This window comes from uncultured Thiothrix sp. (genome assembly GCF_937876535.1).
Taxonomy (GTDB): domain Bacteria; phylum Pseudomonadota; class Gammaproteobacteria; order Thiotrichales; family Thiotrichaceae; genus Thiolinea.
In genome coordinates, this window is the sequence record NZ_CALFHZ010000007.1 from 1 (window position 1) to 57231 (window position 57231).

59 protein-coding genes and 1 tRNA gene (1 of these 60 only partly in view) are annotated in these 57231 nt (G+C 45.4%); 26 read left to right on the plus strand and 34 right to left on the minus strand.

The window, feature by feature from the left end; all coding sequences use genetic code 11:
• Positions 1-420 precede the first annotated feature (420 nt).
• The 3 genes from Q0230_RS03495 to Q0230_RS03505 all read right to left on the minus strand — a co-directional run bounded on the left by Q0230_RS03495 (position 421) and on the right by Q0230_RS03505 (position 2808).
• Positions 421-1704: an integrase arm-type DNA-binding domain-containing protein gene (locus Q0230_RS03495; RefSeq protein WP_298608225.1), complete on the minus strand. Its 1284-nt coding sequence runs from the start codon at positions 1702-1704 to the stop codon at positions 421-423.
• A 164-nt stretch (positions 1705-1868) separates the two neighbouring features.
• A tRNA-Val gene (locus tag Q0230_RS03500) sits at positions 1869-1945 on the minus strand.
• 59 nt (positions 1946-2004) lie between these two features.
• On the minus strand, positions 2005-2808 hold the full coding sequence (locus Q0230_RS03505; protein WP_298608227.1) for a lytic transglycosylase domain-containing protein: 804 nt from the start codon (positions 2806-2808) through the stop codon (positions 2005-2007).
• A 206-nt stretch (positions 2809-3014) separates the two neighbouring features.
• Here Q0230_RS03505 and Q0230_RS03510 point away from each other — a divergent pair, with 206 nt between their 5' ends.
• The 5 genes from Q0230_RS03510 to Q0230_RS03530 are packed head-to-tail and all read left to right on the plus strand — an operon-like array spanning position 3015 to position 6861.
• The gene (locus Q0230_RS03510) at positions 3015-4229 is read left to right on the plus strand and encodes a cytochrome P450 (protein ID WP_298608229.1); all 1215 of its coding nucleotides are present in this window, start codon (positions 3015-3017) and stop codon (positions 4227-4229) included.
• A gap of 19 nt (positions 4230-4248) precedes the next feature.
• On the plus strand, positions 4249-5016 hold the full coding sequence (locus tag Q0230_RS03515) for an alpha/beta hydrolase (protein WP_298608231.1): 768 nt from the start codon (positions 4249-4251) through the stop codon (positions 5014-5016).
• A complete protein-coding gene (locus tag Q0230_RS03520; RefSeq protein WP_298608234.1) occupies positions 5017-5529 on the plus strand; it encodes a GNAT family N-acetyltransferase in 513 nt (170 codons plus the stop codon). It abuts the gene before it with no gap.
• On the plus strand, positions 5504-6151 hold the full coding sequence (locus tag Q0230_RS03525; RefSeq protein ID WP_298608236.1) for a DUF1461 domain-containing protein: 648 nt from the start codon (positions 5504-5506) through the stop codon (positions 6149-6151). Before Q0230_RS03520 ends, Q0230_RS03525 begins: the two co-directional genes overlap by 26 nt.
• Positions 6151-6861 (plus strand): phosphodiester glycosidase family protein, encoded by a 711-nt coding sequence (locus tag Q0230_RS03530; protein ID WP_298608238.1) that lies wholly within the window; start codon positions 6151-6153, stop codon positions 6859-6861. The genes Q0230_RS03525 and Q0230_RS03530 overlap by 1 nt, the downstream gene beginning before the upstream one ends.
• On the opposite strand, the gene Q0230_RS03535 is transcribed toward Q0230_RS03530, so the two are convergent.
• The gene (locus Q0230_RS03535; protein WP_298608240.1) at positions 6858-7499 is read right to left on the minus strand and encodes a LysE family translocator; all 642 of its coding nucleotides are present in this window, start codon (positions 7497-7499) and stop codon (positions 6858-6860) included. The genes Q0230_RS03530 and Q0230_RS03535 overlap by 4 nt on opposite strands.
• 378 nt (positions 7500-7877) lie before the next feature.
• On the opposite strand from Q0230_RS03535, the gene Q0230_RS03540 reads away from it, so the two are divergent.
• From Q0230_RS03540 to Q0230_RS03550, 3 genes are read left to right on the plus strand one after another with little or no spacing between them, the layout of a single operon-like run.
• Positions 7878-8732 carry an ethylbenzene dehydrogenase-related protein gene (locus Q0230_RS03540; protein WP_298608242.1) on the plus strand — a complete coding sequence of 285 codons (855 nt, stop codon included), beginning with the start codon at positions 7878-7880 and terminating at the stop codon, positions 8730-8732.
• A gap of 17 nt (positions 8733-8749) precedes the next feature.
• Positions 8750-11083 (plus strand): response regulator, encoded by a 2334-nt coding sequence (locus Q0230_RS03545; RefSeq protein WP_298608244.1) that lies wholly within the window; start codon positions 8750-8752, stop codon positions 11081-11083.
• A complete protein-coding gene (locus Q0230_RS03550) occupies positions 11064-11384 on the plus strand; it encodes an Hpt domain-containing protein (RefSeq protein WP_298608246.1) in 321 nt (106 codons plus the stop codon). The genes Q0230_RS03545 and Q0230_RS03550 overlap by 20 nt, the downstream gene beginning before the upstream one ends.
• Here the strand turns inward: Q0230_RS03550 and hypE are convergent, their stop codons facing one another.
• From hypE to Q0230_RS03635, 17 genes are read right to left on the minus strand one after another with little or no spacing between them, the layout of a single operon-like run.
• Positions 11385-12428 carry a hydrogenase expression/formation protein HypE gene (gene hypE / locus Q0230_RS03555; protein ID WP_298608248.1) on the minus strand — a complete coding sequence of 348 codons (1044 nt, stop codon included), beginning with the start codon at positions 12426-12428 and terminating at the stop codon, positions 11385-11387.
• Positions 12425-13546, minus strand: coding sequence for a hydrogenase formation protein HypD (hypD, locus tag Q0230_RS03560; RefSeq protein WP_298608249.1), 1122 nt, complete (start codon positions 13544-13546; stop codon positions 12425-12427). The genes hypE and hypD overlap by 4 nt, the downstream gene beginning before the upstream one ends.
• Entirely contained in the window at positions 13543-13827 is a 285-nt protein-coding gene (locus Q0230_RS03565; protein WP_298608251.1) for a HypC/HybG/HupF family hydrogenase formation chaperone, read from the minus strand. Before Q0230_RS03565 ends, hypD begins: the two co-directional genes overlap by 4 nt.
• Complete coding sequence (gene hypF, locus Q0230_RS03570) at positions 13828-16134, minus strand: carbamoyltransferase HypF (protein ID WP_298608253.1); 2307 nt, start codon at positions 16132-16134, stop codon at positions 13828-13830. It abuts the gene before it with no gap.
• Positions 16134-17561 (minus strand): nickel-dependent hydrogenase large subunit, encoded by a 1428-nt coding sequence (locus Q0230_RS03575; protein WP_298608255.1) that lies wholly within the window; start codon positions 17559-17561, stop codon positions 16134-16136. Before Q0230_RS03575 ends, hypF begins: the two co-directional genes overlap by 1 nt.
• Positions 17558-18553 (minus strand): HupU protein, encoded by a 996-nt coding sequence (locus Q0230_RS03580; RefSeq protein WP_298608257.1) that lies wholly within the window; start codon positions 18551-18553, stop codon positions 17558-17560. The genes Q0230_RS03575 and Q0230_RS03580 overlap by 4 nt, the downstream gene beginning before the upstream one ends.
• Positions 18550-19554, minus strand: coding sequence for an ATP-binding protein (locus Q0230_RS03585; protein ID WP_298608259.1), 1005 nt, complete (start codon positions 19552-19554; stop codon positions 18550-18552). Before Q0230_RS03585 ends, Q0230_RS03580 begins: the two co-directional genes overlap by 4 nt.
• Positions 19551-21017, minus strand: coding sequence for a sigma-54 dependent transcriptional regulator (locus Q0230_RS03590; protein WP_298608261.1), 1467 nt, complete (start codon positions 21015-21017; stop codon positions 19551-19553). Before Q0230_RS03590 ends, Q0230_RS03585 begins: the two co-directional genes overlap by 4 nt.
• Positions 21014-21931, minus strand: coding sequence for a hydrogenase nickel incorporation protein HypB (hypB, locus tag Q0230_RS03595; RefSeq protein ID WP_298608263.1), 918 nt, complete (start codon positions 21929-21931; stop codon positions 21014-21016). The genes Q0230_RS03590 and hypB overlap by 4 nt, the downstream gene beginning before the upstream one ends.
• Entirely contained in the window at positions 21928-22269 is a 342-nt protein-coding gene (hypA, locus tag Q0230_RS03600) for a hydrogenase maturation nickel metallochaperone HypA (RefSeq protein WP_298608265.1), read from the minus strand. Before hypA ends, hypB begins: the two co-directional genes overlap by 4 nt.
• Complete coding sequence (locus Q0230_RS03605; protein WP_298608267.1) at positions 22262-23284, minus strand: hypothetical protein; 1023 nt, start codon at positions 23282-23284, stop codon at positions 22262-22264. Before Q0230_RS03605 ends, hypA begins: the two co-directional genes overlap by 8 nt.
• A 1-nt stretch (position 23285) precedes the next feature.
• Positions 23286-23780 (minus strand): [NiFe]-hydrogenase assembly chaperone HybE, encoded by a 495-nt coding sequence (gene hybE / locus Q0230_RS03610; protein ID WP_298608269.1) that lies wholly within the window; start codon positions 23778-23780, stop codon positions 23286-23288.
• Complete coding sequence (locus tag Q0230_RS03615; RefSeq protein WP_298608271.1) at positions 23773-24003, minus strand: rubredoxin; 231 nt, start codon at positions 24001-24003, stop codon at positions 23773-23775. The genes hybE and Q0230_RS03615 overlap by 8 nt, the downstream gene beginning before the upstream one ends.
• Positions 24000-24869, minus strand: a complete 870-nt coding sequence (locus Q0230_RS03620) for a hydrogenase expression/formation protein (protein ID WP_298608272.1) — start codon at positions 24867-24869, stop codon at positions 24000-24002. Before Q0230_RS03620 ends, Q0230_RS03615 begins: the two co-directional genes overlap by 4 nt.
• 10 nt (positions 24870-24879) lie before the next feature.
• Positions 24880-25290: a hydrogenase-1 expression HyaE gene (locus tag Q0230_RS03625; protein ID WP_298608275.1), complete on the minus strand. Its 411-nt coding sequence runs from the start codon at positions 25288-25290 to the stop codon at positions 24880-24882.
• Positions 25291-25294: 4 nt separating this feature from the next.
• Positions 25295-25618 carry a HypC/HybG/HupF family hydrogenase formation chaperone gene (locus Q0230_RS03630; protein WP_298608277.1) on the minus strand — a complete coding sequence of 108 codons (324 nt, stop codon included), beginning with the start codon at positions 25616-25618 and terminating at the stop codon, positions 25295-25297.
• Complete coding sequence (locus Q0230_RS03635; RefSeq protein ID WP_298608279.1) at positions 25618-26310, minus strand: HyaD/HybD family hydrogenase maturation endopeptidase; 693 nt, start codon at positions 26308-26310, stop codon at positions 25618-25620. Before Q0230_RS03635 ends, Q0230_RS03630 begins: the two co-directional genes overlap by 1 nt.
• Before the next feature lie 252 nt (positions 26311-26562).
• Between Q0230_RS03635 and Q0230_RS03640 the strand changes: the two genes are divergently transcribed.
• From Q0230_RS03640 to Q0230_RS03720, 17 genes are all read left to right on the plus strand, one after another.
• Positions 26563-27660, plus strand: a complete 1098-nt coding sequence (locus Q0230_RS03640) for a hydrogenase small subunit (RefSeq protein ID WP_298608280.1) — start codon at positions 26563-26565, stop codon at positions 27658-27660.
• Positions 27661-27662: 2 nt separating this feature from the next.
• Positions 27663-29477, plus strand: coding sequence for a nickel-dependent hydrogenase large subunit (locus Q0230_RS03645; RefSeq protein WP_298608282.1), 1815 nt, complete (start codon positions 27663-27665; stop codon positions 29475-29477).
• A gap of 11 nt (positions 29478-29488) precedes the next feature.
• A complete protein-coding gene (locus Q0230_RS03650; RefSeq protein WP_298608284.1) occupies positions 29489-29692 on the plus strand; it encodes a hypothetical protein in 204 nt (67 codons plus the stop codon).
• Positions 29693-29694: 2 nt separating this feature from the next.
• Entirely contained in the window at positions 29695-30408 is a 714-nt protein-coding gene (cybH, locus tag Q0230_RS03655) for a Ni/Fe-hydrogenase, b-type cytochrome subunit (protein WP_298608286.1), read from the plus strand.
• A 218-nt stretch (positions 30409-30626) separates the two neighbouring features.
• A complete protein-coding gene (locus Q0230_RS03660; protein WP_298608288.1) occupies positions 30627-30869 on the plus strand; it encodes a hypothetical protein in 243 nt (80 codons plus the stop codon).
• 113 nt (positions 30870-30982) lie between these two features.
• On the plus strand, positions 30983-32092 hold the full coding sequence (ribBA, locus tag Q0230_RS03665; protein ID WP_298608289.1) for a bifunctional 3,4-dihydroxy-2-butanone-4-phosphate synthase/GTP cyclohydrolase II: 1110 nt from the start codon (positions 30983-30985) through the stop codon (positions 32090-32092).
• A gap of 42 nt (positions 32093-32134) precedes the next feature.
• Positions 32135-32611 (plus strand): 6,7-dimethyl-8-ribityllumazine synthase, encoded by a 477-nt coding sequence (ribE, locus tag Q0230_RS03670; protein ID WP_298608291.1) that lies wholly within the window; start codon positions 32135-32137, stop codon positions 32609-32611.
• 37 nt (positions 32612-32648) lie between these two features.
• Positions 32649-33113, plus strand: a complete 465-nt coding sequence (gene nusB, locus Q0230_RS03675) for a transcription antitermination factor NusB (protein WP_298608293.1) — start codon at positions 32649-32651, stop codon at positions 33111-33113.
• 110 nt (positions 33114-33223) lie between these two features.
• Positions 33224-33421, plus strand: coding sequence for a hypothetical protein (locus Q0230_RS03680; protein WP_298608295.1), 198 nt, complete (start codon positions 33224-33226; stop codon positions 33419-33421).
• A 16-nt stretch (positions 33422-33437) separates the two neighbouring features.
• A complete protein-coding gene (locus Q0230_RS03685; protein WP_298608297.1) occupies positions 33438-34232 on the plus strand; it encodes a thymidylate synthase in 795 nt (264 codons plus the stop codon).
• Positions 34233-34234: 2 nt separating this feature from the next.
• On the plus strand, positions 34235-34855 hold the full coding sequence (locus tag Q0230_RS03690; protein WP_298608299.1) for a LysE family translocator: 621 nt from the start codon (positions 34235-34237) through the stop codon (positions 34853-34855).
• A 47-nt stretch (positions 34856-34902) separates the two neighbouring features.
• Positions 34903-35616, plus strand: a complete 714-nt coding sequence (locus tag Q0230_RS03695) for a DUF3581 family protein (RefSeq protein WP_298608300.1) — start codon at positions 34903-34905, stop codon at positions 35614-35616.
• A gap of 77 nt (positions 35617-35693) precedes the next feature.
• The gene (locus Q0230_RS03700; RefSeq protein WP_298608302.1) at positions 35694-36911 is read left to right on the plus strand and encodes an argininosuccinate synthase; all 1218 of its coding nucleotides are present in this window, start codon (positions 35694-35696) and stop codon (positions 36909-36911) included.
• A 59-nt stretch (positions 36912-36970) separates the two neighbouring features.
• Positions 36971-37174, plus strand: a complete 204-nt coding sequence (locus tag Q0230_RS03705; protein ID WP_298608304.1) for a SlyX family protein — start codon at positions 36971-36973, stop codon at positions 37172-37174.
• Positions 37174-37854, plus strand: coding sequence for a class I SAM-dependent methyltransferase (locus tag Q0230_RS03710; protein ID WP_298608305.1), 681 nt, complete (start codon positions 37174-37176; stop codon positions 37852-37854). Before Q0230_RS03705 ends, Q0230_RS03710 begins: the two co-directional genes overlap by 1 nt.
• 100 nt (positions 37855-37954) lie before the next feature.
• Entirely contained in the window at positions 37955-38332 is a 378-nt protein-coding gene (locus Q0230_RS03715) for a DUF423 domain-containing protein (protein WP_298608306.1), read from the plus strand.
• A gap of 207 nt (positions 38333-38539) precedes the next feature.
• Positions 38540-39316 (plus strand): metallophosphoesterase, encoded by a 777-nt coding sequence (locus tag Q0230_RS03720; RefSeq protein WP_298608308.1) that lies wholly within the window; start codon positions 38540-38542, stop codon positions 39314-39316.
• Between the two features lie 4 nt (positions 39317-39320).
• Here the strand turns inward: Q0230_RS03720 and Q0230_RS03725 are convergent, their stop codons facing one another.
• Together Q0230_RS03725 and Q0230_RS03730 are read right to left on the minus strand one after the other, a co-directional pair.
• Positions 39321-39806 carry a Fe-S cluster assembly transcription factor gene (locus Q0230_RS03725; protein ID WP_298608310.1) on the minus strand — a complete coding sequence of 162 codons (486 nt, stop codon included), beginning with the start codon at positions 39804-39806 and terminating at the stop codon, positions 39321-39323.
• Between the two features lie 185 nt (positions 39807-39991).
• Positions 39992-40456, minus strand: coding sequence for a DUF1249 domain-containing protein (locus Q0230_RS03730; protein ID WP_298608312.1), 465 nt, complete (start codon positions 40454-40456; stop codon positions 39992-39994).
• A gap of 118 nt (positions 40457-40574) precedes the next feature.
• Here Q0230_RS03730 and Q0230_RS03735 point away from each other — a divergent pair, with 118 nt between their 5' ends.
• Entirely contained in the window at positions 40575-42209 is a 1635-nt protein-coding gene (locus Q0230_RS03735) for an alpha-D-glucose phosphate-specific phosphoglucomutase (protein ID WP_298608314.1), read from the plus strand.
• A gap of 19 nt (positions 42210-42228) precedes the next feature.
• Here the strand turns inward: Q0230_RS03735 and mnmH are convergent, their stop codons facing one another.
• From mnmH to tkt, 11 genes are all read right to left on the minus strand, one after another.
• Positions 42229-43365 carry a tRNA 2-selenouridine(34) synthase MnmH gene (gene mnmH / locus Q0230_RS03740; protein WP_298608315.1) on the minus strand — a complete coding sequence of 379 codons (1137 nt, stop codon included), beginning with the start codon at positions 43363-43365 and terminating at the stop codon, positions 42229-42231.
• Positions 43362-44405, minus strand: a complete 1044-nt coding sequence (gene selD, locus Q0230_RS03745; protein ID WP_298608317.1) for a selenide, water dikinase SelD — start codon at positions 44403-44405, stop codon at positions 43362-43364. Before selD ends, mnmH begins: the two co-directional genes overlap by 4 nt.
• Before the next feature lie 57 nt (positions 44406-44462).
• Complete coding sequence (locus tag Q0230_RS03750) at positions 44463-45473, minus strand: sugar transferase (protein ID WP_298608319.1); 1011 nt, start codon at positions 45471-45473, stop codon at positions 44463-44465.
• A gap of 150 nt (positions 45474-45623) precedes the next feature.
• Positions 45624-46838 (minus strand): type II secretion system inner membrane protein GspF, encoded by a 1215-nt coding sequence (gene gspF, locus Q0230_RS03755; RefSeq protein WP_298608321.1) that lies wholly within the window; start codon positions 46836-46838, stop codon positions 45624-45626.
• Positions 46838-48367, minus strand: a complete 1530-nt coding sequence (gspE, locus tag Q0230_RS03760) for a type II secretion system ATPase GspE (protein WP_298608323.1) — start codon at positions 48365-48367, stop codon at positions 46838-46840. Before gspE ends, gspF begins: the two co-directional genes overlap by 1 nt.
• Positions 48368-48380: 13 nt before the next feature.
• Positions 48381-50744 (minus strand): type II secretion system secretin GspD, encoded by a 2364-nt coding sequence (gene gspD, locus Q0230_RS03765; protein ID WP_298608325.1) that lies wholly within the window; start codon positions 50742-50744, stop codon positions 48381-48383.
• 132 nt (positions 50745-50876) lie between these two features.
• Positions 50877-51665 carry an inositol monophosphatase family protein gene (locus Q0230_RS03770; RefSeq protein WP_298608328.1) on the minus strand — a complete coding sequence of 263 codons (789 nt, stop codon included), beginning with the start codon at positions 51663-51665 and terminating at the stop codon, positions 50877-50879.
• A 126-nt stretch (positions 51666-51791) separates the two neighbouring features.
• Positions 51792-52856 carry a class II fructose-bisphosphate aldolase gene (fba, locus tag Q0230_RS03775; RefSeq protein WP_298608330.1) on the minus strand — a complete coding sequence of 355 codons (1065 nt, stop codon included), beginning with the start codon at positions 52854-52856 and terminating at the stop codon, positions 51792-51794.
• A gap of 59 nt (positions 52857-52915) precedes the next feature.
• Positions 52916-54097 carry a phosphoglycerate kinase gene (locus Q0230_RS03780; protein ID WP_298608332.1) on the minus strand — a complete coding sequence of 394 codons (1182 nt, stop codon included), beginning with the start codon at positions 54095-54097 and terminating at the stop codon, positions 52916-52918.
• 103 nt (positions 54098-54200) lie between these two features.
• Positions 54201-55202: a type I glyceraldehyde-3-phosphate dehydrogenase gene (gene gap, locus Q0230_RS03785; protein ID WP_298608334.1), complete on the minus strand. Its 1002-nt coding sequence runs from the start codon at positions 55200-55202 to the stop codon at positions 54201-54203.
• A gap of 90 nt (positions 55203-55292) precedes the next feature.
• Positions 55293-57231: the 3' portion of a transketolase gene (gene tkt / locus Q0230_RS03790; RefSeq protein WP_298608336.1), read on the minus strand. Its footprint extends 65 nt past the window's final position; the window shows 1939 of its 2004 coding nt (coding positions 66-2004); the start codon falls outside the window, past its right edge — the gene reads right to left on this strand; the stop codon is at positions 55293-55295.

The window sequence follows — 57231 nt, forward strand, 5'->3', positions numbered from 1 at the left end:
TCATAAGTCTCTTTGTACCCGTGGCTGAATGTATCGGGGTTTTCCGCTTTGCGGTGTTGTATCGGGCAAGTGTAGCACCCTGCCCTTGTCTTAGAAGAAAAACCAAAGGTAAAAATACTCCCATTCAAATCTTCTCTTGGAAGTGTCGCAACTGTCGCAACTGTCGCAGTCGCAATTGCGACAGTGAGTTTAGGGACTCTTTATTAGGTAGTAAGAAGATAGATTAATTAATAAATATATAATAAAAACAATAATTTATTATTTATTTATATAATATAAATATTATCTATATATTGGTTATTTCTCTCTTTTTAAACTCTACTGTCGCAACTGTCGCAACTGTCGCAACATTTTTTAACCCTGCGACAATGACACAAAAAAGCCGGAACGTGTCCGGCTGGGAAAGACTTCACCCCTTGGTTATTTCTTCTTTCTAAAAGTCACTATTTGACCGCCTGCCCTGAGTTCGTCCAAGTAATCAGCCCACGCTTGCAGCATTTCGCGCCGTTGATGAAGAGCCTCCACACTATCCGCTCGGTTATAACGGCCTCGGATACTGCTATCACGGTGGGCAAGTTGCTGTTCAATCAAGTCCATGTCCCATAGACGGCTACGGGTATCCTGTTCCCGCATTCGATTCAATAAGGTAGAAGCCATCCCCCTAAAACCATGTGGGGTGATGGTGTCATTGTCATAGCCCATCGTTCTTAGCGCTGCCCTGACTGCATTCTCACTCATACAACGGCTTGCCCCTCTGGCACTAGGGAACACATAGATGGACTTGCCGGTATAGCAATAGAGTTCACGCAATAACTCAACAGCCTGACGAGGTAAGGGAATCAAGTGCTGGGAAAGATTGGCTTGCTTTTCATGGGTAGGGGCTTTCATGCGCTTAATGGGTATCGTCCATAAGGCTTGTTCAAGATCAATCTCTGACCATTCCGCCGCTCTAAGCTCACCGGGTCTTAGCATGACTAAGGGAGACAATTGCAAGGCAACTCTGACAATAAAGGTTCCTTGATATTGGTCTATATCGCGTAGCAGTTGCCCTACTTTGACCGGATCAGTCAAGGTTGCAAAGGGCTTTTCAACTCTGGGTTTAAAGATGATGTTGTTAGCGAGATCAGCCGTCGGGTTACGCTCAGCCAACTCCAAGGAGATAGCGTATTTATACACTTGGCTGATGTATTGCTTCACACGTCTAGCAGCGTCACCAGCTCCACGGGCTTCAACCCTTTGCACTAATCGAGTGATTTCCGCTGGCCGAACTTGGTCAATATCGGTTGAGCCTATCCACGGAAAAATATCATTGTTCAAATAGCGATTAACACGCAGCAAATTACCCTCTGACCATTTAGAGGCGCTTTCCTTGAGCCAGTTTAAAGCAACTGCTTGAAAGCTACGTTGCTCAGCTTGCTGTTGCTGGGCTTTTAATTGCTGCTTGTGTTGGCTTGGATTGACCCCTTGAGCAACTTGCTTTCTAGCTGCTTCGTGCTGTTCTCTGGCTTCTTTTAAGCTCATGTCAGGGTAAGCACCCAAAGAACAAATACCTGCCTTTCCTTCTATCCGATAACGGTAGCGCCAGTATTTGCCGGTTTTAGTTACATATAGGAGTAAACCACCACCATCTACATAGCTAGCCGGTGAACCATCCTGATTAGGTTTAGCATTCTTAACGCTTGAGTCTTTAAGCTTCTTAGTCATTTGTGTATATCGCCTTTCTGAGTTTGTGACGATATACACAATAATATGCACAATTCGATGCTATACCATGCTACTTCATGCGACAACATGCAACAAAAAAGCCCTTGCAGATTGCGGCCTGCAAGGGCTTTTAGGACAGTATGCAACAGCATACTACAATATTTTGGTAGGCATAATTGGACTCGAACCAACGACCCCCACCATGTCAAGGTGGTGCTCTAACCAACTGAGCTATATGCCTGTCGTTGAAGGATGCAGAATATAACCAAACCTCTTCAGACTCGCAAGCCTTTTTTCAGCCTAGTGCTTATAGAGTTGTGGTGCACGCGCCTTATTTGCCCATAAGCCTGCACGCCCAGGCTTAGTAGGGCGAGTAACTTTAAAAGGTGATTCAAACACTGCGACGACTCTGCGGGGTACAGGTGAGACTGTTTGAGTGAAATTTGCACGACGTACAGTGACAGGTGGATTATCTGCCTTCATCACACTAGTTTGGAAAAAAACCGTAGGATTTGGAGTGATCACTTCATCTTTAAAGCTTGTCTCATCTTTAGATCTTGCCTCAACCCCCGCAAGTTTGTCATGAACGAACATCACATTACGCACATAGTCCTGAGTTTCGCGATAGGGTGGAATCCCTTGGTATTGGTCCACTCGCCCTTCACCTGCATTGTACGCAGCTAAAACTTTGGTTAAATCGCCATCAAAACGCTTCCATAACCAAGCTAAATAGCGGGTGCCGCCTTGAATATTTTGGTGGCTATCCATCGAATCAGCCACCCCAAAACGTTCGGCTGTTTCAGGGATCAACTGCATCAAACCCTGTGCACCTTTAGGCGATTCAGCTTGTTGGTTATAACAAGATTCAATGGCAATGACTGCTTTAATCACTGCTTCGCTGACTTGATACTGAGTCGCATATTTCTGAATCGTCTCTTGATAAGGGGCTGCGCGTTTATCTAGGGTTTTAACTGACATGCGTGCACAGGGGTGCATAGCTGCACTCGACTCTGGCGTCTCATGACTCGCCCAACTGCTTGGTAAAACTAGCAGTAGATACAAGCCCAATCCAAATCTCGCTAACCGCGAGCTGATGATTCTCATAAAGAAATCCCTATCTGCCTTATTCTATAAGAGGTTGCTAATATAAGGCTAAAATCCCTAAAGTAAAGTTCAACTAGTTTAAGTATAGGTTTAGATCAAAGACCCCGAAGAAGTTTCAAGCACAATTACCAAGCTAACTAAGATTGAGACTAACGGTGGCTTACCGCTATACTCAAGTTATTATGGCTAGGGGAGGACAGCACAAGATGGTCGATAAAAACCTATTAGATGAGTTCAACCTTGCCAATCTACCACCTGAATTTTATCAAGCCCCCTACCCTTTTTATCATGCCTTGCGGACGCATGAGCCAGTTAAGCAAATGCTTGATGGTAGTTATTTTTTAACCCGCTACGAAGATATTCAGAGCGTGTATAAAAACCCTAAGTTATTTAGTTCCGACAAGCAGCGTGAGTTTAAGCCTAAATACGGCGACTCAGCGCTCTACGAACACCACACTACTAGTCTCGTTTTCAATGACCCACCTTTACACACCCGTGTGCGTAAACTTATCGCTGGCGCTTTGCACCCTAAAGCCTTAGAAAACCTAGAACCCGGCTTAATTCAATGTGTGGATAGCTTGCTGGATAGGATGCAAGGTAAAACTCAAGTGGATTTGATTGAAGACTATGCCATGCATATTCCGATAGAAATTATCGGTAATTTACTCGGTGTGCCGCATGCAGAACGTGAACCCTTACGCGGCTGGTCTTTGGCTATTCTGGGAGCACTTGAACCGAAAATTTCCCCTGAAGTTTTTGCACTGGGTAATCAATCTGTCAGTGAATTTTTGTTGTATCTAAAGGACTTAATTGCGCGCCGTCGGGCTGAGCCGGGTGATCCGGAAAAAGATGTACTCACACGTTTGATGCAAGGCGAAGCGGGTGAATCCTTAACTCATCAAGAACTACTGCACAATTGTATTTTCTTGCTGAATGCAGGCCATGAAACAACAACCAATTTAATCGGCAATAGCTTATACACCCTGCTAGAACATCCTGACCAGAAACAACTCTTGTTAGAGCATCCCGAATTAATCAATTCAGCCGTTGAGGAGTTTTTACGTTTTGAAAGCTCAAATCAACTTGGGAATCGCATTAGCACCGCGCCTACTGAAATAGGTGGTGTGCACCTACCTGAACAAACGCAAATTACCCTTTGCATCGGGGCTGCGAATCGCGATCCTGAACGCTTTCCCGCACCTGATCGTTTAGATATTCAGCGCACTCACAACCGCCACTTAGCCTTTGGCTCAGGTGTGCATCAATGTGTCGGTTTAAATCTAGCACGCATGGAAGGGCGAATTGCGATTGGGCATTTTCTCCAACGCTACCCAGCTTATAGCCTAGCCGCCCCCGCTACTCGTGGTGGGCGTGCACGTTTTCGTGGTTTTTTAAATATCCCCTGCTATCTTAATAAATAACCAATTTGAGGAGGAAACAATGAGTATTGGATATACCACCATCGGTCAAGGTACTGAACATGTCTTAGTATTTCACGGTTGGTTCGGTGACTACACTGCTTGGGAGCCGACCCTCAAAGCTTTAGATACAGATACTTTCACCTATGTCTTTATCGACTATCGTGGTTATGGCAAATCAGCCGCTTTGACTGGCGATTATTCAATGCGTGAAATTGCTGCTGATGCCACTGCAGTAGTACGCGAGCTACAGCTTAAATCTTTGCATGTAATCGGCCATTCGATGGGTGGGATGGCAATGCAACGTTTCATCCTCGATTGTGATGCTGATATTCAAGTCAAATCTGCAGTCGGTGTCACCCCAGTACCCGCTTGTGGTGGGCAACTGGATGAAAATGCTTGGGGCTTATTTGCGGGAGCCATTCAGCAAGATGCAAATCGCTATACGATCATTAATTTCACCACCGGCAATCGTTTAACACCTACTTGGATTAATAGAATAGTCCAAGCCTCACGCGCCACCACTAATGAAGCTGCATTTGCGGGTTATCTCAATGCTTGGGTGAAAGAAAATTTTGCGGATGAGATCAGCCGGATTCAAACACCTATGCTGGTTTGTGTTGGTGAAAATGATGGCGCTAGCAATGCTGAGGCGATGAAGGCTACTTATCTGACTTGGTATCCAAGTTGCGAACTACAAGTGATTCCTAATGCAGGGCATTATCCAATGCAAGAAACACCGATTGACCTAATCACACGCCTAGAAGGCTTTATGCGGAACTATAGTTAAGTGCTAGCCGAACTGCTGATTCGCCCCGAACAGGCTGCTGATATAGCAGCCATTGAGCAGGTTGTCCGTGCAGCCTTTCTAACCGAAATCTATAGCAATCAAAACGAATATTTATTGGTCAATGCCTTGCGGAAAGCTCAAGCCTTAACGATTGCTTTAGTTGCAGAATACCAGCAGCAAATTATTGGATATATTGCCTTTTCCAAAGTAACGATTGATGAGGAAGATCATGGCTGGTATGGCCTAGCCCCTTTAGCCGTCGACCCCAGTTGGCAAAATCAAGGGGTAGGCTCTGCACTAGTGAACGCCGGCTTGAATGCTTTAATCACCTTAGATGCTGCTGGTTGTGTGGTCTTGGGTGATCCCTATTATTACGGACGCTTTGGTTTTCAAGCTTCACCCCACTTGAGTTTAGCCGATGTACCTGCTGCCTATTTTCTAGGCTTGAAATTTAAAGAACATGCAGTCCTAGGCGCAGTTGAGTATCATGCGTCTTTTGCCATTTTTGCCTAATATGTCGTTTCTTTCCCAACTTAAAACCATTATTTTTCCTCTCCTCTTACTTTTATGGTTATTTTTTATTTCACTGGCGACAGTGATTTATACCCCTTGGACTTATCAAGTCAATTGTCACTGGAACGCACGTTGTGAACAATTAGGTCTGCCTAAAACTGCCACCAGCAGTAGTGAATTAGCCAGTTTCTTTCGCCACGAACTCAGCACCTTGCCTAGCCCGCCTTGGTCTGAGAAAGAAATCCAACATCTGACCGAAGTACGCGGTCTGTATGATCAAGCCTTCTGGTTATTTGTCTTAATCACCGCGATATTTGTACTCGACTTAGTGTTAAGTAAACGTATGCAACGCTATCAAAGTTATGCGGTGATTAGCCGGAATATCATGCTAGGCTTATTGGCCTTAATGACCCTAATTAGCCCCTTCTTTCAGTTTTTCTGGCTGGAAGTGTTTCATCCGTTAGTATTCAGCAATCAGTTATGGCGCACTGAACCACAAGATATTTCTTGGTATTTAATGCCAAGTAACTACTTCCTTTGGGTCATTATATTTTTGCTAACTGCTACCCTAGTACTCCATCAACTAGTAGTTTGGGTATTGCCTAAAGATCGAGAATTATAATGCTGCGTCGCTTAATCTGCTTACTTAGCATCCTCTTCTTTAGTTGCTCTTTGTGCGCTGCTGATTATGCGGGTTTTATAGTCAAATCCTATGATCCGCAGCAGGAGCAACTTGGTCTCTATTTGAAAGATGAACAGGGTCAGCCCTTCAAAACTTTTGAGTCTTTAAACACTTGGCTAACAACTAAGCATGAAAAGCTACTATTCGCGATGAATGCAGGTATGTATCAAAGTAATTTTGAGCCTGTCGGTCTGTTAGTAAGCCAAGGTAAACAGCGTGGCAAGCTCAATTTACGTGAGGCTAAGGGCAATTTCTATTGGAAGCCGAACGGAGTGTTTTTTGTCAATGAAGCAGGCGCGCAGATTGTCGAATCTTCGGAGTACCCTAAGCTTGCGAGCAAAGTACAATTAGCCACTCAATCTGGCCCCTTGCTTATACAGCACGGAAACATTCATCCTGAATTCAAACCTGAGGCAATTTCGCGCCTCATCCGGAATGGAGTGGGGATTGCAGGGGATCAAGTCTATTTTGTTATCAGCACTAAGCCGGTAAATTTCTATGAATTTGCCCGCTTCTTTAAAAATGAACTCAAGTGCACCGAGGCGCTGTATTTAGATGGTGTGGTCTCAGCTGTTTATTCTGCTGAAGCTAAACTCAATAGCCAAACCACAGCCTTAGGCCCATTGCTTGCGCTTACAAAGAAGCCTTAGCTCTGTGCCGAAACCGCTAAGCGAATCCCTAAAGCGATAAATAAACCCCCGACTACTTTATTCAGCCAAGCTTTGACACCTGCCCCAACCTGTAACCGCTCACTAGCAAATGCAGTGAACAAAGCCACGGTTGTGCACCAAATCAAACTACTCATATCAAAGACGGTACCCAGCAGAATAAAGGCTAATACTGTGTTAGTTGCATCTGCAGAAATAAATTGCGGCACAAAGGCTAAGAAGAACAAGGCTACTTTAGGGTTCAAAGCATTAGTGAGAAAACCCTGACGATAAATAGTGAATAAGGGCTGTTTAGCTTGCACCACTGGAGTATTTGCTTCGCTGGTGGCTCTTACTGTTTGGCGTAAAGTCATCCAACCTAGATAAATCAAATAAGCTGCCCCCACCAACTTCACCACCACAAAAGCTGTTGCTGAAGTCGCCAATAAAGCAGATAAACCAAAAGCCGCTGCAAACACATGTACATAAACGCCTGAGCAAATTCCAAGGCTCGCAACAACACCTGCTTTCCAACCTTGGGAGGCACTTTTGCTCATAATGAATAAAGTATCGGGGCCGGGCATGAGATTGAGTAAAACCCCAGAAATAATAAATAACCACCAATCATGAATGCCTAACATTGGCTGTTCCTACCAGTAAGAAGGAGTTCAGTATACGCAGGAGCCAATGACCTACCAAGTTGTAAAGCAATAGGTATAAGAACATCCTAAGTTATTTAACGAATCCCTGCTTATTAATAGTCACATAAGTACTTGAATTTAGATTGATTTAATATTCAAGCAGCCTTATTAGCTTAAATTAGTTTAAAATAATTATACGACTAAATGTCTTGATTAAAAATTGATTAATTCAATTTAAAAAAACCACCGGCTAATTTAATAATAAACTTTACAAGTTATCGGTTAATAATTGATCTTCATCACTCTATATTGTAGATTGTAACCAATTATCTCTGCTCTGCCACAGACACCCAAATAAAATAATAAAGGAGTGTGTCGATGCGATTTTTTCTACCCAGTTTCTTAGTAACCAGCTTGCTTACAGGCCTGAACTTTCCCTTAGCTAGCGCAAATGAGCTGCAAATTATTCCTGTAGTGCAACTACAGTCTGCGCCTCTTTGTGATGGCTCAAGCGATGACTGGAAAGATGTCCCAAGTATTGAGATACCCCTCATGTATCTAGGCGAACCTGAGCGAGTCAAAACAGTCTTACTTAAAGCAGGCGTCTTCCATGATGAAGTTTATTTCTATAGCGAATGGGAGGACAGTACGGAAGATACCCTTCATAAACCGCATATCTGGGATGAAACTAAGCAAAAATATGTGGAAGGCCCACAGCGCGAAGACCGCTTTGCTTTGGAGTTTGCAATGGAGGGCGATTACGACGCAAATTGGTTTTCGGGCAAAGAATTTAAAGCGGATATGTGGAACTGGAAAGCGGGTCGCACCAACCCTATCCAGATTAGCCATGACAAAATGACCATTATTAGCCGACAAGCTTTAGCAGAGTCCTATAAAGGAACCCTGCCTGATGGTAGTTCGATTTATATTCAACGCCCTAATGACTCTGGTGAAGAGCCTTATGAAACCAAACGTTATTTCAAAAAACAACAAGAGCTGATGCTGAAATACGTGCCGCGTGAAAAACTTTACAAAGGTACGGATGATATTAAAGCTAAAGGCATTTGGAAGGATGGCAAATGGCATTTAGAACAATGCCGTAAATTAGACACTCAACAAGCCGATGATGTCCGATTTGCATTGCACACAACGGTTAAAGGCGCAATAGCTGTGTTTGATCATGATGAAAACGAACATCACTTTATTTCACAAACCTTGTTATTCCAATTCTAAGCTATCTTTTAAAAAATATGCGTATTTTCAGTAATGTGCGCCTGCTCCAACTCATTGATAGTGCTTTATTGCTCATGCTCTTGAGTGTTATTGCCATGCTGTTGTGGTTTAGCCTTAGCAACCTCTCAGTCAGAGCACAGCAAAACCAACAAGAAGCAACTGAGGCTATGCAGAAAGCTTATGAAACCGTTCGAGAACAAATAAAGTTAGAAGAATTACTCGATAAGCAAAGAAAAGCTTTCGATGCTTTAGATGATGAGTTTTTTCGCTTTGCCAGAAACCCGAATAGTGATCGCAGTAACTTACCTTTACTTCATAATTTATCGGACAATTTGAAAGAAAAAACGAACCAGCTGCTAGCAGCATGGCCAGAAAAAACTGACCCACAACTTAAGGAACAGCTTGAAGAATTTACTGGGCTTATGACTGGGATGATTGATGAATTAGAGTCTCTGTCCCCTGGGCATTGGCAACAACTTGCCCGTGATGCACATGACACTGCCCGTAATGCCTATGACCTAGTAGCAAGCTTGGCAACAGTTGACGACCAAGTGGGCTTTGAAGTAATGAATGCCATTCAACAGTCTATTCAAAATAATACGGCTAATACTTTCCAGCTCTCATCTCAGTTGGACATCATTAAATATCAGGCTTTACTCTCAACTATCTTTATTATTGCGGGTTTACTGGCTAGTCGCTTTTATTTTTCAAGCCATTTCAAGCAATTAATCCAAACTGCACAAAATGCTCAGTTACTTGCCGAAGAAGCTGTAAAAACCAAAACCCGTTTTCTGGCTACGATGAGCCATGAAATTCGCACCCCCATGAATGGGGTCATTGGGATGACTCGCTTATTAATGAATACCCCCATGAGTAAAAAGCAATCTGAATTTGTGGAAAGTATTCATCTCAGTGGAGAGCATTTACTCACCGTTATTAATGATGTTTTGGATTTCTCCAAGATTGAAGCGGGCAAACTCGATTTAAAACACGAGCCAGTTGAATTACGGGCTTGCATTGAAGATGTATTTAATCTCCTCAGTTCTAAAGCTTTAGAAAAAGACTTAGAGCTAGCTTATGCGGTAGCCCCGTCTATTCCTCTATTTATTGAAGGGGATGTAGCCCGTCTACGCCAGGTACTCACTAATCTAATTGGAAATGCTATCAAATTCACCGAGCAGGGCGAAATCTCTGTGCTAGTGACTCAAGTTGCCCAACAAGATCAGAACTATGAACTTAAATTTGAGATTCGAGATACGGGCTATGGCATTCCTGCGGATCGGCTTCAGAGTATTTTCGAATCATTCAGTCAGGCCGATAATCCACTGACCCAAAAAGGTGAAGGCACTGGCTTGGGCTTGTCCATTTCTCAACGTTTAGTGGAAATGATGAAGGGGCGGATTTGGGTGGAAAGCCAACTAGGTGTAGGTAGTCACTTTTATTTCACCATCAAAACCTGCCAAGCCGAGGGCAAGCTCAAACCTTTTCTTTACCCCAATATTCCTGAAATCATCGGTAAGCGCATCCTAATTGTCGAAAATAATGCAGCCAACCAGCAAGCACTTCAAGATTTCTGCTCAGGCTGGGGAGCAATAACACAGGTCTGTGCCAGTAGCCAGGAAGCGATTCAGTTGCTGGAATCAGGTAGCACTTATGATATGGGTTTAGTGGACAGCCGCTTACCTAAAGCTACGGCCTTGGATTTTGGGCGATATGTACGCAGTTATTACACATTACAGGAATTCCCACTGATTTTAATCGCCCCGCCAGATGACCCCCATCCAAAACAAGTAGTGAGTGAACTTTATAATCTCTACCTTACTAAGCCAATCACACGGAGTCGTCTATTTGATAGCTTAATGACAGTGCTAGGTGAACGAAACTTAGTTGCAACCCAAAGTGAACATCAACAACTCAAACTCGGAGAGCGTTTGCCACTGTCTATTTTATTGGCTGAAGATAATCCGATTAATCAAATTGTGGCAAGTTCTATTCTGGATGAAATGGCTTACAAAGCCGAGATTGCCGAAAATGGCCGTCAAGCGCTCGACGCTTTACGGGTCAAACCCTTTGATGTAGTTTTCATGGATATGCAAATGCCAGAATTAGACGGCCTTACCGCCACCCGTCTTATTCGTGCTGAATTAGCTGCTGAGCACCAACCGATCATTATTGCGATGACGGCTAATGCGATGGAAAGTGATAAGCAAGCTTGTTTAGCTGCTGGGATGAATGACTACATCAGCAAACCAATCCTACCAGAAGCGATTGAAGCCGCTTTAGAACGCTGGTGCTCAACACCCCTTAAGAAGAAGAATAAGGAATTACCCGATGCAGCTCTTAGCCACTGACACTTTAAAGCAATTACCGGCAGCTATTCTGCCCAGATTAATTAAACTGTTTATGACCACCACACCAGATTTAATCACTGCAATTCAACAAGCTGCAGTTAAAAATGACTTGGTGGTAATGGCAGAGGCTGCACACAAACTAAAAGGCTCATGCTTAAGTTTAGGCGCTGAACAGATGGCTGCTATTTGCAAAGAATTACAAGAAAAAGGGGAGGCGAATGATAATACAGGCATCCACGAGCACATCGCGACACTTAGCAGTCTTTATCCTCAAACTTTAGAGGCCATGCAAACCTTATAATTAACAAATCCGTGGTAATTGCTCACCTACTAACTTATCTAACAAGCGCTCCCCCCCAAAGCCTGTATTTAATAATACCCGTCCTTTGGGGATAGCTTGTACTTCGCCAATCATTACACTATTGACGCCTGCCGGATGCAAGCGCATCGCTGCTAATACTGCCTCCGCAGCTTCAGGTGGCACTACAGCTACTAGCTTGCCTTCATTGGCTAAATATAAAGGATCAAGCCCCAAAATCTCACACATCCCACGCACTTCATCACGGATTGGTATCACAGATTGCTGCAATTTAATCCCGACTTGTGAGCTTTGCGCAAACTCGTTTAGTACGGTTGCTACGCCCCCGCGCGTTGCATCACGTAGACAATGAATCGTTGGGCAAACCTTCAGCATGGTTTGTACCAAATCATGCAGCGGTTGGCAGTCACTTAAAATCGAGCTTTCCAAGGCCAACTCGCCGCGTGCATCCACAATTGCTGCACCATGATCGCCAATAAAACCATTAACAATGATTTTGTCACCAACTTGAGCTTGGGTAGCAGCCATTTGAATGTGTGCGGGAATCACGCCCACACCTGCGGTATTAATAAAGCATTTGTCCGCCGCACCTTTATGCACGACTTTAGTGTCGCCGGTCACGATTTTCACACCTGCCTCATCAGCAGTAACTTTCATGGAAGTAACGATTTTAATCAGCTCATCAATCGCAAAACCTTCCTCCAAAATCATTCCGCAAGTCAGGTACAAAGGCACTGCCCCACTCATTGCCAAATCATTGACCGTGCCCGTCACCGCTAACTTGCCAATATCGCCGCCAGGGAAAAATAACGGGTCGACTACATAACTATCCGTAGTAAGTGCTAAGCGATTACCTTGCGCGACTAATTCAGTTAAATCAAAACGCGCTTGGTCTTCGAGGCTAGCTAATTCAGGATTGGCAAAACCTTTTACAAACACTTCATCAATCAATTCGCGCATGGCTTTGCCGCCTGCTCCATGCGCCAGCGTGATAGTTTTTCCAGCAAGTTTATTCACATTGCTCATGCTGCATCCCGCCCATAGCCATGATTGTAATAGGCCGCACAAGCCCCTTCCGACGATACCATTAGCGCCCCCATTGGGTTTTCTGGCGTACAACGCTTACCAAAAATCTGGCATTCCCACGGTTTGATTAACCCTTTAATCACCGCACCACATTGGCAATCTTGCGGGTCGGTAATGGTGAGATTTTTGACCTTGAACTTCTGCTCAGCATCAAAGGCGGCATATTCAGGGCGCATCCCTACTCCCGAATGATCAATCGAGCCTAAACCGCGTAACTCAAAGAAATCGCGCGTTTCAAACACTTGATGAATGGCTTTGAGTGCGGCGGCATTACCCTGGGCTTGCACCACGCGCGTATATTGATTTTCGACACTGCAACGATTTTCAGCCAATTGCTGCAATAGCATCCATAGCGCCTGCAAAATATCCAGCGGCTCAAATCCAGTAATCGTCAAGGGTTTGCGATAATCGCGGGCAATAAATTGGAAAGGCTCCAAGCCAATTACCATGGCTACGTGTCCGGGAGCTAGAAAGCCATCCAGCATTAAATCCGGTTCGTCGAGCACCGCTTGAATGGTTGGTGCGGTGCTAATGTGATTGCAAAATAGTGAGAAATTTTTGATCCCTTCGCGCTCGGCTTGTAGCACTGTCAAGGCCGTGCTGGGCATAGTGGTTTCAAAGCCCAACGCAAAAAATACCACTTCACGCTCAGGATGCTTTTTCGCCAAACTCAGCGCGTCCATCGGCGAATACACCATGCGAATATCTGCGCCCTCCGCACGCGCTTGTAATAAGCTTTTTTGCGAACCGGGTACACGCATGGCATCACCAAAAGTGGTAAAAATCACCGCTGGGTTTTCGGCAATCGTCACACAATCATCCACCCGTCCCATCGGTAATACACACACCGGACAACCCGGCCCATGCACCATCTCAATACAATCGGGCAGCATTTGCTCAATGCCATAGCGGAAAATGGTGTGGGTATGCCCGCCACAAAACTCCATAATCTGCCACGGACGGGCTAAACGCGGCTCTAATTCGCGTGCCACTTGATGAATAGCTTGGCGTAAGACCTGTGCTTTTTCACTATCGCGGAATTCATCGACGAATTTCATGCGCGTGCTCCTGAAGTTTGCATGGCTTGGTGTTCGGCTTGTAATTCGCCTAACTCATCCAAAATCTGCAAAGTACGTTTTGCCTCATCTTCATCAATTCGGCTCATAGCAAACCCCACATGCACTAACACCCACGCACCAATCAAGGCTTGCGGATCAGCGCCGTCTTCAGCGATGCAGGCAATATTCACCTCGCGCAATACGCCGCCCACATTGACCTTGGCCAAGTGGCGCGTAGTATCGGTAATGGCACTAATCTGCCCCGGAATGCCTAAACACATTCACTTGACTCCTATTAATTGCGCGGCAGTAATTGCCGCTTGCCCCAAAGCTAAACCGCCATCATTGGCCGGCACTTGGCGATGCGTTAATACAGTAAATTGGTCTTTTAAGCCGTCATAAACAGCTTCCAATAAAATACGGTTTTGAAACACACCACCGGATAAGACGATGGTACTTAGTTGCTGTTGTGTAGCTAGTTGTGTGGCAAGCTTTACTAAGCTTTGCGCCAAACCTTTATGAAAGCGGGTGGCAATCAAGGCTCGACTCTGCCCTGTCGCTAAATCAGCTAATAAAGCTAGCCACATCGGGCTGGGGTCAAGCTGATCGTCTTCAAAAGCAAACGGATAGCCTTGCACTTGTTGGTACAAACTCATCTCCACGCACGCTTCTAGCTCAATCGCTGCTTGCCCTTCATAGCTCACCGCTCTTTTGTAACAAATACCCAATAAGGCCGCTACCGCATCAAATAAGCGCCCCACTGAACTCGTCAACGGACAATTAAAGCCCCGCTCAGCCATGGCTATAAAGGTCTTAATAGAGGCACGTGGCATGTATTTAAGCGCGTCTATTTCAGCAAAATCGCGCTCGATTTGCGCCCAAGCTCCAGTGGCATATAAATGGGCGAAAGCCATTTTCCAAGGCTGTAAAATGGCCTCTTGCCCACCGAATAAATGCACAGGTTTGAGATAAGCTAAGCGCTCGAAACCTATATAATTGGCTCTTAAAAATTCCCCACCCCAGAGGCTGTGATCACTACCATAGCCGGTACCATCCAAGACAATGCCAAGTACATTCTCGACGCTTAAAGGATAAGCATTTTCCGCCAAACATGCTGCTATATGTGCATGATGATGTTGTACTTCAATCACGAACAAATCACGCTCTGCCGCCCAATTACGCCCCCATTGGCTGATGTGATAATTAGGATGCTTATCGACCGCCACTATCTCAGGCTGGTATTGATATAGAGTTTGATACAAGCTCAAATGCTGTTGCACATCTTGCAAGGTTGGGTAATTGGCTAAATCGCCATGGTGCTGTGAAAGAATCGCTTGACCTTGATCCAGCAGGCAAAAAGTATTTTTTAACTCACCGCCAAATGCCAAGACCTTTGGTGCTTGTTCAAAACCTTGTGGCAAGTTCAAAGGCTTAGGTGCAAAGCCCCGCGCTCGGCGCAACACGCGCATCTCCCCAGCCATAAAGCGCAACACCGAATCATCCACTCGATTAGCAATCGCACGATTATGCAGCAGTTGCGCATCAGCAATCTGGCTCAATTGCGCAAGGCTTTGCTCATTGCTAATACATTGCGGCTCACCCGAAATATTGCCGGAGGTTAAAACAATTGGTTGCTCTAGTAACTGCATTAATAAATGATGCAAAGGCGTGTAGGGCAGCATAAAACCAATTAGTTTTTGATTCGGCGCAATGATTTGGCTCAAGGGACAATCAGGTTTGCGCCCCAACAATACAATGGGCGCAGCAGCAGATTCTAAAGCTGCTTTTTCTGCTGCATTCACTACACAAAACTGCTCAATCTGCTCCAGATTTTTTGCCATTAACGCTAAGGGTTTAGCAGGACGATGTTTGCGCGCGCGTAAGCTTATTAAGGCTTGCACATTACGCGCATCCACTGCCAAATGCATCCCACCAAGACCTTTAATGACTACTATCTGACCTTGCTTAATCTGTTCGGCACAGGCTTGAATCGCAGCATAGCCGTGAATTTTTTCTGTGGCAGTTTCGAACCAAACTTGTGGGCCACAAACCGTACAAGCATTAGGTTGCGCATGAAAACGCCGATCAGCGGGATTGTGATATTCCGCTGCACAATCGGCACATAAAGCAAATGCCTGCATAGTGGTTTGGGCACGATCATAGGGAATACCTGTGACAATACTTAAGCGCGGGCCACAATGGGTGCAATTGGTAAAGGGATAGTGATACCGGCACGAACTGGGATCGAAAATCTCCTTAACGCACTCTGCACAAGTGGCTGCATCAGCTGCAATATGTGTGTGAGCGTTTGAATAATGACTGGCAATGATTTGAAAATCAGCCTGCGTTGATAGCTCAATAGATTCGCGCTCAATACTAGCAATCTGGGCTAAAGGCGGGATTTCGTTTTGAATGCGCTTTAAGAAATGCTCCAAATTGTCTGCTGAGCTTTGCGCTTCAATTAGCACACCTTCACCATCATTCAAGACTGAACCTGTGACAGCCAAGTCATGCGCAATACGCCATACCAGCGGTCTAAACCCCACGCCCTGCACAATACCGCGAATCCGAATACGTTCTGCTTGCATCAATGCACCGTACAGACCATACAGGGGTCAAACGAGCGTACAATATGCTGTACGTTGATTACTCCCTCGTCCTCAACGGGTGTCCCAACTAAAGCTTGTTCCAAAGCGCCCGCCTGCCCTAATTCATCGCGTGGGGAAAAATTCCAAGTGGTAGGTGCAATGATTTGATAATGCGCAATTTTGCCCGCACGCACGGTGAGCCAATGCCCTAAACTGCCGCGTGCTGCTTCTACTAAACCCACACCATGGGCTTCATCAGGCATCGGTGCATGCGCACAAAAAGGTTCACCAATTTTAAGCGCTTGACACCATTGCTCCATCACAGGCACTAAGCGCGCTAACTCTAATAAGCGCGCAAGCACCCGCGTCGCTACATTCCCACCTGTGTCTTGTACTAATTGCGTCACCAAAGGTTGCTGATCCAGCAGCTGACGCGCAATCGCTCCAGTTTCCACGACTTGCCCCTTTAAACGCGGCGCTTTACACCAACTATAGGCACCTTGCTTTTCCCAATGTGGCTGAGTTTCGCCTTGCGTCGGATGGGCTACACGTTGTGCGGCTTGCATCCAACTGTGACTAATATCCTCAGTGATTTGTGCGACCTCTAAGGCATGAATCTGTCCTTGCTCCCATACACCTTGCGGAAAATGTTGTCCATAAGCACCATAACTTAAAAAGCGGTTCGTAGCTTGCCCTAACTGACTGAGATTTAAACTAGCCACTAACTGCAAAAAGCGTCCAAAATCGCTAGTGCTAGCTGCCATTTGCCAAGCCTTTAATTCCTCAGCGGTGGCTAATTGAGTGACGGTCTCTAGCTGATTGCCAAATACCACTCGTTCTAAGAAGGCACGAAACTGACGAATCAAGAGCAGCAATTGCAGCTTTTCCTGCGCCTCTAACGCACGCGTGCTACCACCTGCTTGAATGCTTAAACTATGCGGCCATTTACCTGCCAAAATTCCGGTAATATGCAACCACTCCGCCCGCGCTTTTAAAACCTCGCCGTGCGCACTGCCAACTTGTGCCTTAAAGCGTTGCGCTATCTCAGGAAACCAAGGCTGATTTTGATATACCTCACGGGCAAAGTCCGGCATAAAAAATAGGTAAAAATGGGTGAGATGATCAGCGAGATTTTCACAGGCTAAAATCAAATTCGTAACCAGTTGACCATTCGGGGTGGGGATTAAACCTTGCGTACTTGCTAAAGCTTGAGCAGCAGCTACCGATTGTGCCACTGAACAAATCCCACAAATACGGGGCGTATAGACCAAGGCATCACTGGGTACTTTGCCAACCAAAATACGCTCGAAGCCACGAAACAGGGAGGAGTTCACCCATGCTTGGGTAATCACGCCGTCTTGTGACTCAAATTGTACTTCGAGGTCGCCTTCCACGCGATTAAACGGTCCCAATACGCGACGGGTCATTTGCGCCCCCGATTTTTGCTGGTCGGTGCAATGGCGATTTGCTCGGAGACCGCATTGGTGCGTACTCGTTCAGGAGTCGCGGCTTTGGATAAAGACGCTAGGGCTACAAACCACGCTTTGGGCATATCGGTGGGCAAACCAATTGGGATTCCAGCGATTTTCGGGGTCACGCCAAAGGCATGTTTGCTTTGCGCAAATTCGGGTGCAGTGCAGTTAATACAAGGATAGCCACCACGCAAACACGAGCCACTACCATTCCACAGCCGCGTATTACAATCGGCACGTGCTTGTGTCCCCAAACAACCGCAATGCTCCATCATACAACCTAAATCAGCAGGCTTTTCGGCACTAGCTTTGTATTCATAAAACTCGTTACGTGGGCAACCGTGATGTACTAAATGATTGGTGTAGGAGCGTGGACGATTGAGTTCATCCAACTGTGAAGGGTGCAAAGCGCCTAAACTGAGTTGTACTAAAGTATCCGTCACCCAAGCTGGATGCGTAGGGCAGCCCGCAATATTAATCACTGGAAAACCTGCTTTAGAACGCCAATTTGCTGCTAATACACTGCCCAAGTGCACGCCGTCATATTGCAACCCTGTGGCCTCAGCAATATTCTCACCCGCTGCAGTAATCCCGCCAAATGCTGCACACGAACCGACCGCTACCACATATTGCGCTTTAGCACTTAAGCTTTTTAGCCAATGCAACATACTCTGCTGCGTGCCAGCAAGTTGATGAAATGCACCGCTACCATTCGGGCCACAAATCACTGAGCCTTCTAAACACAAAATATCCAGCGGAATTTCATCAGTGAGCACGGCTTGCAGTAGGTCTAAAAACTCCTGCTGAGAAGCTTCACTCAAGGATGGATGCCACAACAAATTCAAATCAGCGAGCTTAAATAATTCATATAAATTCGGTGACTCGGCATTCAAGAGCGACATCGAGCAGCCCCCACAGCCACCGGATTGTAGCCAGATTAGGTTCATAGATTTGCCCCCGCTTTTAGTGGCAGACTCAAGCGAAAAATCGCTCCATTTTCGCCCTGTTGGTAATAGTTGCGCGCACTCAAAGCGCCGCCACAGTGCTCGGTCGCCAAACCATAGCTAATGTATAAACCTAAACCAGTGCCCTTCCCTACTGATTTAGTGGTGTAAAACGGATCGAAGAGCTTGGCAAAATCGGCCTCTTTAATCCCCAAACCATTATCCTGCACTTCCACATGCACCCACTCATTTTCGGTCAGTAGGTGAACAGTCAATTTAGGCTTAGCTTGGTTCTCCATCGCATCCAAAGCATTTTGAATTAGATTCACCAAAATCTGACTGACATAGCCTTCGTAATTATAAATCACGCATGTCTCAGGGAAAATTTGAGTCAGCTCCGGTTCAAGCGCACTAGAGCGTACCAGCCAGTGCGCAGTTCGTTGGCAAAGAACGACCAGATCAAAACTTTCTGGTTTTTGACTGGCGGGGGTGGAAAACTGCCGCAAATTCTTCACGATTTCACTGACCCGCTCTGCCCCCTCCATCGAGCCTTCTATGAGAGGGCGAATGTCTTCCAGGATCCGATCAATACGTAATTGCTTGCGTAATGCTTCACGTTTATCCACTGAAAAATTACTATGCACACCGTCCAAATATTGCCGAAAGCGCTGCTCATAACTCAAGAGCGCATGCATATTCGCGAAGACAAAACTAATTGGATTATTGAGTTCGTGCGCGACTCCCGCTACCAAACGCCCAAGTGAAGCCATTTTTTCGGATTGAATCAGTTGGCGCTGGGCGTCCTTTAGGTCTTGATGGGCTTGGGTAAGATCAGCATAAGCATGTTCAAGCTCAGTATTTTTTTCTTCTAATTCAATCTGATAACGAACTAAATCGGTGTAAATATCATCCATGCGTTGAATGACTTCAACCCACGCATTTTCCTCAAACTGGCTAGGCAAACCCTGATCTAAGCCGACTTGTTTGAGGAGGGTATTGGTCATGCGGAGCCTGCTGTATCCAAGCGTTCAAGTTCGTAGCGCTCGAGTTTGCTGCGTAAACCGACCCGCGACAAACCCAACTCTTCGGCAGCACGACTTTTATTCCAGCGATGGCGAATCAAAACTTCTTTCAAAATGCGCGCTTCGAGTTGCTCAACTCGATCTTTAAGCGTGCCTTGTAAAGCATCGGTGAGTAAACGCATTTCTTGGCGATATTCTTCCGGTGTGGCCCGTAAGACATGCGCGGATACCAAATTCGCCTCCAAATAATCACCACCACACAAGACTAACATACGTTTTACTTCGTTTTGCAATTCGCGCACATTGCCCGGCCAATCATAGGCCTGTAAGCAGGCAAGTGCTTCATTACTAAAACCTTTTACCTGCTTGCCCATTTGTTGCATCGACTCTTGCAAGAGCGCATTGGCTAAATACGGTACATCCTGCAAACGCTGGCGCAGTGGTGGCAAATGAATCGAAAAGGTAGCAAGGCGGTAATACAAATCTTGGCGGAAACGACCTTGGCGCACTTCCTCGGTTAAATCTTTATTGGTGGCGGCAATCACCCGCACATTGATACTGCGCGTGGTATTCGTACCGAGGGGACGAATCTCACCCTCTTGCAAGACTCGCAGTAGTTTCACCTGAAAGGCGGGGGAAATATCACCAATTTCATCTAAGAAAATCGTACCTTTATCAGCGAGCTCAAATAAGCCTACACGATCCGCAATCGCTCCCGTGAATGCGCCGCGCTTATGCCCGAATAACTCACTTTCGAGTAATTCATCTGGCAAAGCCCCACAGTTTTGGGCAATAAAGACTTCATTTTGGCGGAGGCTATTATAATGCAAGGCACGTGCGAGTAGCTCTTTGCCCGTTCCCGATTCGCCTGTCAGCACCACATTCACATCATAGGGCGCGACTTGGAAAATCTCTTGGCAGACTGCATTCATACAACTATCGGGGCTACGCACCACGCCCATATCCCAGTCATAGCGCTCTTGCAAAGCGGTGCGTTTGCTTTGAATCGCAGCACTTAAGGTACTCGGTTTGAGTTTTAACTCCAAACTCAAGCGCTCATTTTGACGTTGCAAATCAAATAGTTCTACTGCATTGCGTAGTTTTAAACGTAACTCATCCGGATGCCACGGCTTGCTAATATATTGATAAATCCCCGCCTCGTTAATTGCGCTAATAATATCGTCGGAATCGGTGTAACCCGAAATAATCATGCGCACCACTTCCGGCCATTGGTCACGCACTTGGCTCAAGAGCGCGACACCCGACACATCCGGCATACGCTGATCGCAGACCATCACCTTGACCCACTCGCGCTCTAAAATCGCCAAAGCCGCCTCCGCGGTATGCGCGGTGTGCACATCAAACTCATCATCCAAAATGCGCACAATGGCTTCTAGAGCGCGCTTTTCATCATCCACGATTAAAATCGTTGGGCGTTCAGTCATGCTCTAAGCTCGGCTTTAGTTTGCACAGTGGGATGCCCAAGCAAACGCAGTTGCTGATTCATACGCAGCCATTGATACCAGTCTTGCATACCTTCGCCCGTCGTAGCTGAAACTTGTAAGACTTGAATAGATGGATTCACACGCCGTGCATAGGCAATGCATTTCTCCACATCGAATTGCAGATAAGGCAACAGATCAATTTTATTCAACAGCAACAAGTTAGCCGCGTGAAACATATCGGGATATTTAATCGGTTTGTCTTCGCCTTCAGTCACAGACAAAATCGCGACTTTATAAGCCTCACCTAAATCAAAAGCCGCAGGGCAAACTAAATTCCCGACATTTTCAATAAACAGAATGCTGGCAGCGTGTGGTTTTAAACTTTCCAAGGCATGTCCGACCATATGCGCATCTAAATGACAGCCTTTGCCGGTATTAATCTGAATCGCAGCGCAACCTGTGGCACGAATCCGCTCAGCGTCTTGCGCGGTTTCTTGATCACCTTCAATCACGGATAGCTTCAGTTCATTTTTTAAATCAGTCAAAGTGCGCACTAATAAACTGGTTTTACCCGAACCCGGACTTGAAACCAGATTCAAAGCAAAAATACCCTGCTCCGCTAGCCAACGCCGATTATCATGGGCATACGTATTATTCTTGCCGAGAATATCCTGCTCAATTTGCACCATACGGGTTTGGCTTAAACCCGGCGCATGCGCACGTGCGGGGCCTAGGCCGTAATGATGATTACCACTTACAGGTTTGAATACAGGTTGCGGTTCGTGCGAGTGAGTATGGCTATGAGCGTGGTCATGATGATGGTCGTGCGGGTGGTCGTGGTCGTGGTCGTGACTATGTTCTTTACCCTCTACTCGCGTTTCGCCTGCACTACATCCACATACGGTACACATCATTCCACCTCCAATTCTTTTATACGCATTTCATCACCCGCGCTCACTTGTAATTGATAACTGCCACACTGCGGGCAGGCATCAAAGCGCTGACGAATTTCGACTACCTGCCCGCACGGCATGCACCATGCTTGAGCGGGTAAATTAATAATCACTAATTGAGCCTGCTCAGCTAAAGTCCCACGGCGCACCACATCAAACGCAAACTCTAAAGCTGACACCTCTACACCCGCCAAAGCGCCAATTTCCAACCACACCGTTTTAACTAGAGTAAAACCTTGCTTAGCACTCTCAGCTTCTAAGACTTGCAAAATACCTTCTGCTAGTGACATTTCATGCATGGCTAAGCTCCAAATCATAAGCCACGCAGGGATCAAGTGCGGCAATCCATAAACGCGCTTGGCTTTCTAATTCAGCAGTTGATGCAGTTTGCAGGAGTGTCTTTAAACCTTGTGCAGCGACGCCCTCTGGTGCAAAGGTCAAATCAGTGGGTGCATGAATTTCATAATGGCTAATTAAGCCTTGTGTATCCACTTGTACCTGATGCCATAAGCTGCCGCGTGCCGCTTCAACTTGTTGGGTGGCACGATTCATCAGTGGTGGCTGCGCCAACTCCATCAAGCGCGCTAAATAACGCGTGAATACTCCATTGCCATAATGCCCTAAGGCAGCTTGCATCATCGGCTGGTGAGCTTGGCGTTTTAACACCGACGCTTCCGTAGTTAAGGGAAACTCATGCGCCCCTAAACTAGCTAATTGCTGCTGTTGCAACTGCGCTAAGGTTTTGGCGGCTACAGTTACTTGTGCATCAATCCAAGCTTGTAAGGCTTTTAAAGTATTGAGCCGCGCCCATTCATCCAAAGACATGGCGAAAATATGCGCCTCTAAAAACGCCTCCCACGCATCGATCCTCTGGGTGTCGGCGGTGGCTAATTCACTCGTTAAAGTAAATGCTTGCGCCCCTTGAAACCATGTTTGGCGAGCTTGCGGAACTATGCGCATGGCTTGTTGGATTAAATGAGGATTGGGTTGCTTCCCGAGCCGCGTATTCCAATCCATTAAAATGCGTAGTACATGCTCGCGCTGGGTTTCGAGCTGTACTAATTGCGCTTGTGCTTGATATAAATGAGCATTACTTGGCAGATTTAACGCTTTTTGGATTGCCAAGAAAGCTGCAAAACTCTGCGCCTGACCGCAAATACTAAACAGCAAAGGAATACGTTCTAAGGTTTGTTCAACCGTTTTCCCGACTAATAGCTTTTGGATTGCAGCGATTGGGCGCTGAGTCTGCACGCTCACGCTTCGGATGGCTAGATTTAAACGAATCTGAATGCGCCCCTCTAACCCTGCTTGCATCTTAGCCTCGCACAAAGCGCCCTTGTAATAGCGCACGTCGAGTTAAAGGTTCGGGATTGATACCTTTGGGCTTTTCGGTTTTAGCGGGTTCTGGGGCAGTTTCTTGTTTTAGCAGATGAAGCAAAGCAATTTCAGCGGTAGCTTCCGCAGCGGCTTGATTTTCAAACTCTAATACGGGGGAAAATAGCGAGCAGCTTAGATAAAAGCCGAATTCGGGTTCATACCCAACAATAAATTCATATTCACCGGATGGCAATGCAATCATGTGTTTACTGCCCACTTGCCAGTCTTGTATTTCGGGCAAGAGCAGCACATTCATAAACCACGGCGTGAGTAAAATACCTAAGCGATACGTTTGCCAACGTTTAAAACCAAGCGCTTTGACTTGCAAATTTGGATTTAAAATCGGTAAATCCTGCATACGCTCGCGCTCAATGGCTTGGAACGTGTGCTCCAAGCGCGCAATGCAAGCGTCGGCAGGATGGGTTTCAAGCATGATTCACGACCATGAATTGGGCTTTGGGTGCGTCGCATTCAGGACAACGCCAATGATCGGGCAATTGCGAAAATGGGGTTCCAGCAGGGATTTGCCAGTAGTCGCACCCCTCTTCGGGATCGTAAACGCGCCAGCAGATTTTGCATTCCATTTTATCGCTGTCTTTAATGCGCGAATTATCGCCCCCATAGGAGCCTTCAAATGGACTATGACTTTGGCTCATTGATAAACCTCTAAAATCTCTGCCAAACGCTCAGCACTATCCGCCAAATCCTCGGGGGCTGCACAAGCGACTGCTGGTACATCGACAATTTCAATTGAGTTTAAAATCAAGGCGTCTTCGGAGTTGTAATATTTTACCCACCACACATTCGGGATGCGTGTACTACCAATCCGGCAATTGCCATAACCACGCGATAAAATCGTCACTTCACCCACGCCCAAACGTTCACCTAAAAAGGCTAAATCTTCTGGTGACAACGGCAATAAACTTAAATTAATCACATGCGGCAATGCACCCGTTTCCCACGAAGCACTTTTCTCAGCCACTTCGGTCATTAAGGCAGGCGCATTTAACACACCAAAGGGTAAATTATTCAGGTTAGTATCCAAAGCTTGTACATTGGCAAAACCACGCTCGCGCACAATGGAAGGAATCTCTGCGACCTCAATGCAATCTGCGATTAATTGCTGATGGGCATCAAAGGTCTGCACCCGCCACACGCCCGTCAATACCGATTCTTGAATCTGCACGGTGGGCACACCGCTGTAGACCACGCTCACCTCGCCTTCATTCAGGACTTGATTCACTAAATCAAGGTTAGCCGCATCCAAAGGCATTAAGTCATATTTCAAGGCAGGCGAATGCGCTTGATACTGCTCAATACCCTGTTGCATTTGCGCAAGTAGCGTTTTGGCAGCCACCAGATTTTCCACCTCTTCTGGCTCAGGTAGAATCGGATTTTGAAAGGTCGGCATCGCCCCCGGTGCACCCATAAAACTAAAAGTTTCGTCGCCTTCTTCCGCAGGTTGCGAACCTACCCCCACAATCGGAATTCCAAGCGGTTTGCCGTAATATTTCTCGGTCATACTAGCCTCCTTAATGGCTGACCACTGCAATCCCAATCGCGGGTGGGCGCGAGGGTTCAGAGGCTAAAATGGTTTTAATATCTGACAAATACACTGCCCAATCTTGAATCCCTGTAATCACACCTAAGTAATTTTGCCCACGCAAAAACACCAAAGCAGGCCAAGATGGAAAGCCGTACAAACTTTGCAATTTTTTCTCATCACTGCGCGCCACAATGGCAGGCGTGAATTGATTGGGGAAAGCTTTGGCAAGTTCCGGCAAGACCACCGCTACATCATTCGATTCGTGGAAGCGCTTGGGGTCTTCGGTGAAAAACAGCACGGTGCAAGCGTGGGCTTTAAGAAACTCAGTTAAATTGCTCGCATCCACCAACGGATACTGAAATTCATGTTGCAAACGCTCAATTAGCGGGGATGACATAAGTTTATCCTTTGTGTGGCAATTGCGCGCGCAAATGCTCCGGTAAGGGTGGCTCGCGCCCAATTAAATCGGCAAATAAGGCATCCATTTGGGCTTGTGGATCATGGCCTTGATTAATCACTTGCAGAGCCGCTAAGGCTTGGCGCATTTGGGCAGCATATTCAGGATTTAAGACCTCTCGCGCTGCCCCAAGGAAATTAAGTATCCAAGTGCCTTGGGCTTGCTCGCCCACTAAGATCATATCAATGAGTTCGGTTTGCCCATCCGCTTCGCATAAAGCATACGTACCGCGCATTTCCAGCACTTGCATCGGAATGCCCATGCACATTAGTTAGGTCTCCTACTATCGACATTCACACTCAAAGGCTGCTCGATTAAGGAGGGTTTGGGGTCAAATTGCAGGGTCGGATCGGCTAACACACGCTCATCACCCAAACGACACGCAACCTCCGCTGAAGGACGACCAGCTTCGTATTGAGCTAAAGCAATTTGTGACGGGGTTAAGCGCTCGTGCTCGGGTAAGGGTTCAATACGTTTGCTGGCATGAATGCCCAAATTAGCCAGATAATTTAAAGCAATCGCAATAGCAGGTTGGATTTGTGCTTTTACAGCGGGACGCAAACTACCACCGTAATCCTCAAGCTCCACAGGTTGCACGCCAACAAGTAAGATTTTTTCGGGGTAAGCATCAAGCAATTGTGCCATTGCTAACACTTCTTGAAATCCGGTTTGATGCAAACTCATTTTCTTTGCCCCCATAAAAGTGGGCACCTCGGCATCGTGAATTTGCTTTAAGCTGCCACCTTCTAAGCCATAATCAATCGCATCGAAGACAATTAAAATATCGGCTGCTTGCACATGTTGGACGAGGTAAATACCTTGCGTGCCACCATCCATCAGAGTGACATTTTCAGGAAAAGTGTAATGTTGGTGGAGGGTTTCAATGCAACGTACCCCAAAGCCCTCATCAGCCCACAGTAGATTGCCGATGCCAAGCACTAAAACCTGTTGGGTGGACACTTACTCTCTCCTGCCATAGTGATTGGAACATCGTATTACAGTTTTAAAAAAATTTGCAAGGTTAATTTCCACTTTATTGAGTACACGCCTTCTTCGAACTTAAGTTGATTAGATAGAGGTGGGTGCAAACCTAAGGTTTATCACTTTGATAAATAGCAAGTTAGGCAGATTAACGGAAACCTATCTAGGTGGATGGCATACCCTTTGCATAAAGCCATTTGCCAGACCAAAATTCGGAGTGAGGAGTGCTTTATGCTAGAGACCTTCTATGATGTTATGCGCCGCCAAGGTATTTCACGGCGGAGTTTCTTGAAATACTGTAGTTTGACTGCAGCAGCTTTAGGTTTAGGGCCAGAGTTTGCAGGTAAAATTGCACATGCAATGGAAACTAAACCACGCATTCCCATTTTGTGGTTGCATGGTCTGGAATGTACTTGTTGTTCTGAGTCATTTATTCGCTCCGCACATCCACTGGCAAAAGATGTAATTTTATCGATGGTATCGTTAGATTATGACGACACTATCATGGCAGCAGCGGGTCAACAGGCTGAGGCGATTGTAGAAGAGACTATAAAAAAATATGACGGCAATTTTATTTTAGCCGTCGAGGGCAACCCACCGCTTAATCAAGACGGTATGTCTTGCATTATTGGTGGGAAGCCTTTTCTGGATCAATTAACTCGGGTCGCTAAACACTGCAAAGCGATTATTTCTTGGGGTTCGTGTGCCTCCTATGGTTGTGTACAAGCCGCTGCACCGAATCCAACGAAAGCAACCCCTGTACACAAAGTCATTCACGACAAACCGATTATTAAAGTCCCCGGTTGCCCACCCATTGCGGAAGTGATGACCGCTGTCGTGACTTATATTCTAACCTTTGAAAAATTTCCTGAACTCGACCGCCAAGGTCGCCCAAAAATGTTTTATAGCCAACGCATTCACGACAAATGTTATCGCCGTCCGCATTTTGATGCCGGTCAATTCGTAGAACATTTTGATGATGAAGGCGCGCGCAAAGGTTATTGTCTCTACAAAGTGGGTTGTAAAGGCCCTACGACTTATAACGCCTGCTCTACGATTCGCTGGAATGAAGGTACTTCTTTTCCGATTCAAGCAGGACATGGTTGTATTGGTTGCTCAGAAGATGGTTTCTGGGATAAAGGCTCATGGTATGCCCGCTTGACCGATATTAAACCGTTTGGAATTGAAGCTAATGCCGACACGATTGGGATTGCTGCTGCGAGTACCGTTGGGGTAGCGATTGCTGCACATGCTGCTGCTTCGGCAGTAAGTCGAGCTAAAGCCAACCAATCCAATCAACCTGTGACCACTAAGGGACAAGGAGAATAACAGTGGGCGTTATTACTACACCAAATGGCTATACCTTAGACAACTCCGGGCAACGGGTAGTGATTGATCCGGTCACACGCATTGAGGGGCATATGCGCTGTGAAGTGAATATTGATTCCAGCAATGTGATCCGCAATGCGGTTTCAACAGGCACGATGTGGCGCGGCTTGGAAGTGATTTTAAAAGGCCGAGACCCCCGCGATGCCTGGGCGTTTGTAGAGCGGATTTGTGGGGTTTGCACGGGTTGCCATGCCTTAACCTCAGTACGTGCGGTGGAAGATGCCTTAGGGATTAAGATTCCGCTCAATGCGCATCTGATCCGTGAAATGATGGCAAAAACCCTGCAAGTGCATGATCATGTGGTGCATTTCTATCACTTACACGCTTTGGATTGGGTCAATCCGGTCAATGCCTTAAAAGCTGACCCGAAAGCCACTTCAACTTTACAACAAACCGTTTCGCCTGCGCATCCTTTATCCAGCCCCGGTTATTTCCGCGATGTACAAACGCGGATTAAACGCTTTATAGAATCGGGTCAACTAGGCCCATTCAAAAATGGCTATTGGGATAATCCTGCGTACAAACTGCCACCCGAAGCGGATTTAATGGCAGTCGCCCATTATCTAGAAGCATTAGATTTACAAAAAGAATTCGTCAAAGTCCATACGGTATTCGGTGGTAAAAATCCGCATCCGAACTATTTAGTCGGTGGTGTGCCTTGCGCGATTAATATGGATCAAAATTACTCTGCGGGCGCGCCCTTGAATATGGAGCGCTTGAACTTCGTGCGTGCACGGATTGAGGAAATGATTGCCTTCAATAAAAACGTATACGTGCCAGATGTGATTGCCATTGCCAGCTTCTATAAAAATCAATTGTGGGGCGGTGGGCATGGCGCGATTAATGTCATGGATTATGGTGATTACGCCAAAGTTCCTTACGACAAATCCACGGATCAATTACCCGGCGGCGTGATCCTGAATGGCAATTGGAATGAAGTCATGCCCATCGATCCACGCAATCCGGAGGAAGTGCAAGAATTCGTTACCCACTCTTGGTATAGCTACCCTGATGAAAGCAAAGGCTTACATCCTTGGGATGGAATTACTGAGCCGAACTATGTCTTGGGCGCGAATGCTAAAGGTACACGGACTGACATTAAAGAGTTAGACGAAAGTGCTAAATACTCTTGGATTAAAGCGCCACGTTGGAAAGGCCATGCGGTCGAAGTTGGGCCACTGTCGCGTTACACCATCGCTTATGCCAAAGGGATTGGCTATGTACAGGAACAATTAGCTCGGAGTATTGCCTCTTTCAATCAATTAGCCGGTACTGCTTTAGACCCGAAAGGGGTCTTGCATAGCACCATTGGACGGACTTTAGCCCGTGCTTTGGAGTCGGAATATTGTGCGGACATGATGATGGATGATTGGCAGGCACTGATTGGCAATATCAAAGCTGGCGATACCACTACTGCAAATATGGAAAAGTGGGATCCCTCCACTTGGCCCAAAGAAGCTAAAGGGGTCGGTAATGTAGCGGCTCCGCGGGGTGCTTTAGGGCATTGGATTAAGATTAAAGACGGCAAAATCGAAAACTACCAATGCGTCGTACCAACCACTTGGAATGGCTCACCGCGTGATCCGGCTGGGAATATTGGTGCCTTTGAAGCATGTCTGATGAATACGCCGGTTGAGCGTCCAAATGAGCCAGTGGAAATTCTGCGTAGCTTGCATAGTTTTGACCCCTGCCTAGCTTGCTCAACGCATGTAATGGGGCCAGATGGCGAAGAGTTAACAACCGTAAAAGTGCGCTAAGGAGCAATAAAATGTTTAAATTTTCACGGGATTTAATTGCTCTGAGTGCATTATTCAGCAGTACGGCTGCTTTAGCGCATCCCGGGCAACATGGGGCTTTAGGTTGGTCCGAGCTTGCCGAGCACTTGGTTAGTAGTCCTTACCACAGTATCGGTTTATTCGCTGTGGGTGCTTTAATCACTGCTGTGGTGGTCTGGCGTGTCAAAAGGAGTTAATCATGTCTCAACCGAACGATACTCCAGCCTTCCAACCAGCCGTCTATGTATACGAAGCACCGTTACGGATTTGGCATTGGCTTAATGCGTTAGCTATCGTGGTCTTAGCGATCACTGGCTACTTTATTGGTAGTCCATTACCCACAATGTCTGGTGAGGCTAGTGATCATTTTCTGATGGGGTATATCCGTTTTGCACATTTCGCAGCGGGTTATATTTTACTAATTGGTTTTTTAGGCAGAATTTACTGGGCTTTTGTAGGCAATAATCACGCTCGCGAAATCTTTGTGCCGCCCTTTCATAAACCTGAGTACTGGTCAGGCGTATTGCATGAAATTCGCTGGTATGCCTTTTTAGAAAAGGAGCCGCGCAAATATACCGGCCATAATCCTCTTGCCATTTTATTCATGCATTTCATGTTTGTCTGGGGCATGGTCTTTATGATCGTCACCGGCTTTGCACTTTATGGTGAAGGAGCTGGTTTAGATTCATGGCAATTCCACTTATTCAGTTCATGGGTGATCCCACTGTTTGGACAAAGTATGGATGTGCACACGTGGCATCACATGGGCATGTGGTGGATCTTACTATTCGTGATGGCACATATTTATGTGGCAATTCGCGAAGATATTATGTCGCGGCAATCCTTGGTGAGTACCATGATTAGTGGTTGGCGCACTTTTAAGGATCAACGCAAAGTGGATGATGGACACTAATCTGCTGAAGCACAGTTGATCTTTGCACTTAACCCGACTAAGGTCGGGTTTCTTTTTTCCTGTACCTAAAGTTTATGCTTCATCTAAGCCCCGGCTATACGTTTCTCCTCACTCTGTTTAGCACTGCTAGCTTTGCTTTAATGATTACCTTTATAGTTTCCAAAAAACATAAAATCCCTAATCCAATTTTTTCACTAGCTCGAGCCTTGGCTATTTTTATGTCTCTTTGGTTGCTGTGGGGTAGCATGCTAGGAACTAGTGACTCAAACGGTGGAACGACACAAATTGGCTTATTGGCTTACTTAAACTTGCAACATACAAAAACTGTTGAGCAATGGCTGACACAACCTGAATTCAACTTCAGCGCCTTTATCTTAACCCTAGGCTTAAGCTGTTTAATCATCTTGAGCCTGTCTTTTTTATTAGCACGCCTAGCGGCCATTAGTGATCGCAGACGCTGAGCTTAGATGTATTTTTCACATAAATATTCTTTAGGACGATTAGTCAAGCGCACAAGATTTGCGTATGATTGCCGCCTCATAAATGGCTGACAGCCCCAAGCGGACATCCCATCATGGCATTTAATACAATTGAAGAAATCCTTAGCGATTTAGCAGCAGGCAAAATGGTGGTCATCGTTGATGATGAAGACCGTGAAAATGAAGGTGATTTATTAATGATTGCCTCCATGACTCGCCCTGAAGATATTAATTTTATGGTGAAAGAAGGCCGTGGTCTTGTTTGCCTCACCCTCACACGTGAGCGCTGTAAACAACTTAATCTGCCCTTGATGAATGCGGCGACCGATGAAGCCCATCGCACCAACTTCACGATTTCTATTGAAGCGGCTGAAGGCGTGACCACAGGTATTTCAGCTTATGACCGTGCACATACCATTCGTACTGCAGTAGCACCGAATGCTAAACCGTCTGATATTGAACAACCAGGGCATATTTTCCCGATCATGGCACAACCGGGCGGTGTCTTAACTCGTGCAGGTCATACCGAAGCGGGCTGCGACTTTGCACGTTTAGCGGGCTTTGAGCCAGCCGCGGTGATTGTTGAGATTCTCAATGAAGATGGCACGATGGCACGTCGCCCTGATTTAGAAATTTTTGCCGCAAAGCATGGCCTCAAGATGGGTACGATTGAGGATTTGATTCGCTATCGCGTGCAAAATGAAAAAACCGTAGAGCCAGTTTATGAGCGTGTTGTGAATACTGAAGCGGGTGAATTCAAGCTGCATGCTTATAAAGAATTAGGCCGCTCTAATATTCATTTAGCTTTAGTCAAAGGTGAAGTTAAACCAGATGAACCGATTCTAGTACGGGTACATCTTGAAAATGAACTTTGTGATTTACTAGCACTGAAAGAACCCTATTGTGGCTGGCCTTTACGCGATGCGATGCAAAAAGTCGCTGATGAAGGTGCTGGTGTAATTATTATCTTGCGCGAACCGCAAAATAATACCCAAGATATGTTAGATCGTTTAAAAGCGTTTGAATCTCAGCCGATTGTACAGGACAATACGCGCTCTTCACCCGCTGACCTCAAAACTTATGGCATTGGCGCCCAAATTCTTGCTGACTTAGGTGTACAGAAAATGCGTGTAATGAGTGCCCCTAAGCGTTTCTTAGGCATTGCGGGCTTTGGCTTAGAAGTAGTTGATTACGTTCATAATTAATATGACTAATCACTGGTTGGACTCAAGGATTAAAGATTAAGCATGACAGCTATCAAAGTAACTGAAGGTGATTTCACCCCACAAAAAGCACGCTATGGCATTGCAGTAGCTCGTTTCAACGGTTTCATTGTTGAAAGCCTCTTAGCAGGTGCGCTTGATACCTTAAAACGTCACGGTATTGAAGAAGATGATATTGAAATCGTGCGTGTTCCTGGTGCTTATGAATTACCCGTTGTTGTGCAATCGATGGCGGTGAATGGCGACTATGATGCCATCATTGCTTTAGGTGCGGTGATTCGTGGCAGTACTGCCCATTTTGATTATGTCGCTGGCGAAGCAGCTAAAGGCTTAGCATCTGTTGGCTTAGCTCATGATATTCCAGTGATTTTTGGTGTACTGACCACTGATACCATTGAGCAAGCCATTGAACGTGCAGGTACTAAAGCGGGTAATAAAGGGGCTGAATCAGCTCTGACTGCTATCGAAATGGTCTCTTTGTTAAATAAATTGCGTGCCTGAAATGTCTAAGAAGCCCTCACGAAAGCCTCTGAATGAGATGCAGCAGCTGATTGCTAAACGTCGGGTCGCACGCCGCTTAGCGATGATTGGTACTTATCAATGGCTGATGACTGGAAATACCTTTGAAGAAATTTACCAGTATTTCCAACAAGACTTAGAGTTAGCTGAGGACTTCCGGAAATGTGATGCCGCCTTTTTCCATAAAATGCTGCGTTGGTCAATTGAAAATACCGAGCAACTTGAAACCCTGTTAAATCCGCATTTAGATCGCAAATTAGCCCAAGTTGACATGATTGAACATGCGGTCATGCGCATTGCCACTTGTGAGCTAATTAATAATCCTGAAACTCCCTACAAAGTTGTCGTGAATGAATCGGTGAATCTGACCAAAAAGTTTGGTGCAGAACAAGCACACAAATTCGTGAACGGAATTTTAGACAAAGTAGCGAGTCAAACCCGTCCAGAAGAATTTAAAGCCAGCCAGTCATCTACCCAAATTTGACCCTTTATTGATTTCTTCAATGTTTATCCACCCATTATCGACTAAATAATGTTCTATTTTTCTTAGGGCTTACAATTAAATTGTCCTAAAAGAACAAAAAGGAGCTATTAATGCAACATACCGATCAAGAAGAAGGCCAGCAGCGCCCATTATTCTATACGCACAAATCCACTTGCCATGTTGAAGAGCACGCTCACCAAGTAGGCCATACTGATAGTTTGCCTTTGGTTTATACCTGTACCTTAAAATTCAACACACGCAAGCAACAAGCAGGTAAACTAGCAACTAATACTCAGCAACAAGGCTAATTAGCACTCAGTTATCATGCAGCAATACCTTGATTTAATGCGCCATGTGCGCGACCAAGGTTGCCAGAAAGGAGACCGCACCGGAACAGGCACGGTGTCGGTCTTCGGCCACCAAATGCGTTTTGACCTTTCAGGAAGCTTTCCGCTGCTCACCACTAAGCGTCTCCACTTACGCTCGATTATTTACGAATTATTATGGTTCCTGCGCGGCGAAACCAATATTGCGTATTTAAAAGAACATGGCGTGAGTATTTGGGACGAGTGGGCTGATGCAAACGGTGAACTGGGCCCGGTGTATGGTTACCAATGGCGTTCTTGGCCTAGCGCAGATGGACGGCAGATTGATCAGATCAGCCAAGTTATTGAACAGCTCAAAAAAACGCCTGATTCACGACGCTTGATTGTTAGTGCTTGGAATGTGGCGGATATTGAAACGATGGCCTTGCCACCTTGCCATGCTTTTTTTCAATTTTATGTAGCTGATGGCAAATTATCTTGCCAACTTTATCAACGTAGTGCGGATATTTTTTTAGGTGTGCCCTTTAATATTGCTTCTTATGCTTTGCTAACTTTAATGGTCGCTCAAGTGACTGGTTTAAAACCAGGTGAATTTATCCATACCCTCGGTGATGCGCATTTATATCTCAACCATTTAGAGCAAGCCGAGCAGCAATTAGCCCGCAAGCCTTATCCACTGCCACAAATGCAATTAAACCCTGCGATAACGTCTATCTTTGACTTTAAATACGAAGATTTTGAGTTAGTTAATTATCAACACCATCCTCATATTAAAGCACCTGTAGCGGTTTAATCATGCAAGCTGAAACCTTGGCGGTGTTTATTCCGACCTTTTTTTTCGTATCCGTCACGCCCGGACTGTGTATGACTTTAGCCCTCACTTTAGGCATGTCAATTGGCCTAAAACGTAGCTTACCGATGATGTGGGGCGAGCTGTTGGGGGTTGGCTTAGTAGCCACTTTAGGTATTGTCGGTATTGCTGCCATGATGCTGAAATTCCCCAGTGTATTTTTAGTGTTCAAAATACTTGGAGGGTTGTATTTAGCCTGGATTGGGATTGAAATGTGGCGCTCGCGTGGGCGCTTGGCTATTCCTGAAACACCTGACGCAACTATCTCCATTCAGCCCTGGGATTTAGCCATACGAGGCTTTGTCACGGCTGTATCTAATCCTAAAGGTTGGGCGTTTCTGCTTTCTTTATTACCCCCTTTCATTGATCACAGTCGCCCAATTGGCACACAATTAGTACTCATGTTAACGATTGTGCTGACCATGGAATTTGGTTGTTTATTAGCCTACGCCAGCGGTGGGCAAGCCTTACGGCATTTACTCTTAAAGCAAGGCAATGTACGTCTGCTCAATCGAATTACAGGTTCACTGATGATTGCCATTGGTATTTGGCTGATTCTAGGCTGAAATTTGCTTATACTGATCGACCCTTAGTTCAGTACAATCGAGTTTGTATGTTTCTTGATGAGTTCCATAAGGTAGAAGGCCATACCGTGCGGATTAGCGCGCAACAAGCCAGCCGCTTTGCCAAAGAAATCGCTGACGATTTTAATCCTATTCATAATCCCGATGCACAGCGCTTTTGCGTACCTGGCGACCTTTTATTCTCCTTAGTACTAGCTAAATATGGTATTAGCCCCAAAATGACTTTTATTTTTAAAGGCATGGTGGGCGATAATGATCCTTTAGATTTTAGGCCTACAGATGCGAAGGCTTTTGATATTAGCAATGGTGCTGATAAAGTTTATTTAAGAGTTGAACGTGAAGGTGAAGTGCTAAAAAACCCCGCTTTAGCAGAAACTTTAAGCCGTAACTATGTGGCCTTTTCCGGTCATAATTATCCGTACACGATTCAACCCCTACTGACTTCGCAAAATGTTATGCTCAATCCAGAACGCCCGCTGGTTATTTATGAACGCATGTTATTTGAATTGGACAGGCTCGATTTAGAAAACCCAACATTAGAAGCTAAACAAGCCGAATTAGTAGTGAATGGCAAACGTGGTGAGGTGAATTTGAATTTTGCTGTCAAATCAGCGGGGCAAACTGTCGGACATGGTTTTAAACGCTTATTAGTCAGCGGCTTGATTCCACACGATGATGCAGTAGCAGAAAAACTGGTAGCTACTTATTTAGCCTTAAAAACAAATTATCGTGCCACTACTTAACAACCTAACCAAGCATTCCCATCCCCTAATAACCCGCCTATAATGCGCGTTTTCACAAGCTTTTAGGGAACACCGACATGGCATCCGTCAAGAAAGTTGTCCTCGCCTATTCTGGCGGTTTGGACACCTCCATCATTGTAAAATGGCTACAAGAAAACTATCAATGTGAAGTCGTGACCTTCACCGCTGACATCGGCCAAGGCGAAGAAGTCGAGCCTGCACGCGCTAAAGCCTTAGCCATGGGTATTAAGCCAGAAAATATTTATATCAATGACTTACGTGAAGAGTTTGTACGTGATTTCGTGTTCCCCATGTTCCGTGCTAATACTATTTATGAAGGCGAGTATCTATTAGGTACTTCAATTGCGCGCCCACTGATTGCTAAGCGTTTGGTTGAAATTGCTAATGAAACCGGCGCGGATGCGATTTCGCATGGCGCAACGGGCAAAGGTAATGATCAAGTACGCTTTGAACTCGGTGCGTATGCACTGAAACCCGGTGTCAAAGTGATTGCGCCTTGGCGTGAGTGGGATATGGGTTCACGCGACTCGTTAATGGCTTATGCTGAGAAACATAATATTCCGGTTGATTTCAAAAAAGCAGGGAAGAAATCACCTTATTCAATGGACGCTAACTTGCTGCATATTTCCTATGAAGGCGGCATTTTAGAAGAGCCTTGGGCAGAAGCAGAAGAAGATATGTGGCGCTGGAGCGTGTCACCCGAAGCTGCTCCTGATCAGCCGACGTATATTGAATTGACCTATGAAAAAGGCGACCCCGTTGCTTTAGATGGCAAACCTTTAAGCCCAGCGGACATGCTCACGACCTTAAATAAACTAGGGGGTGAGAATGGTATTGGCCGCTTGGACTTAGTGGAAAACCGTTACGTAGGCATGAAATCACGTGGCTGTTATGAAACCCCTGGCGGCACGATTATGCTGAAAGCACATCGAGCGATTGAATCGATCACTTTAGATCGTGAAGTCGCACACATGAAAGACAGCATCATGCCAAAGTATGCTGAAATGATTTACAACGGCTATTGGTGGAGTCCTGAGCGGCAAATGCTACAAACCATGATTGACCATTCGCAACAGTATGTGAACGGGATCGTGCGGTTGAAACTGTACAAAGGCAATGTGATTGTGGCCGGTCGCAAGTCCGATGACAGTTTATTCGATACGAAGATAGCGACCTTCGATGAAGATGGTGGTGCTTACAATCAAAAAGACGCGGAAGGCTTCATTAAATTGAATGCCTTACGCATGCGCATTGCGGCAAACAAAGGCCGTTAAGCTATTTAGGGTAGTAAGTTACCTTGCTACCCTTCCTCACCCTAGGAAATCTACGCCTTATGCAAGAACGACTCACTGAGCTTGAAATCAAATTCATGGAGCAAGAACAAACCCTTGAAGCCTTAAGTGAGCAAGTTTATTTGCAGCAGAAAGAAATCTTTAATCTCACTCAGCAAATCAAAATCCTCTCTGAGCGCTTAAAGACGCTCGCGGTTTCCCCTATTGCTTCACAAGCTGAAGAAACACCGCCACCGCATTATTAATGTCTAATCGCTATCAACTCGTGCAAACTGCTAGCCGCTTAGAACTCCAAGATACGCTTGATCCTAAAGTGGGCACTGTCTATGTGGATTTCGTTGAGGGTAAAGCGCGACATCGGTTATTGTTTGGCGGTGGTAAAGGTCAGGATATTGCCAAAGCGGTTGGTTTAAATAAGCATAAAGAATTAAAGGTAGTGGATGCGACCGCAGGCTTAGGCCGTGAAGCTTTTGTCTTAGCAAGCCTTGGCTGCCAAGTGACGTTACTAGAGCGCTCCCCGATTATGCATGCCCTATTAGTTGATGGTTTACAACGGGCTGCAAATTCGGATGATCCACAACTACAGGCTATTATTAGCCGCATGCAGTTAGAGCACACTGATGCTCTCTCTTGGCTGAAAATAACTGAACACCAACCTGAAGTGGTCTATCTTGACCCCATGTTCCCAGAGCGGCAAAAATCAGCTTTAGTCCAGAAAGAAATGCGTTGCTTGCATGAAGTAGTGGGTGAAGATACTGATTCAGCAGAATTACTCGATTTAGCGCGGCAAGTGGCTAAATTGCGGGTGACTGTGAAACGCCCGCGTTTAGCGCCTGAATTAGCTAACCTTAAACCAGCTTTTGTGATTAGCGGGAAAGCGGTGAGATACGATGTGTATTTACCCAAAGCACCCACGCAAAAATAAACCTAGCAAGAATAAAATCCCAAACCAGGTCATTAGTTTGAGTATCAAACGGTAGATTTGACGTTTTTGCTGGGTATCCATAAAACTTAAGGATCTCTTGATGAAAAAGAACTATTTTCTCTTATTTGCTGCACTGTTTGGAATGTTAGCCGTCATTTTAGGGGCTTTTGGGGCGCATGGTTTGGAAAAACTAGTGGATGCCAAAATGCTGCAACGTTTTCATACAGGGGTGGAGTATCAATTTTATCATGCCCTAGCTTTGGGCTTAGTAGGTGTCTTATGGGAAACCAAACCCAGTATTTGGCATAGCCGGGCTGCTTGGGGATTTATAGTAGGTATTTTAATCTTTTCAGGCAGTCTTTATACCTATGTGCTCACAGGGCTTACCCATTTTGGCATGATTACGCCTTTTGGCGGCTTAAGCTTTATTGTGGGTTGGGCTTGCTTAGCTTGGGGGCTTTGGAAAGCTGAAGGTTAGTCTGATTTGAACCTAAAACAAATGTCGCTACTCTAAGAAAAGAGCTTGCTTAATCGCAGCTTAAGCAGTATTTGTAGCTTACAGTCTGGACTCGTGATTAGCCACGCTAATCTGATAAACATAGAAGTTGGGCTTATCAACTTTAATAATAGGACTTGCTGTTAACCCAAACCCTTATGAATTCTTGGATGCCAGTGTCGAGCAGCCATGCAGAATCAGTTATTTAAGTTTTTTAATCGCAACCTACATGGGCGTGATTTTGTAGTCGGTGACCTCCACGGGCACTTCTCTGCATTAGAACTGATGTTGGTGCAGATTGATTTTGATCCTCAATGCGATCGTGTATTCGCGGTTGGCGATTTGATTGATCGTGGGCCAGAATCTTGGCGGGTCGTCGAATTCCTCAATTACCCTTGGTTCTTTTCGGTTTTGGGTAATCACGAACAAATGCTCTTGGAATCAGCTACTAACCCAGCAGTTACCAAAAACTGGTTAGGCTTTAATGGGGGGGCTTGGTGGAAAGAGGTGCCAGAAACTTACCATACCCGTATTCGTAGTGTGATCGGACGCTTACCTTTAGCACTTGAAGTGAATACCTTTTCTGGTCGTATAGGTATTGTACATGCTGACATTCCCTATGGGCTAACTTGGCAAACCTTTGTACGTAGTCTTGAAGATAAAGAAATACGCGAACATGCACTTTGGTCAAGACAGCGTTTTCGCCAAGTACAAATAATGGGGCGCACGCAGCCAATTGCAGGTATTGAGTTAGTGATTTTTGGACATACACCCATTCAGAAACCACTGCAAACGAGCAATATTTGCTATATTGATACGGGTGCGACTTATACGACTGAGAAGACTTTAGGTAGTTTAACCTTGATGGAAATTCATCCTAACTTAGAAATTCATCAATTCTGTATTAAAACTCAAACAATGCTGACATCAAATAAAAAGCGGGAACCCGCAAAGGTACCCGCTTAAAGGTTTACAGGCCAACAGCCATGCGTGGTGGGAACATCGTAGCAATACGGCTAGCCATGGTATCTTGACGACGTGCCACGGCGCGCACCTCAGGGCGATTAATAAAGCTAGCTAAGGTTAAACCATCTAAAAACTCATACAAACTTTTACTCAGGTCTGTCCAAAGCTGATGAGTTAAACATTTCTCGCCGCCATGACAATCCTCACTACCCTTACACCGGGTAGCATCAATATTTTCATCAACAGCAGCAATAATATCGGCAATACTGATCTGACCTGCAGGTTTCCCTAAGCGATAACCACCACCTGGGCCTCTTACACCCTCAACTAAACCTGATTTACGCAGCTTCGCAAATAGCTGCTCAAGGTAAGATAAAGAAATACCTTGGCAGTTTGAAATATCAGCCAAGGTGACGGGACCTTCATAATCGTGAATTGCCAAGTCCATCATGGCTGTGACTGCGTACCGTCCTTTTGTTGAAAGCTTCATTCCGCGTCTCCTAACTAAATGTGGTACTAATTCCTTAGTAATATACTCAAGATTATAAATTAGCTAAGGGCTTTCATCAAGAATTTAAGGGGAAATTTCTCTACAAAACTTATATTAAGATATACGATGTTTTAGATGATAACTTATTTTAGATTAAAAATTTTATACAGATAGTTTACAAAAAGTTAATCTTGTAACTGAAATTGGTAGCTTTGATGACGCAAATATCTGATCCATTTGAATAAAAATCGATTCATTCGCCAACGGCAACTTAGCATACTATCCACTGATAAGTGCTGGTGGCGAATAGTACTCTCATCAAAGCGGCAGCGATGGCTAATCACCTCTGCTTGTAAGGCATCATGATAGATACGCACTAGCAAATCTGGGCGTGTTTCTTGTACATAATCTGTATAAGTACCAAATAAATAAGTGATAAACAAAGTGGTCGTATGTGTACTGCGTTCACGTACCTCTACTAATACCGGTAATCGTCCAGCTACATAGGATAGTTGCTGCGCAGGCAGTGCATGGATCGAACCCAATAAGAGCTTGAGCTGTATATAATTTGTTTCATACAGATCCATCAAACCTGTAAAACTATTCGGCAATGCAGGTACTACCGTTGGGACTTGTTCTTTAATTAGCATGGTTTCATAATGTGTCTAGTTTTTTAAGAGCGCTCTGTACGGCTAGTAAGCCAGCTGTGTTGTTCTTAGCGCACCTGTTCTTCTAATGATAACAGTTACCCAGTTAGGCACTACCCTCATGAATATAGAAATCGTGTCTTGTGTTCCCTATAACGATCAAAAACCTGGAACTTCTGGTTTACGTAAGAGCGTAAAGCAGTTCCAAAAGCAGGACTATCTACAAACCTTTGTACAAGCGATCTTCAATACCTTACCCGAGCGTGAAGGCAGTACCTTAATACTGGGAGGGGATGGGCGCTATTTTAACCGTGAAGCGATTCAAGTTATTTTACGTATGGCAGCGGCTAATGGTATTGGGAAAATCCTTGTGGGTAAAGGCGGGATTCTCTCCACGCCGGCTGCTTCACATCTCATTCGTAAACATCAAGCCTTAGGCGGCATTATTCTCTCTGCAAGCCATAATCCGGGTGGCCCAGAGGGCGACTTTGGCATTAAATTTAATATTAGTAATGGTGGCCCTGCTCCAGAGAGCCTTACTGAAGCCATTTACGAAAACTCCAAAACCATTGAAGAATATCGGATTACTTCGATTAAGCCAGTGCCAGTCGATAAAGTCGGCCTGTATGAATTGTACAATATGCAAATCGAAGTAATTGATTCCGTTACCGACTACATGGCCTTAATGGAAGAGTTATTCGATTTTGACCAGATTAGCCAATTGTTACGCTCTGAAAGTTTTAGTATGCGTTTTGACGCGATGCATGCGGTTACTGGTCCTTATGCCCAGGCTATTCTTGAAGACCGCTTAGGTGCACCTCAAGGTACAGTCATGCATGGCACCCCTTTGGCTAATTTTGGTGGTGGTCATCCTGATCCGAATCAAGCTCATGCTAAAGAATTGATGGCACTGCTCTATTCGCCTAAAAATATTGCTTTCGGTGCGGCCTCGGATGGAGACGGTGACCGCAACATGATTTTAGGTAATCATTTTTTTGTCACACCTAGTGATAGCTTAGCAGTATTAGCTGCCAATGCGCATTTAGTCCCCGGCTATAAAAATGGGATTGCAGGGATTGCGCGCTCCATGCCTACGAGTCAAGCACCCGATCGAGTAGCCGCTAAATTAGGCCTACCCTGCTTTGAAACCCCTACAGGCTGGAAATTCTTCGGTAATCTCTTAGATGCTGGCCGAATTACGCTTTGTGGCGAAGAAAGCTTTGGTACAAGCTCTAATCATATTCGCGAAAAAGATGGCTTGTGGGCAGTATTGTTCTGGCTGAATCTCTTAGCTGTTAAACAAGATTCTGTCGCTAATATCGTGCGTCAACATTGGGCTGAATATGGACGGAACTACTATTCACGTCACGATTACGAAGCCATTCCAACCGCTGCAGCCAATACACTCATGGAGCATTTACGCCAGCAATTCGAGAAATTACCGGGGCAAATGCTTCACGGCAAAATGGTAAAAGCGGCAGATGACTTCATGTATGTTGATCCAGTCGATGGCTCAACCAGTGCACAACAAGGGATTCGCATCCTCTTCACTGATGATTCACGCTTGATTTTCCGTTTATCCGGTACAGGCACGCAAGGCGCAACTTTACGAGTGTACTTGGAGCAATACGAAAGTGATGTCCAAAAACATGACCAAGATCCTCAAGTTGCTTTGGCAGATTTAATTAATATTGCTAATGACTTAGCCAAGATTACTGAGTTTACAGGCCGCGAAGTCGCCGATGTAATTACCTAACCCTAGCTCAGTCAGCTGCTTAAGTAATTGAGCGGCTGACTAAAAACTCTTGCACTGCCAAAGCATCGCCCACAAAGATAATGCGCTCCTGTTTTTGACCAATTTGGTAGTCATACATAGGATCATAATAATCAGTTAACAAAAACTCGATCCAAGCTTGATGTGAATATGTCTCGCCGTTTTTTTGCTGTTGAGCTAAAGCATGATGCAATAAGGACGAAACCTTAGCATAACGCACCCCCCCCAAGCGCTTTTGTACTTTCGCTAAACTGGTCAGTAAATATTGACTAAACCTCTTAAAGGCTAGTTCAGGCTCTGCACTATGTGCTTGGAAGGCTTGCAACATATCAAGAATATACTCTTGATAAGTCAGCTCCAGACGCTCGGCTAGACCGGTTTCCAGCAGGATTAACGGCGCAGCACGTAAACTAAAGAATAGGCTATCGGGCAGATGCAAGGAACCGATACTGCGGCTTTCGTCTTCAAACACCACTTGCTTATATTGCTTGGCAAGTTGTTGTAGGAGCTTAGCCACTAAAGCATTTTCAAAGTCGATTTGGGTTGGCTGTGGCTGTACCCAAGCCCCAAAGGCCGAACCGCGGTGATGTGCTAAGCCTTCTAAATCAATGGATTGCTGTAAACCTTTTAAGAAGCGCGTTTTGCCACTGCCCGTGCGTCCACTTAGTACATAAGCTTGATAACGCTGTGGCAAGCTAACTAATGCATCTAAGACATAACGGCGTAAAGCCTTATAGCCGCCTGCGATTCTCGGATAGGTAATCCCCGTTTCTGCATACAACCATTGCTGACTAATACGCGAACGCAAGCCGCCACGAAAGCAATACAAAGCCCCCTCAGGATGGTCTAGGGCATATTGTTGCCAAGCTGCGATGCGCTCAGCTTTATTGGCTCCACTCACCAGATGTAAGCCAAGCAAAATCGCCTCATCCTGCCCCGCATCTTTATAGCGCTTACCAATCGCTGCCCGCTCGGCATCATTCATTAAAGGCAAATTAGTCGTATTAGGAAAAGCACCTTCAGCAAACTCGATAGGTGCGCGCACATCCAACAAGGGCTGTGATTTCACTAACACAGAGCCTAAATCATCGATGATTGGTAAGCGCTCAGTATCAGGTAAAAGCTGCTGGCGATTCATGCTAGTACCTTGATCAATGCTTGGCCTTGGAGAGGTTCTTGTAGGAAGCCAATAGGTTTTAAATTAAAGCCTGCTTGCGCAGTCACTGCTAAAAACTCTAGCTCATGCTCAGGATCAACCGCTATTAATAAGCCGCCACTCGTTTGAGGGTCACAAAGAATATGCTGCTGGCGCAGAGTTAATTCATCGGCGAAAATATGCCCATAACTCGCGAAATTACGCTGTGTACCGCCCGGTGTGCAGTCTTGATCTAAATACTCATGAATTGCTGGCATCAGTGGAATCTGGGAAAACGCTAAAACGGCTTGTAAACGACTCCCTTCACAGATTTCACGCAAATGCCCTCCCAAACCAAAGCCAGTCACATCGGTTAGAGCATGCACATACTCTAACTCACCCAACTTAGTACCCAGCTCATTTAAGACACACATAGTATCAATTGCTAATTGACTGTGTTCAGGCTTAAGAATTTTGCGTTTTTGCGCGGTGGTAAGAATACCAATGCCTAAAGGTTTAGTAAGGTAAAGCTTATCGCCCGCACGTGCCGTACTATTTTGTTTGAGGTGCTTAGTTTGCACGATACCCGTGACTGCTAAACCAAAAATCGGCTCAGGTGCATCAATGCTATGTCCGCCCGCTAAGGGAATCCCTGCATCTTGGCAAGCTTTGCGCCCACCTTCAATCACTTGCTGACCAACTTCGGGCGGTAATTTGTCAATGGGCCAACCAAAAATCGCAATCGCCATTAAGGGCTTACCGCCCATCGCGTAAATATCACTAATTGCATTCGTGGCAGCAATCCGCCCAAAGGTAAAGGGATCATCCACAATCGGCATGAAGAAATCGGTAGTGCTAATGACTGCAGTACCATTGCCTAAGTCATAAACCGCAGCATCATCGCGTGAGCTATTACCTACTAATAAAGCTGGGTACACATCAGCGGGTAGTTGGCTTTCTAAAATGACATCTAACACAGCAGGAGAGATTTTGCAGCCACAGCCAGCACCGTGGCTATATTCAGTGAGACGTACTGGATACATACCAGCCTCTTAACTAACTAAAGAGGCTGTATTATCTAAGACACTAAGCTAATAAAGCTAGATCCCTTCACCGGTAAAGGCGACACGCACAGTCTTTAACAGGATTTTTAGGTCTAAAAGCCAACTACGATGCCGGATATAGTACAGATCATAACGATGCTTATAGCGGGCATCTTCAGCAGAAGCCCCATAACGATACATGACTTGTGCCAATCCCGTGATACCTGGTTTCACTAAATGCCGAAAGCGATAGAAAGGTACAACCGGCGCTAAATCCTTAATAAAGACTTCTCGCTCAGGGCGTGGGCCAATTAAAGACATCTCACCTTTTAAAACATTAAATAATTGTGGTACTTCATCAATACGAGTTTTACGAATAAACTGCCCTACCTTAGTCACACGCTTATCATGTTTACAAGCCCATTGCGCACCATTACTTTCTGCATTTTCATACATCGAACGAAATTTAATAATCTCAAACTCTTGATTATATAAACCTGTTCTTAATTGCTTAAAAAAGATGGGGCCTTTGGACTCTAAACGAATGGCTAACGCCACTGGCAAAAACAAGGGTAACAATAAGGCTAACAATAGGCTACCCACGACTAAATCAAATACACGCCGCAATCGATCAGGCCATTTCTGATTTAAGTCACTAGCCTTCTCTATTTCCAATAAGTATTCGGCATCGAGTAAATTAACCTCTACCCAATGTAAATGTTTCTCGATAAAACTTTGTAAAGAACAAACTTGGGCACCTTGTTCTTCAGCAGCTTGCAAAGACTGTAACTGATGAGGGCTAAGTGCTTGCTTTTTAAAGAAGCAAACATTGACACCTTGCCACTCTTGCAATTTTTCAGCATTAAAATAGCATTCAAAACCTAATTTATCCAAAACTGCATATAAATAAGGCAATTCTGCGACTGGAGCATAAATATACAGCGAAGGCAAAGACCAAGTTTGCGTCGCTGGCTGTTTTGCAGGCGAAAACGCTAATAAGTTAACATCTCCCACAAAATTTAATAATGGGGATAGATGCAACTCCATACGGCGGTTGCTATGGCTCATGATTATTTACTCTTAAAGTAAACAACCGACCCTGTTTTTGTAGTTGGAGGAGGCAAGCCCAGCTCTACGGATCGGGATTAGTTTGTGTACGAGTAAATAATGGAACAGGCTTTAAAGAGTCGCCATATTGCAATCCATAATCGCGGGCGATTAGCGGATGAACTGCGGCATTTTTAGAATTGGTAACATAATGGCTAAAACAATGGCAGTGACCGCACCGCCCATTACTAAAATTAATAATGGTTCTAATAAGCCGACCATTTTAGTAATCCGCGATTGGGTTTCACGTTCTTGTTGAATCGCAGCACGCTCAAGCATTTGATCCAACTGTCCACTCCCTTCACCACTCGCAATTAGGTAAATGACCATCGGGGGAAAATAACCCGATTGCTGCAAAGCTTTATTAATGGCCATCCCTTCACGTACTTTGACAGTAGCCTCATCAACCGCTTCACGCATGGGGATATTAGTGATAACACCACCGGCAATTTTTAAGGCATCTAGAATTGGCACACCACTAGAAGCAAGAATGCTTAAAGTACGTGCAAAATGCTCAGTATTAACTCCGCGCACTAAGCGCCCTACCAAAGGTAATTTAAGCATTAGACGATGAGAACGCCGCTTCCAAGAAGGAAACTTTAATAAATAGCGGACAAAAACAATAAACCCAATAATCCCCACTACTAGGGCAATTCCGTGATTCTCAAGGAAATTACTACTAGCAATCAGCATTTGGGTTAAGGTGGGTAAATCACCATCGAAGGTGTCGAACACACTAATCACATTCGGTACGACGAATTTCAATAAGGCGATTACAATCCCAACCGCGACTAAAGCTAATAAAGCTGGATAAATAAAAGCTGTCGATACTTTTTGCTGATTGAGGAGGCTATTTTCGGTGTAATCGGCTAAACGCTCTAAAACTTGCGCCAAATGACCGGACTGTTCACCCGCGCCTACTGTCGCTCGATATAAAACCGGAAAGGCGGAAGGAAACTGCCCTAAAGAAGATGCTAGGGTGTGCCCCTCCATCACCCGTGAGCGAATAGCGGAGAAAATACGCCGTGCTGAACGATGTTCTGACTGGCGTGAAATCGTACCTAAAGCTTCCTCTAAAGGAGAACCTGCGCTGACTAAAGTCGCGAGTTGACGAGTCATTAAAGCAAGATCAGCTTTGTTTAAACTGCCACCAAATAAGCGTGCACCATCGGATTTCTTTTGCTTTTGCACCACCTCATTAATTTCGAGGGGCGTGAGTGCACTATTGCGTAATAGCTGGCGAACTTGCCGAGCAGTATCAGCTTCTAAAATACCTTTTTCTTCTCGACCACCTGTATTTAAGGCAACATACTCAAAAGCGGGCATTAGCGCTCATCCTCGCGAGTGACGCGTAATACCTCATCTAAGGAGGTTTTGCCTTCTAAAACTAAACGTACTCCATCATCTCGCAAACTAGGTGTGTGGCGGCGTACATATTTCTCCAACTCCACCTCACTAGAGCGATCATGAATCATTTGCCGAACATTGCTATCAATTTCCACAACCTCATAGATACCTGTACGCCCGACAAAGCCGGTATGACGGCAAGCAGGGCAACCTATGGGATGGTAAATGATCGGGCGCTGATGGCGCAGATCATAATGGGAATTTGCTTGAATCAAATCGGTTTCGGTACTGGTGGCTTCAGTAGCTTGCTTACACTCATTACATAAAGTCCGTACCAAACGCTGTGAGGCCACCCCTAACAGACTGGAAGCAAGCAAATAGGGTTCTACCCCCATATCTTGTAAACGAGGCACTGCACCCACAGCGGTATTGGTATGCAAAGTCGAAAATACTAAGTGCCCCGTTAAACTTGCTTGTACAGCAATTTCAGCGGTTTCGAGGTCACGAATCTCCCCGACCATCACCACATCCGGATCTTGCCGCAAAATAGCCCGCAAACCACGCGCAAAGGTCATTTCGACTTTGGTATTCACTTGGGTCTGACCGATGCCGTCGATGTAATATTCAATCGGGTCTTCTACCGTGAGAATATTGCGGCGCGCATCATTTAAGTTAGTCAGTGCTGCATAAAGCGTAGTCGTTTTCCCAGAACCTGTAGGCCCAGTGACCAAAATAATACCGTGCGGCTTTTGAATAAGGCGCGCTAAACGGCCATGCACTTCGGGATCCATGCCTAGGTTAGATAAATTCAAGCGCCCGGCTTGTTTATCTAATAAACGCAACACGACACGCTCACTATGCCCAGAGGGCAAAGTAGAAACCCGCACGTCCACAGCACGTCCAGCTAAACGTAAAGAAATACGACCATCTTGCGGTACACGCTTCTCAGCAATATCTAAGCGTGCCATAACTTTAATCCGCGAAATAATCAAAGGCGCTAGTTTACGCGGTGGCTCCAGAATTTCACGCAGTACACCATCAATCCGCATCCGCACTTGCATACGGGTTTCGAAAGCTTCAATATGAATATCGGAAGCATTTTCTTTCACTGCCTGCGAGAGTAAAGCATTGATTAAGCGAATAATCGGTGCATCATCTTCAGCCTCGAGCAAGTCCTCAGGCTCAGGCATACTTTCGGAAATATCGTATAAATCTGCCTCATCCCCAAGCTCCTGCATCATAGCAGCGCCTGTTTGGCTACGGTCATAACAAGCCGCTAATAAACGCTCGAAGCTTGCAGTATCCACTTGCCGCATCACTTGAATACGTGGGCAGTTCCGCTGTACCTCCATCAGTACAGTGGGCTTCAGTGTATCTCGATATAATAAAACATTGCCTTCAGCTTCCTGCTCAATCAGGACTCCATGTCGTTTAGCAAACGCATAAGGCAGTAAAAATGCATCATTCGCTGCCTCAGCATCTTCTAACAAAACCCCTAGCTCAGCCATGAAATCCGATCACTCACTTTTCATCTATTTGACAGAAACCAGGTACACAATCCTGTGCCTGTCTAGTTTGATTAGTTTGAACAGGTGGTTGTGTAATTGGCTTTTGATTTTGGTTAGGGAAATGCAATGAATCAACACTCCCCTTTTTGCAATCAAAGCATGGAATATCAGGGAAAACTGCCGCTGAACCTAAACGCCCACGTTGTAAGACCTTGCTTTGCTCTTGTTGACGCTGCAATGTGTGGTATTTACTACGACTATAGGCATCCGCAGCTTCACGATCAGGCAGAATTACGGGATGGATAAATACCATTAAATTCTGCTTATTCCGCTGTGTACTGTTTTGTTTAAAGGCAGTTCCAATCACTGGAATATCGGAAAGAATAGGCACCTTGCTTTCAGAATCATTGAAATTATCTTGAATCAAGCCACCCAAAATAAGAATTTGCCCATCTTCAACCATCACGTTGGTATCAATAGAGCGCTTATTAGTAATCAAATCAGAGGCAGCACTACTGGAGGAAACGCTCGAAGCCTCTTGCGAAATTTTCATCTGAATCGTTTTGCCACGATTAATTTGTGGAGTGACTTTTAAAGTCAAGCCAACGTCTTTACGCTCTATAGTTTGGAAAGGATTCTGTGCGGTACCGCCTGAAGTCGAGCTGCTATAAGACCCAGTGACAAAGGGGACATTTTGCCCTACCACCATTTTGGCCTCTTCATTATCCATGGTCAAAATAGTCGGTGTAGACAAGATATTAGTAGCACCGTCGCCTTTGAGGGCATCCATCACCACACCAAAGTTGCTATTAGCTAAGCCCATTAATAAGCCATTGGGTAAAGCCGTGGCTGTGCCTTTACCTAATTGGTAGGCCGTACTTAAGCCACCAAAATTACTAGTACCAATTAAGCCTGTTTTGCCTTGTCCTGCATCTAAAGCAGCTACACCAAAACCTAACTTACTAGAAAGGTCATTCGAAACTTCCGCAATAATTGCCTCAACTAACACTTGCGCACGACGACGATCCAACTGATAAATCACTTTCAGAATATCTTTCTGAATATGTGCAGGCCCAGAGAGAATAATCGAGTTGCTGGTTTTATCAGCTAAGATGCTAACTTCAGTACCTAAACCACCTGATTTAGTCGCAACAGGTGCTGCTCCTGCCGCCGCCGCTGTACCCGCTGTTTGCTCAACAATGCCTTTAGAGGCATCGTTTAAGACTTTGACCATATCTTCTGCTTTGGCATAGCGCAAAGGAATTACACGCGTGCCACCTGAACCGGCGCGCGGTACATCTAACTTAGCAATCGCATCAATAATCGGTTCACGCTCAGCTTTAGGGCCTGAAATCAAAATGCTATTAGTACGCTCATCCGCCGCCATCCGAATTTGTTTAGAGGGCGGCACAGCATTAATTGCTGTAGGAGCAGCACCTTCAGCACCTGCTACAATCACTGAACCACCACCCACTTGTAGATCCTTTAATGTCTGCATCAACTGGGAGGCTACTGCATATTTGAGAGGTACTACCTGAGTTTCTGAAGGCTGAGTACGCGGAATATCTAAACGCTGAATAATTTTGCGTACCCGCTCGCGATCTTGTTTGTCGCCTGCGACCACAATGCTATTGGTACGTTCATCCACTGAGACCTTAACTTGTTGGGGTAGCTGTACACCTTCAGGGCCTACAGCGCTATTCCCCAATAAATCTTTTAAGGTTTGTGCTAATTGGCTAGCCACTGAATATTTTAAACCGACTAATTCAAAATCATTATTATTCGGCTGGTCAATACTCCGAATCACTTCAGCTAAACGGGCTACGTTTTGACCACGCCCCGTCACGATTACCGAGTTACTGGATTGGTTAAATTGAATCCGGGTTTCACCCTGCCCCGCTAAAGGCGTTAAAGTTTGCACAGCAGTGGCAACGGGAATATATTGCAGCTTGAAAACTTGGGTAATGGTTTCATCCACATCGACTTGCGGCAAAGGCTTAGTGGGATCAGACTCATAAATAGGCGCTACTTGAGAGCGAGCCTTCCCCATCGGCACAATCTTAATAATATTGCCAGCTTCAATCGCTTCAAACCCATGCACTTGTAAGATAGACAGAAAAGCTTCATAAAACTCTGCTTCGCTCAAACCTTTGCCCGATACAAAAGTAATCGGACTCTTGCCGACGCTAGGATCAATAACAAAGTTCTTTCCTGTTAGGCGTGAAACTACTTCCACTAAGGAACGGACATCCGTATTTTGTAAGTTAATGCGCGGGGTTTCAGCTTGAGCTAGCGGTAAACTTACAGTGGCGAATAGGCAAGCTACTGAAAGCAGACTGAGTCTTGCAGCCTGCTTGACCGTATTTTTTTCTATCATTACTTCATAACCTAAAGGAGTCAGAACACAACAACAAGCACAAGAGACCCGCTAGTGTGTGGGTGAATGTAGCTTTTTTCCTACACCAACTCAAATTACAATCCTGTCATTAATAACCGTCTATTGTAGTATTTACTTTAAGACTGGATGTAAACGTTGCAGCATTTCTTTAAATACTTTTGGATTAGCGGCTAATATATTTCCATTAATTAAATGCTCACTACCGCCTTGTAAATCACCAACTAAACCGCCAGCTTCTTGAATAATCACTGCACCCGCGGCTAAATCCCATTCTTGCAAACCTAATTCCCAAAAACCATCATAACGTCCGCAAGCTACCCAAGCTAAATCTAAAGCAGCGGCACCAAAACGTCGTACTCCAGCAGTACTCGGAACGATAGCACCTAAAGTTTTTAGGTATAAATCCATATCCTGATTAGCACGAAAAGGAATACCTGTCGCTAATAGAGCATTCTCTAATGAAGGCCGGGCACTCACACGAATTTTACGATTATTTAAAGTAGCCCCTTCCCCACGCACTGCTGCAAACATCTCATCACGCATCGGGTCATAAATCACGCCCAGAAACAAACGCCCTTTTTGCTTTAAACCAATCGATACTGCAAAATGCGGTAAGCCATATAAAAAATTGGTCGTACCGTCTAAAGGATCAATCACCCACTGATATTCAGCATTTTCATCACCATGCTTGCCACTTTCTTCACCCAAAATCGCATGGTCAGGATAAGCACGGCGCAAAGCGTGGACAATTTCTCGTTCAGATTGTTTGTCGACTTCAGAAACGAAATCATTGGCATCTTTCAGTTGAATCCGTATTTTATCAACATCACCTACATAACGGCGAATAAGATCCCCCGCTTGGCGTGCAGTACGGGTAGCAATATTTAACATTGGATGCATGATTTAAGCTCAAATACAGAAGGTAACAATCGGGGCATTAGGATAGCATAATTTCTTGTTACGCTTAAAAAGAAAAAGGAGCCTAAGCTCCTTTCTCAATGTGGCACGCTTCTGCTTGGCGCAAACTTAAATCACACGTGGATTCAACTCACCACTCGCATAACGCTTAAACATGACTTCTAAGTTCACTGGCTGAATTTTTGAAGCCATGCCCGCAGCACCAAAAGCTTGGTAGCGTTGCATACAGATACCTTTCATAGCTTTAACGGTTTCTTTCAGGTATTTGCGTGGATCAAAGTTTTTGCGGTCTTCGGCTAAATAGCGCCGAATCGTACCGGTTGAGGCCATGCGTAAGTCGGTATCAATATTGACTTTACGTACACCGTGTTTAATCCCCTCAACGATTTCTTCAACCGGCACACCATAAGTTTGCCCCATATCGCCGCCATAATTATTAATGATTTCTAGCCAATCTTGCGGGACGGAAGAAGAACCATGCATAACTAAATGTACATCAGGAATACGGGCATGAATTTCCTTAATCCGGTCAATGCGTAGCACTTTACCAGTTGGTTTTTTAGTGAATTTATACGCACCGTGAGAAGTACCAATCGCAATGGCTAAAGCATCTACGCCGGTTTTCTTCACGAAATCGGCAGCTTCTTCAGGATCAGTCAGCAGCATCGAATGATCTAACTCACCTTCTGCTCCATGACCGTCTTCTTCACCCATCATGCCGGTTTCGAGTGAACCTAAGCAGCCTAACTCACCTTCCACGGAGACACCGCAAGCATGCGCTAACTCCACCACTTTGCGAGTCACATCCACATTGTATTCATAGCTAGAAGGCGTTTTTCCATCCGCCATCAAGGAGCCATCCATCATCACTGAGGAGAAACCCGATTGAATCGAACGGAAGCATACCGCAGGCTCAGCACCATGATCTTGGTGCATACAAACCGGAATATGCGGATACATTTCTACTGCTGCTAAGATCAGATGGCGCAAGAAAGGCTCGCCCGCATAAGAACGCGCACCCGCAGAGCCTTGCAGAATCACCGGAGAATTGGTTTCATCCGCAGCCTGCATAATCGCTTGCACTTGCTCCATATTGTTGACGTTAAATGCTGGCATACCGTAGCCGTGTTCAGCCGCATGATCCAGCAACTGACGCATTGAGATTAAGGCCATGTGTGTGTCTCCTGAAAATTAACTATCAATTATTCATTAATTATAGAGTGGTGCTCGACTCAAGCTTGAGCGCGTTTTTCTAGCATCTCAACCGCAGGCAAAGTTTTACCTTCAAGGTATTCCAAGAAAGCACCGCCCGCGGTAGAGATATAAGATACTTTGTCATAAATATCATACTTTTGGATGGCTGCAATCGTGTCACCGCCACCGGCTAAAGTAAAAGCTTTAGTATGCGCAATCGCCATCGCAATCGTTTTAGTGCCTTCACCAAACTGATCAAATTCAAATACACCCACCGGGCCATTCCAGACGACTGTACCGGCCTGCATAATAATATCAGCTAATTCTTGGGCTGATTTCGGGCCAATATCAAAAATCATCTCATCATCAGCTACTGTATTAGCAGCCTTCAAAACGGCTGGCTCATTCGCATCAAACTGCTTACCGACAACTACATCAGTGGCAACAGGAATACTCGCACCGCGTGCAGACATTTTTTCCATCAAAGCTTGAGCCGTGGGGACTAAATCGGCTTCGCATAAAGATTTACCGACATTATTGCCGACTGCTTTTAAGAAGGTATTAGCAATCCCACCACCGACCACGAGCTGGTCGACTTTTTCGGATAAAGCTTCTAGTACCGTAAGCTTAGTAGAGACTTTAGAGCCACCGACAATCGCCACCATCGGGCGAGCTGGCTTAGCTAAAGCTTTAGCGAGCGCATCCAACTCTTCAGTCATTAAAATCCCAGCCGCTGCTACGGGTGCATACATACCAACCCCATAGGTAGAGGCTTCCGCGCGATGCGCCGTACCAAAGGCATCCATTACAAACACATCGCAAAGTGCTGCATATTGTTTAGCGGTTGCTTCATTATTTTTCTTTTCGCCTTTGTTGACGCGGCAATTTTCTAAAATAACTAATTCGCCTTCCGCCACTTCAAAGCCACCTTGCACCCAATCTTTAATCAGGCGTACCGGCTTGCCTAAGCGGGCAGCAATATTGTCGGCAATCGGTTTTAAGGAAACCTCTTCTGACCATTCACCTTCAGTAGGACGCCCTAAATGTGAAGTAACCATGACTTTAGCACCGGCTTTTAAAGCATGTTCAATGGTGGCCATCGATGCAGTAATCCGCGCATCGGAAGTCACTTTGCCCTCTTTTACTGGAACATTCAGATCAGAACGGATTAAGACACGTTTACCCTTCAAATCTAAATCGGTCATTTTAATAAAAGCCATGCACGCGCTCCTTAAGAAATTAAATCAGTTAGCTAAATAGCGAAGGTACTTAGCTAACTCATCTAACAACTGAGGGGCATTCAGCCCCTCAATTCAAACACCTTTAGTTTTTCGCCACGTGCTCAACGAAGCGGAGCATATTGCAGGTATAACCATATTCATTGTCATACCAAGACACGACTTTCACAAAAGTTTTGTCTAAAGCAATACCGGCTTCTGCATCAAAAGTGGAAGGCGCTGAGTTACCTACGAAATCAGTAGAAACGACTTTCTCATCGGTATAGCCTAAAACACCTTTCAAAGCACCTTCAGAAGCTGCTTTCATCGCCTTACAAATCTCTTCGTAAGAAGCTTCTTTGTTTAGCTCAACGGTTAAGTCAACCACAGACACATCTGAAGTCGGTACACGGAAAGCCATACCGGTCAATTTGCCTTTGAGATCTGGCATGACCACACCGACCGCTTTAGCCGCACCCGTAGAAGACGGAATGATATTTTCGAGAATACCGCGACCACCGCGCCAATCTTTCATTGAGGGGCCGTCAACCGTTTTTTGCGTCGCAGTCGCCGCATGTACGGTAGTCATCAAACCACGTTTAATGCCCCAATTGTCATGCAGAACTTTAGCGACGGGGGCTAAGCAGTTAGTGGTGCAGGAAGCTGCGGAAACAATTTGCTGACCTTTATAGCTGTCATGGTTAACGCCATACACGAACATGGGTGTACTGTCTTTAGAAGGTGCAGACATCACCACTTTCTTCGCACCAGCTTGCACATGCTTTTGGCAGCCTTCTTCATCTAAGAAGAAACCCGTACATTCTAAAACGACATCCACACCGACATCTGACCATTTCAGATTAGCTGGTTCTTTCTCAGCAGTTAAGCGAATGGTTTTGCCATTAACAATTAGATTATTACCTTCGGTAGCAATATCGCCATTGAAACGACCGTGTACGGAATCGTACTTCAGCATATAAGCTAAATAATCAGGCGCTAACAGATCATTAATTGCTACGACTTCTAAATTAGGAAAATCTTTAGCAATCGCACGAAATACCATGCGTCCAATCCGCCCAAAGCCATTGATACCGACTTTAATTGTCATCAGTTCACTCCTAAATTTATTAAACCTTAAAAAGCATAGCGCAGGCTGCTAAGCAGCAACCTGCTTGAAAATTTTCCTAGCACGCAAACTTTACAGAAGACTTTCCACGGCTGCTTTGACATTTTCGACCGTAAAACCAAAATGCTTAAACAACACTGGCGCAGGCGCAGATTCACCAAAAGTATCTAAGCCCACTACTTTGCCTTGTAAACCTACCAATTGATACCAGCCTGCCGTTACGCCGGCTTCAACCGCTACTCTTGCTGTAACCGCAGTCGGCAGAACAGCTTCACGATAAGCTGCCTCTTGCGCTAAGAATACATCAACACAGGGGATTGAAACGACGCGAATTTTCTTACCTGAAAGCTGTTCAGCAGCGCCCATTGCCAGTGCGACTTCTGAGCCGGTGGCTATAATAATCGCATCTGGCGTCCCTTCACAGTCTTTTAACACATAGCCACCCTTGGCGATGCTTGCGACTTTCTCAGCAGAGCGGGTTTGGAAAGGCAAATTTTGGCGGGTTAGGATTAAACTAGTAGGCCCGGTTTTCTTTTCAATGGCTGCTTTCCAAGCCATCGCCGTTTCTACGCCATCACAAGGCCGCCATACCGACATGCGTGGAATCATCCGCAGCGTTGCTGTCTGCTCCACCCCTTGATGAGTTGGACCATCTTCACCTAAACCAATCGAATCATGGGTATAGACAAAGATATTGCGAATCTTCATCAAAGACGCCATACGTAAAGCATTACGTGCATACTCCGAGAACATCAGGAAGGTAGCTCCGTAAGGAATGAAACCACCGTGCAAGGCAATCCCATTCATAATCGCGCTCATCCCAAACTCGCGCACCCCATAAGAGAGATAATTACCACTAAAATCTTGGCTTGGACCATGATTTGAGTTGATGTATTTGCTGCTCTTATTAAAAGTATTGTTGGAAGGGGTTAAATCCGCAGAGCCACCTAAAAACTCGGGTAAGAAAGGTGCAAACGCATCTAAAGCATTTTTAGATGCAACCCGCGTGGCTGGTGATTCAGCTTTGGCAATAATCGCATCAATAGCTTTTTGCGCATTCTCTTCCCAATTAGCAGGTAAATCACCTTGAATCCGACGCTCAAATTCAGCGGCTGCTTGTGGATAAGCAGTTTTATAGGCTGCAAATTTTTCTGTCCACGCTTGCTCAGCCGCAGCACCTTTTTCTTTTGCATCCCAACCCGCATAGATTTCAGTCGGAATTACAAAAGGCTCCGATTTCCAGCCCATCGCTACTCGTGCGGCAGCGATTTCATCTTTACCTAAAGGTGAACCATGCACATCATGCCCACCTTGCTTATTCGGAGCGCCCTTACCAATCACTGTTTTGCAGCAAATTAACGTAGGTTGATCACGCTCCATACGGGCATCGGCAATAGCAACCCGCAGTGAATCAGCATCATGCCCATCAATATCGCGAATCACATGCCAACCATAAGCTTCAAAACGTTTGGGCGTATCATCCGCGAACCAACCGACCACATCGCCATCAATCGAGATGCCATTATCGTCATAGAAGCAGATCAATTTGCCTAATTTCAAAGTACCTGCTAAAGAGCAAACTTCATGCGAAATACCTTCCATTAAGCAGCCATCACCTAAGAACACATAGGTGTAATGATCTACAATTTTGTGGCCGTCTTTATTAAATTGCGCGGCTAAGACTTTTTCGGCTAAAGCCATGCCGACTGCATTACTCACTCCCTGACCTAAAGGCCCGGTCGTGGTTTCAATCCCAGGGGTATAACCATATTCTGGATGGCCAGGCGTTTTGGAATGAAGCTGGCGGAAGTTTTTAATTTCTTCAATCGGTAGGTCATAGCCAGTTAAATGTAGCACTGCATAAGGCAGCATCGAACCATGTCCATTGGACATAACGAAACGGTCACGATTCGGCCAGTGTGGATTTTGTGGGTTGTGCGACATGAAGTCATTGAAAAGAACTTCTGCAATATCGGCCATGCCCATTGGCGCGCCGGGATGTCCGGAATTG

Coding starts and splice junctions, on each gene's coding strand:
- Q0230_RS03590 (WP_298608261.1), bottom strand. CDS start 21,017: ATGACTGAACGCCCAACGATTTTAATCGTGGATGATGAAAAGCGCGCT.
- Q0230_RS03650 (WP_298608284.1), top strand. CDS start 29,489: ATGTTTAAATTTTCACGGGATTTAATTGCTCTGAGTGCATTATTCAGC.
- Q0230_RS03770 (WP_298608328.1), bottom strand. CDS start 51,665: ATGCATCCAATGTTAAATATTGCTACCCGTACTGCACGCCAAGCGGGG.
- Q0230_RS03695 (WP_298608300.1), top strand. CDS start 34,903: ATGTTTCTTGATGAGTTCCATAAGGTAGAAGGCCATACCGTGCGGATT.
- hypD (WP_298608249.1), bottom strand. CDS start 13,546: ATGAAATTCGTCGATGAATTCCGCGATAGTGAAAAAGCACAGGTCTTA.
- Q0230_RS03735 (WP_298608314.1), top strand. CDS start 40,575: ATGAATATAGAAATCGTGTCTTGTGTTCCCTATAACGATCAAAAACCT.
- hypB (WP_298608263.1), bottom strand. CDS start 21,931: ATGATGTGTACCGTATGTGGATGTAGTGCAGGCGAAACGCGAGTAGAG.
- Q0230_RS03705 (WP_298608304.1), top strand. CDS start 36,971: ATGCAAGAACGACTCACTGAGCTTGAAATCAAATTCATGGAGCAAGAA.
- Q0230_RS03515 (WP_298608231.1), top strand. CDS start 4,249: ATGAGTATTGGATATACCACCATCGGTCAAGGTACTGAACATGTCTTA.
- Q0230_RS03510 (WP_298608229.1), top strand. CDS start 3,015: ATGGTCGATAAAAACCTATTAGATGAGTTCAACCTTGCCAATCTACCA.
- hypF (WP_298608253.1), bottom strand. CDS start 16,134: ATGCAAGCAGAACGTATTCGGATTCGCGGTATTGTGCAGGGCGTGGGG.
- Q0230_RS03575 (WP_298608255.1), bottom strand. CDS start 17,561: ATGACCCGTCGCGTATTGGGACCGTTTAATCGCGTGGAAGGCGACCTC.
- Q0230_RS03700 (WP_298608302.1), top strand. CDS start 35,694: ATGGCATCCGTCAAGAAAGTTGTCCTCGCCTATTCTGGCGGTTTGGAC.
- gap (WP_298608334.1), bottom strand. CDS start 55,202: ATGACAATTAAAGTCGGTATCAATGGCTTTGGGCGGATTGGACGCATG.
- Q0230_RS03605 (WP_298608267.1), bottom strand. CDS start 23,284: ATGCAAGCAGGGTTAGAGGGGCGCATTCAGATTCGTTTAAATCTAGCC.
- Q0230_RS03630 (WP_298608277.1), bottom strand. CDS start 25,618: ATGTGCATGGGCATTCCGATGCAAGTGCTGGAAATGCGCGGTACGTAT.
- hypA (WP_298608265.1), bottom strand. CDS start 22,269: ATGCATGAAATGTCACTAGCAGAAGGTATTTTGCAAGTCTTAGAAGCT.
- Q0230_RS03620 (WP_298608272.1), bottom strand. CDS start 24,869: ATGACCGAGAAATATTACGGCAAACCGCTTGGAATTCCGATTGTGGGG.
- Q0230_RS03495 (WP_298608225.1), bottom strand. CDS start 1,704: ATGACTAAGAAGCTTAAAGACTCAAGCGTTAAGAATGCTAAACCTAAT.
- Q0230_RS03505 (WP_298608227.1), bottom strand. CDS start 2,808: ATGAGAATCATCAGCTCGCGGTTAGCGAGATTTGGATTGGGCTTGTAT.
- Q0230_RS03550 (WP_298608246.1), top strand. CDS start 11,064: ATGCAGCTCTTAGCCACTGACACTTTAAAGCAATTACCGGCAGCTATT.
- Q0230_RS03640 (WP_298608280.1), top strand. CDS start 26,563: ATGCTAGAGACCTTCTATGATGTTATGCGCCGCCAAGGTATTTCACGG.
- fba (WP_298608330.1), bottom strand. CDS start 52,856: ATGGCCTTAATCTCAATGCGTCAGTTGCTGGATCATGCGGCTGAACAC.
- Q0230_RS03780 (WP_298608332.1), bottom strand. CDS start 54,097: ATGGCTTTTATTAAAATGACCGATTTAGATTTGAAGGGTAAACGTGTC.
- ribE (WP_298608291.1), top strand. CDS start 32,135: ATGACAGCTATCAAAGTAACTGAAGGTGATTTCACCCCACAAAAAGCA.
- gspF (WP_298608321.1), bottom strand. CDS start 46,838: ATGCCCGCTTTTGAGTATGTTGCCTTAAATACAGGTGGTCGAGAAGAA.
- Q0230_RS03710 (WP_298608305.1), top strand. CDS start 37,174: ATGTCTAATCGCTATCAACTCGTGCAAACTGCTAGCCGCTTAGAACTC.
- Q0230_RS03540 (WP_298608242.1), top strand. CDS start 7,878: ATGCGATTTTTTCTACCCAGTTTCTTAGTAACCAGCTTGCTTACAGGC.
- ribBA (WP_298608289.1), top strand. CDS start 30,983: ATGGCATTTAATACAATTGAAGAAATCCTTAGCGATTTAGCAGCAGGC.
- Q0230_RS03565 (WP_298608251.1), bottom strand. CDS start 13,827: ATGTGTTTAGGCATTCCGGGGCAGATTAGTGCCATTACCGATACTACG.
- hybE (WP_298608269.1), bottom strand. CDS start 23,780: ATGCTTGAAACCCATCCTGCCGACGCTTGCATTGCGCGCTTGGAGCAC.
- Q0230_RS03725 (WP_298608310.1), bottom strand. CDS start 39,806: ATGAAGCTTTCAACAAAAGGACGGTACGCAGTCACAGCCATGATGGAC.
- Q0230_RS03625 (WP_298608275.1), bottom strand. CDS start 25,290: ATGTCATCCCCGCTAATTGAGCGTTTGCAACATGAATTTCAGTATCCG.
- Q0230_RS03685 (WP_298608297.1), top strand. CDS start 33,438: ATGCAGCAATACCTTGATTTAATGCGCCATGTGCGCGACCAAGGTTGC.
- Q0230_RS03585 (WP_298608259.1), bottom strand. CDS start 19,554: ATGACCAATACCCTCCTCAAACAAGTCGGCTTAGATCAGGGTTTGCCT.
- Q0230_RS03615 (WP_298608271.1), bottom strand. CDS start 24,003: ATGAGCCAAAGTCATAGTCCATTTGAAGGCTCCTATGGGGGCGATAAT.
- cybH (WP_298608286.1), top strand. CDS start 29,695: ATGTCTCAACCGAACGATACTCCAGCCTTCCAACCAGCCGTCTATGTA.
- Q0230_RS03680 (WP_298608295.1), top strand. CDS start 33,224: ATGCAACATACCGATCAAGAAGAAGGCCAGCAGCGCCCATTATTCTAT.
- Q0230_RS03690 (WP_298608299.1), top strand. CDS start 34,235: ATGCAAGCTGAAACCTTGGCGGTGTTTATTCCGACCTTTTTTTTCGTA.
- nusB (WP_298608293.1), top strand. CDS start 32,649: ATGCAGCAGCTGATTGCTAAACGTCGGGTCGCACGCCGCTTAGCGATG.
- Q0230_RS03530 (WP_298608238.1), top strand. CDS start 6,151: ATGCTGCGTCGCTTAATCTGCTTACTTAGCATCCTCTTCTTTAGTTGC.
- Q0230_RS03660 (WP_298608288.1), top strand. CDS start 30,627: ATGTCTCTTTGGTTGCTGTGGGGTAGCATGCTAGGAACTAGTGACTCA.
- selD (WP_298608317.1), bottom strand. CDS start 44,405: ATGTATCCAGTACGTCTCACTGAATATAGCCACGGTGCTGGCTGTGGC.
- Q0230_RS03535 (WP_298608240.1), bottom strand. CDS start 7,499: ATGTTAGGCATTCATGATTGGTGGTTATTTATTATTTCTGGGGTTTTA.
- mnmH (WP_298608315.1), bottom strand. CDS start 43,365: ATGAATCGCCAGCAGCTTTTACCTGATACTGAGCGCTTACCAATCATC.
- gspE (WP_298608323.1), bottom strand. CDS start 48,367: ATGGCTGAGCTAGGGGTTTTGTTAGAAGATGCTGAGGCAGCGAATGAT.
- Q0230_RS03580 (WP_298608257.1), bottom strand. CDS start 18,553: ATGAACCTAATCTGGCTACAATCCGGTGGCTGTGGGGGCTGCTCGATG.
- hypE (WP_298608248.1), bottom strand. CDS start 12,428: ATGAGCAATGTGAATAAACTTGCTGGAAAAACTATCACGCTGGCGCAT.
- Q0230_RS03750 (WP_298608319.1), bottom strand. CDS start 45,473: ATGAGCCATAGCAACCGCCGTATGGAGTTGCATCTATCCCCATTATTA.
- gspD (WP_298608325.1), bottom strand. CDS start 50,744: ATGATAGAAAAAAATACGGTCAAGCAGGCTGCAAGACTCAGTCTGCTT.
- Q0230_RS03730 (WP_298608312.1), bottom strand. CDS start 40,456: ATGCTAATTAAAGAACAAGTCCCAACGGTAGTACCTGCATTGCCGAAT.
- Q0230_RS03720 (WP_298608308.1), top strand. CDS start 38,540: ATGCAGAATCAGTTATTTAAGTTTTTTAATCGCAACCTACATGGGCGT.
- Q0230_RS03525 (WP_298608236.1), top strand. CDS start 5,504: ATGCGTCTTTTGCCATTTTTGCCTAATATGTCGTTTCTTTCCCAACTT.
- Q0230_RS03545 (WP_298608244.1), top strand. CDS start 8,750: ATGCGTATTTTCAGTAATGTGCGCCTGCTCCAACTCATTGATAGTGCT.
- Q0230_RS03715 (WP_298608306.1), top strand. CDS start 37,955: ATGAAAAAGAACTATTTTCTCTTATTTGCTGCACTGTTTGGAATGTTA.